The organism is Variovorax raffinosi (assembly GCF_051216615.1).
GTDB lineage: Bacteria > Pseudomonadota > Gammaproteobacteria > Burkholderiales > Burkholderiaceae_C > Variovorax.
Window position 1 is genome coordinate 960,068 of the sequence record NZ_JBPJZR010000002.1, and the last position, 55,776, is coordinate 1,015,843.

General features: G+C 67.5%; 51 protein-coding genes (2 of these 51 only partly in view). 37 read left to right on the forward strand and 14 right to left on the reverse strand.

Features of this window, described 5'->3' with window-relative positions; translation table 11 throughout:
* From ACSFB7_RS10395 to ACSFB7_RS10420, 6 genes are all read left to right on the forward strand, one after another.
* Positions 1 to 1,094, forward strand: the 3' portion of a protein-coding gene (locus ACSFB7_RS10395; protein ID WP_435469655.1) for an acetyl-CoA carboxylase biotin carboxylase subunit. It extends 859 nt beyond the left edge of the window; the window shows 1,094 of its 1,953 coding nt (coding positions 860–1,953); its start codon lies beyond the left edge, outside the window; the stop codon is at positions 1,092 to 1,094.
* Between the two features lie 49 nt (positions 1,095 to 1,143).
* A complete protein-coding gene (locus tag ACSFB7_RS10400; RefSeq protein WP_435469657.1) occupies positions 1,144 to 2,067 on the forward strand; it encodes an SDR family oxidoreductase in 924 nt (307 codons plus the stop codon).
* Positions 2,068 to 2,082: 15 nt separating this feature from the next.
* The gene (locus tag ACSFB7_RS10405; RefSeq protein ID WP_435469659.1) at positions 2,083 to 3,246 is read left to right on the forward strand and encodes an acyl-CoA dehydrogenase family protein; all 1,164 of its coding nucleotides are present in this window, start codon (positions 2,083 to 2,085) and stop codon (positions 3,244 to 3,246) included.
* An 11-nt stretch (positions 3,247 to 3,257) separates the two neighbouring features.
* The gene (locus tag ACSFB7_RS10410) at positions 3,258 to 4,421 is read left to right on the forward strand and encodes an acyl-CoA dehydrogenase family protein (RefSeq protein WP_435469661.1); all 1,164 of its coding nucleotides are present in this window, start codon (positions 3,258 to 3,260) and stop codon (positions 4,419 to 4,421) included.
* Between the two features lie 107 nt (positions 4,422 to 4,528).
* On the forward strand, positions 4,529 to 5,287 hold the full coding sequence (locus ACSFB7_RS10415) for a slipin family protein (protein ID WP_435469663.1): 759 nt from the start codon (positions 4,529 to 4,531) through the stop codon (positions 5,285 to 5,287).
* A gap of 88 nt (positions 5,288 to 5,375) precedes the next feature.
* Complete coding sequence (locus ACSFB7_RS10420) at positions 5,376 to 5,678, forward strand: Dabb family protein (protein ID WP_435469665.1); 303 nt, start codon at positions 5,376 to 5,378, stop codon at positions 5,676 to 5,678.
* Here the strand turns inward: ACSFB7_RS10420 and ACSFB7_RS10425 are convergent.
* Complete coding sequence (locus ACSFB7_RS10425) at positions 5,663 to 6,592, reverse strand: LysR family transcriptional regulator (RefSeq protein ID WP_435469667.1); 930 nt, start codon at positions 6,590 to 6,592, stop codon at positions 5,663 to 5,665. The genes ACSFB7_RS10420 and ACSFB7_RS10425 overlap by 16 nt on opposite strands.
* Positions 6,593 to 6,717: 125 nt before the next feature.
* Between ACSFB7_RS10425 and ACSFB7_RS10430 the strand changes: the two genes are divergently transcribed.
* The 3 genes from ACSFB7_RS10430 to ACSFB7_RS10440 are packed head-to-tail and all read left to right on the forward strand — an operon-like array spanning position 6,718 to position 10,842.
* Entirely contained in the window at positions 6,718 to 7,704 is a 987-nt protein-coding gene (locus ACSFB7_RS10430) for a Bug family tripartite tricarboxylate transporter substrate binding protein (protein WP_435469669.1), read from the forward strand.
* A gap of 29 nt (positions 7,705 to 7,733) precedes the next feature.
* The gene (locus tag ACSFB7_RS10435) at positions 7,734 to 9,416 is read left to right on the forward strand and encodes a carboxylesterase/lipase family protein (protein ID WP_435469671.1); all 1,683 of its coding nucleotides are present in this window, start codon (positions 7,734 to 7,736) and stop codon (positions 9,414 to 9,416) included.
* A gap of 28 nt (positions 9,417 to 9,444) precedes the next feature.
* Positions 9,445 to 10,842, forward strand: coding sequence for a dipeptidase (locus tag ACSFB7_RS10440; RefSeq protein WP_435469673.1), 1,398 nt, complete (start codon positions 9,445 to 9,447; stop codon positions 10,840 to 10,842).
* 19 nt (positions 10,843 to 10,861) lie between these two features.
* On the opposite strand, the gene ACSFB7_RS10445 is transcribed toward ACSFB7_RS10440, so the two are convergent.
* On the reverse strand, positions 10,862 to 12,130 hold the full coding sequence (locus tag ACSFB7_RS10445) for a DEAD/DEAH box helicase (protein WP_435469675.1): 1,269 nt from the start codon (positions 12,128 to 12,130) through the stop codon (positions 10,862 to 10,864).
* Positions 12,131 to 12,189: 59 nt separating this feature from the next.
* On the opposite strand from ACSFB7_RS10445, the gene ACSFB7_RS10450 reads away from it, so the two are divergent.
* The 5 genes from ACSFB7_RS10450 to ACSFB7_RS10470 all read left to right on the forward strand — a co-directional run bounded on the left by ACSFB7_RS10450 (position 12,190) and on the right by ACSFB7_RS10470 (position 15,619).
* On the forward strand, positions 12,190 to 12,564 hold the full coding sequence (locus ACSFB7_RS10450; RefSeq protein WP_435469677.1) for a translation initiation factor Sui1: 375 nt from the start codon (positions 12,190 to 12,192) through the stop codon (positions 12,562 to 12,564).
* Between the two features lie 4 nt (positions 12,565 to 12,568).
* The gene (locus tag ACSFB7_RS10455; RefSeq protein ID WP_435469679.1) at positions 12,569 to 12,805 is read left to right on the forward strand and encodes a DUF3820 family protein; all 237 of its coding nucleotides are present in this window, start codon (positions 12,569 to 12,571) and stop codon (positions 12,803 to 12,805) included.
* A 180-nt stretch (positions 12,806 to 12,985) separates the two neighbouring features.
* Positions 12,986 to 13,399: an RNA recognition motif domain-containing protein gene (locus tag ACSFB7_RS10460; RefSeq protein WP_435469681.1), complete on the forward strand. Its 414-nt coding sequence runs from the start codon at positions 12,986 to 12,988 to the stop codon at positions 13,397 to 13,399.
* Positions 13,400 to 13,606: 207 nt separating this feature from the next.
* Positions 13,607 to 14,095, forward strand: a complete 489-nt coding sequence (locus ACSFB7_RS10465) for a tripartite tricarboxylate transporter TctB family protein (protein ID WP_435469683.1) — start codon at positions 13,607 to 13,609, stop codon at positions 14,093 to 14,095.
* A 12-nt stretch (positions 14,096 to 14,107) separates the two neighbouring features.
* Positions 14,108 to 15,619, forward strand: a complete 1,512-nt coding sequence (locus ACSFB7_RS10470; protein ID WP_435469685.1) for a tripartite tricarboxylate transporter permease — start codon at positions 14,108 to 14,110, stop codon at positions 15,617 to 15,619.
* Between the two features lie 377 nt (positions 15,620 to 15,996).
* Here ACSFB7_RS10470 and ACSFB7_RS10475 read toward each other — a convergent pair whose 3' ends face one another.
* On the reverse strand, positions 15,997 to 16,755 hold the full coding sequence (locus ACSFB7_RS10475) for a TSUP family transporter (RefSeq protein ID WP_435469687.1): 759 nt from the start codon (positions 16,753 to 16,755) through the stop codon (positions 15,997 to 15,999).
* Between the two features lie 416 nt (positions 16,756 to 17,171).
* On the opposite strand from ACSFB7_RS10475, the gene ACSFB7_RS10480 reads away from it, so the two are divergent.
* Both ACSFB7_RS10480 and ACSFB7_RS10485 read left to right on the forward strand, forming a co-directional pair.
* Positions 17,172 to 18,407, forward strand: coding sequence for an ammonium transporter (locus ACSFB7_RS10480; RefSeq protein ID WP_435469689.1), 1,236 nt, complete (start codon positions 17,172 to 17,174; stop codon positions 18,405 to 18,407).
* Positions 18,408 to 18,427: 20 nt separating this feature from the next.
* Entirely contained in the window at positions 18,428 to 18,730 is a 303-nt protein-coding gene (locus tag ACSFB7_RS10485) for a hypothetical protein (RefSeq protein WP_435469691.1), read from the forward strand.
* 186 nt (positions 18,731 to 18,916) lie between these two features.
* Here ACSFB7_RS10485 and ACSFB7_RS10490 read toward each other — a convergent pair whose 3' ends face one another.
* The 5 genes from ACSFB7_RS10490 to ACSFB7_RS10510 form a co-directional block, all read right to left on the reverse strand.
* Positions 18,917 to 20,590, reverse strand: a complete 1,674-nt coding sequence (locus ACSFB7_RS10490) for a thiamine pyrophosphate-binding protein (RefSeq protein ID WP_435469693.1) — start codon at positions 20,588 to 20,590, stop codon at positions 18,917 to 18,919.
* 160 nt (positions 20,591 to 20,750) lie between these two features.
* Positions 20,751 to 21,971, reverse strand: a complete 1,221-nt coding sequence (locus tag ACSFB7_RS10495) for a pyridoxal phosphate-dependent aminotransferase (protein ID WP_435469695.1) — start codon at positions 21,969 to 21,971, stop codon at positions 20,751 to 20,753.
* A complete protein-coding gene (locus ACSFB7_RS10500) occupies positions 21,968 to 22,870 on the reverse strand; it encodes an amino acid ABC transporter substrate-binding protein (RefSeq protein ID WP_435469697.1) in 903 nt (300 codons plus the stop codon). Before ACSFB7_RS10500 ends, ACSFB7_RS10495 begins: the two co-directional genes overlap by 4 nt.
* A 97-nt stretch (positions 22,871 to 22,967) precedes the next feature.
* Positions 22,968 to 24,506: an L-piperidine-6-carboxylate dehydrogenase gene (gene amaB, locus ACSFB7_RS10505; protein WP_435469700.1), complete on the reverse strand. Its 1,539-nt coding sequence runs from the start codon at positions 24,504 to 24,506 to the stop codon at positions 22,968 to 22,970.
* 94 nt (positions 24,507 to 24,600) lie between these two features.
* Positions 24,601 to 25,020 carry an MAPEG family protein gene (locus tag ACSFB7_RS10510; protein ID WP_435469702.1) on the reverse strand — a complete coding sequence of 140 codons (420 nt, stop codon included), beginning with the start codon at positions 25,018 to 25,020 and terminating at the stop codon, positions 24,601 to 24,603.
* Positions 25,021 to 25,115: 95 nt separating this feature from the next.
* On the opposite strand from ACSFB7_RS10510, the gene ACSFB7_RS10515 reads away from it, so the two are divergent.
* On the forward strand, positions 25,116 to 25,775 hold the full coding sequence (locus ACSFB7_RS10515; RefSeq protein ID WP_435469704.1) for a hypothetical protein: 660 nt from the start codon (positions 25,116 to 25,118) through the stop codon (positions 25,773 to 25,775).
* A gap of 24 nt (positions 25,776 to 25,799) precedes the next feature.
* Here ACSFB7_RS10515 and ACSFB7_RS10520 read toward each other — a convergent pair whose 3' ends face one another.
* Complete coding sequence (locus ACSFB7_RS10520; RefSeq protein WP_435469706.1) at positions 25,800 to 26,657, reverse strand: IclR family transcriptional regulator; 858 nt, start codon at positions 26,655 to 26,657, stop codon at positions 25,800 to 25,802.
* Between the two features lie 205 nt (positions 26,658 to 26,862).
* Between ACSFB7_RS10520 and ACSFB7_RS10525 the strand changes: the two genes are divergently transcribed.
* From ACSFB7_RS10525 to ACSFB7_RS10555, 7 genes are read left to right on the forward strand one after another with little or no spacing between them, the layout of a single operon-like run.
* On the forward strand, positions 26,863 to 27,933 hold the full coding sequence (locus tag ACSFB7_RS10525) for an ABC transporter ATP-binding protein (protein ID WP_435469708.1): 1,071 nt from the start codon (positions 26,863 to 26,865) through the stop codon (positions 27,931 to 27,933).
* Positions 27,930 to 28,790: an ABC transporter permease gene (locus ACSFB7_RS10530; RefSeq protein ID WP_435469710.1), complete on the forward strand. Its 861-nt coding sequence runs from the start codon at positions 27,930 to 27,932 to the stop codon at positions 28,788 to 28,790. The genes ACSFB7_RS10525 and ACSFB7_RS10530 overlap by 4 nt, the downstream gene beginning before the upstream one ends.
* 4 nt (positions 28,791 to 28,794) lie before the next feature.
* The gene (locus tag ACSFB7_RS10535) at positions 28,795 to 29,589 is read left to right on the forward strand and encodes an ABC transporter permease (RefSeq protein ID WP_435469711.1); all 795 of its coding nucleotides are present in this window, start codon (positions 28,795 to 28,797) and stop codon (positions 29,587 to 29,589) included.
* A gap of 2 nt (positions 29,590 to 29,591) precedes the next feature.
* A complete protein-coding gene (locus tag ACSFB7_RS10540; RefSeq protein ID WP_435469975.1) occupies positions 29,592 to 29,909 on the forward strand; it encodes a (2Fe-2S)-binding protein in 318 nt (105 codons plus the stop codon).
* Positions 29,906 to 31,321, forward strand: coding sequence for an FAD/NAD(P)-dependent oxidoreductase (locus ACSFB7_RS10545; RefSeq protein WP_435469712.1), 1,416 nt, complete (start codon positions 29,906 to 29,908; stop codon positions 31,319 to 31,321). The genes ACSFB7_RS10540 and ACSFB7_RS10545 overlap by 4 nt, the downstream gene beginning before the upstream one ends.
* Positions 31,318 to 32,493, forward strand: coding sequence for an NAD(P)/FAD-dependent oxidoreductase (locus ACSFB7_RS10550; protein WP_435469714.1), 1,176 nt, complete (start codon positions 31,318 to 31,320; stop codon positions 32,491 to 32,493). Before ACSFB7_RS10545 ends, ACSFB7_RS10550 begins: the two co-directional genes overlap by 4 nt.
* A gap of 11 nt (positions 32,494 to 32,504) precedes the next feature.
* Positions 32,505 to 33,569, forward strand: coding sequence for an ABC transporter substrate-binding protein (locus tag ACSFB7_RS10555; protein ID WP_435469716.1), 1,065 nt, complete (start codon positions 32,505 to 32,507; stop codon positions 33,567 to 33,569).
* A gap of 117 nt (positions 33,570 to 33,686) precedes the next feature.
* Here ACSFB7_RS10555 and tet read toward each other — a convergent pair whose 3' ends face one another.
* Positions 33,687 to 34,910, reverse strand: a complete 1,224-nt coding sequence (tet, locus tag ACSFB7_RS10560) for a Tet(A)/Tet(B)/Tet(C) family tetracycline efflux MFS transporter (RefSeq protein ID WP_435469718.1) — start codon at positions 34,908 to 34,910, stop codon at positions 33,687 to 33,689.
* A 77-nt stretch (positions 34,911 to 34,987) separates the two neighbouring features.
* Between tet and tetR the strand changes: the two genes are divergently transcribed.
* Positions 34,988 to 35,647 (forward strand): tetracycline resistance transcriptional repressor TetR, encoded by a 660-nt coding sequence (gene tetR / locus ACSFB7_RS10565; protein WP_435469720.1) that lies wholly within the window; start codon positions 34,988 to 34,990, stop codon positions 35,645 to 35,647.
* 9 nt (positions 35,648 to 35,656) lie between these two features.
* On the opposite strand, the gene ACSFB7_RS10570 is transcribed toward tetR, so the two are convergent.
* Both ACSFB7_RS10570 and ACSFB7_RS10575 read right to left on the reverse strand, forming a co-directional pair.
* Positions 35,657 to 37,291, reverse strand: a complete 1,635-nt coding sequence (locus ACSFB7_RS10570) for a GMC family oxidoreductase (RefSeq protein ID WP_435469722.1) — start codon at positions 37,289 to 37,291, stop codon at positions 35,657 to 35,659.
* Between the two features lie 65 nt (positions 37,292 to 37,356).
* Complete coding sequence (locus tag ACSFB7_RS10575; protein WP_435469724.1) at positions 37,357 to 38,868, reverse strand: CoA-acylating methylmalonate-semialdehyde dehydrogenase; 1,512 nt, start codon at positions 38,866 to 38,868, stop codon at positions 37,357 to 37,359.
* Positions 38,869 to 38,997: 129 nt separating this feature from the next.
* On the opposite strand from ACSFB7_RS10575, the gene ACSFB7_RS10580 reads away from it, so the two are divergent.
* Positions 38,998 to 39,942, forward strand: coding sequence for a LysR family transcriptional regulator (locus tag ACSFB7_RS10580; protein ID WP_435469726.1), 945 nt, complete (start codon positions 38,998 to 39,000; stop codon positions 39,940 to 39,942).
* A gap of 7 nt (positions 39,943 to 39,949) precedes the next feature.
* On the opposite strand, the gene ACSFB7_RS10585 is transcribed toward ACSFB7_RS10580, so the two are convergent.
* The gene (locus ACSFB7_RS10585; RefSeq protein WP_394484840.1) at positions 39,950 to 40,987 is read right to left on the reverse strand and encodes a Gfo/Idh/MocA family oxidoreductase; all 1,038 of its coding nucleotides are present in this window, start codon (positions 40,985 to 40,987) and stop codon (positions 39,950 to 39,952) included.
* Between the two features lie 8 nt (positions 40,988 to 40,995).
* Positions 40,996 to 42,012, reverse strand: a complete 1,017-nt coding sequence (iolG, locus tag ACSFB7_RS10590) for an inositol 2-dehydrogenase (protein WP_435469728.1) — start codon at positions 42,010 to 42,012, stop codon at positions 40,996 to 40,998.
* Between the two features lie 269 nt (positions 42,013 to 42,281).
* Between iolG and ACSFB7_RS10595 the strand changes: the two genes are divergently transcribed.
* The 11 genes from ACSFB7_RS10595 to ACSFB7_RS10645 form a co-directional block, all read left to right on the forward strand.
* Complete coding sequence (locus ACSFB7_RS10595) at positions 42,282 to 43,247, forward strand: sugar ABC transporter substrate-binding protein (RefSeq protein ID WP_435469730.1); 966 nt, start codon at positions 42,282 to 42,284, stop codon at positions 43,245 to 43,247.
* Between the two features lie 10 nt (positions 43,248 to 43,257).
* Positions 43,258 to 44,826, forward strand: coding sequence for a sugar ABC transporter ATP-binding protein (locus tag ACSFB7_RS10600; protein ID WP_435469732.1), 1,569 nt, complete (start codon positions 43,258 to 43,260; stop codon positions 44,824 to 44,826).
* 34 nt (positions 44,827 to 44,860) lie between these two features.
* The gene (locus ACSFB7_RS10605; RefSeq protein ID WP_435469734.1) at positions 44,861 to 45,865 is read left to right on the forward strand and encodes an ABC transporter permease; all 1,005 of its coding nucleotides are present in this window, start codon (positions 44,861 to 44,863) and stop codon (positions 45,863 to 45,865) included.
* A 47-nt stretch (positions 45,866 to 45,912) separates the two neighbouring features.
* Positions 45,913 to 47,874 (forward strand): bifunctional 5-dehydro-2-deoxygluconokinase/5-dehydro-2-deoxyphosphogluconate aldolase, encoded by a 1,962-nt coding sequence (locus tag ACSFB7_RS10610; RefSeq protein WP_435469736.1) that lies wholly within the window; start codon positions 45,913 to 45,915, stop codon positions 47,872 to 47,874.
* Positions 47,875 to 47,884: 10 nt separating this feature from the next.
* On the forward strand, positions 47,885 to 49,750 hold the full coding sequence (gene iolD, locus ACSFB7_RS10615) for a 3D-(3,5/4)-trihydroxycyclohexane-1,2-dione acylhydrolase (decyclizing) (RefSeq protein WP_435469738.1): 1,866 nt from the start codon (positions 47,885 to 47,887) through the stop codon (positions 49,748 to 49,750).
* Between the two features lie 30 nt (positions 49,751 to 49,780).
* On the forward strand, positions 49,781 to 50,728 hold the full coding sequence (gene iolE, locus ACSFB7_RS10620) for a myo-inosose-2 dehydratase (RefSeq protein ID WP_435469740.1): 948 nt from the start codon (positions 49,781 to 49,783) through the stop codon (positions 50,726 to 50,728).
* The gene (gene iolB / locus ACSFB7_RS10625) at positions 50,728 to 51,543 is read left to right on the forward strand and encodes a 5-deoxy-glucuronate isomerase (protein ID WP_435469742.1); all 816 of its coding nucleotides are present in this window, start codon (positions 50,728 to 50,730) and stop codon (positions 51,541 to 51,543) included. Before iolE ends, iolB begins: the two co-directional genes overlap by 1 nt.
* 403 nt (positions 51,544 to 51,946) lie before the next feature.
* The gene (locus tag ACSFB7_RS10630; RefSeq protein ID WP_435469744.1) at positions 51,947 to 53,341 is read left to right on the forward strand and encodes a carbohydrate porin; all 1,395 of its coding nucleotides are present in this window, start codon (positions 51,947 to 51,949) and stop codon (positions 53,339 to 53,341) included.
* Between the two features lie 122 nt (positions 53,342 to 53,463).
* Positions 53,464 to 54,318, forward strand: coding sequence for a MurR/RpiR family transcriptional regulator (locus ACSFB7_RS10635; protein WP_435469746.1), 855 nt, complete (start codon positions 53,464 to 53,466; stop codon positions 54,316 to 54,318).
* Between the two features lie 242 nt (positions 54,319 to 54,560).
* Positions 54,561 to 55,727 (forward strand): MlaE family ABC transporter permease, encoded by a 1,167-nt coding sequence (locus ACSFB7_RS10640; protein ID WP_435469748.1) that lies wholly within the window; start codon positions 54,561 to 54,563, stop codon positions 55,725 to 55,727.
* Between the two features lie 4 nt (positions 55,728 to 55,731).
* A protein-coding gene (locus ACSFB7_RS10645) for an ABC transporter ATP-binding protein (RefSeq protein ID WP_435469750.1) crosses the window boundary here: on the forward strand, positions 55,732 to 55,776 show its 5' end (the start). 798 nt of this gene lie beyond the right edge of the window; the window shows 45 of its 843 coding nt (coding positions 1–45); it begins with the start codon at positions 55,732 to 55,734; the stop codon falls past the right edge of the window.

Consider the following 55,776-nt stretch of genomic DNA (forward strand, 5'->3'; position numbering starts at 1 on the left):
GGTTCATGGAAATGAACACGCGCCTGCAGGTGGAGCACCCGGTGACCGAAGCGGTGACCGGGCTCGATCTGGTCGAGCTGCAACTGCGCGTCGCGGCCGGCGAGCCCTTGCCGCTGACGCAACAGGACGTGCACATCACCGGCCACGCAATCGAAGTGCGGCTGTGCGCCGAAGACCCGCAGCAGGGCTTCATGCCGCAGAGCGGCACGCTCGCCGCCTGGCGGCCGGCAGCAGCTCTGCGCACCGAGCACGCACTGCGCGACGGTGCGGTCGTGCCGCCCTTCTACGACTCGATGATCGCCAAGCTCATCGCCCATGGCCGCACGCGCGATGAAGCCAGGCACCGGCTGATTGCGGGCCTGCAGAACACGGTGGCACTGGGCCTTGCAACCAACCAGCAGTTGCTTGAACGCGTGCTCTCGCACGACGTGTTTGCAAGCGGCGGTGCGACCACGGCGTTCATCGCCGATCACCTCGATGCGCTGCTTGCGCCCGATGCGGCGGTCGACACGCATGCCGCCTTGCTCGCTGCGTTGCTGCTTCAACTGGGTGAGCGCGGCTGGCCTTCACCGCTCGCGCACACGCTCCCCAATGCCCTGCGATTCGCGCTCGACGGCAAGGTGCATGCGGCTCGCGTGACGCCGCGTGGCACCGGCCGCTTCGATGTGGCGCTGGACGATGAAGCGCCCACGCGGGTCGAACTGCTGGCCCGGCCGGGCGATGGCACCGTGCGCTTCTCGTGCCAAGACGTGGCGGATCAAGCACTTGCAGTGCGCGAAGCCGCCGGCCCTCTGTGGATTCACTTCCATGGCCGATCCTTCGAGCTGCACGACCTCACGCATGTCACCGAAGCACGTGCAGACACCGCCGGTGGCGACGGCCTGCTGCGCGCCTCGATGAACGGCCGCGTGATCGCCCTGCTGGTGGCCGAAGGCGATGCCGTCGCGGCCGGACAACCGCTCATCACGCTGGAAGCCATGAAGATGGAACACGTGCATTGCGCACCGCGCGCCGGCCGTGTCGCCGCACTGCATGTGGCCGTGGGCGCCCAGGTGGCCGCGCGCCATGTGGTCGCCGAGATCGCCGACGCATGACGATCATCGCCTCTCTCTTCTTTCTTTCAATGCCCCGGAAGTCTTTCGCATGAACGCCCCCTCTTCCCGCTACCGCTCCGTCTTCGCGCCCGGCCTTTTCGGCGGGCAGGTCATCGTCGTCACTGGCGGCGGCTCGGGCATCGGCCGCTGCACCGCGCACGAACTGGCGGCGCTCGGCGCGCAAGTCGTGCTGGTCGGCCGCAACACCGAGAAGCTCGCGGTCGTGCAGGCCGAGATCATCGAGGCCGGCGGCAAGGCCAGCACGCAGGCCTTCGACATCCGCCAGGAAGAAGCCGTGCGCACGGCGGTCGCGGCCATCGTTGCCGCGCACGGCCGCATCGACGGCCTCGTCAACAACGCCGGCGGCCAGTACATCACGCCGCTGGCCGACATCTCGGCCAAGGGCTGGGAAGCGGTGATCCACACCAACCTCACCGGCGGTTTTCTCGTGGCGCGCGAATGCTTCGTGCAGAGCATGCGCGCGAACGGCGGCGCCATCGTCAACATCGTGGCCGACATGTGGGGCTCGATGCCGAACATGGGCCACAGCGGCGCCGCGCGCGCCGGCATGGTGAGCTTCACCGAAACCGCGGCGCTCGAATGGGCCGCCAGCGGCGTGCGCGTGAACGCGGTGGCGCCGGGCTACATCGCATCGAGCGGCATGGACCACTACCCGCCCGAGGCCGGCGACATGCTGCGCGCCATGCGCAAGACCGTGCCCGCGGGCCGCTTCGGCAACGAAGCCGAGACCTCCGCCGCCATCGCCTTCCTGCTGAGCCCGGCCGCCAGCTTCATCAGCGGCAGCGTGCTGCGCGTGGACGGCGCGCGGCCGCAGGTGCGCATGGGCTGGCCGATGGCGCTGCCCGATGCACAGGCGCAGCAGCGCGCGGCGGTGCGGCCCTTCGATGGCTTTCACCTGGCGCAGACGCCGCGCGTGTTCCAGACACCGCCGAAGAACGAATCGAACGATTGACCGGAGACAAACAACATGCAGTACACCCACGAACACCTCGAAATCCAGAAGACCCTGCGCCGCTTCATCGACGAAGAGATCAACCCGCATGTGGACGAATGGGAAGCGGCCGAGATCTTTCCCGCGCACGAGGTTTTCAAGAAGCTCGGCAACCTCGGCCTGCTGGGCCTGAACAAGCCCGAGGCCTTCGGCGGTGCCGGGCTCGACTATTCGTATGCGATGGCCATGGCCGAGGCGCTGGGCCATATCAGTTGCGGCGGCGTGCCGATGGCGATTGGCGTGCAGACCGACATGTGCACGCCGGCGCTCGCACGCTTCGGCAGCGATGAACTGCGCCGCGAGTTCCTGACACCGGCCATCGCGGGCGACATGGTCGGCTGCATCGGCGTGAGCGAGCCCGGCGCGGGCAGCGACGTGGCGGGCCTGAAGAGCCATGCGCGCAAGGACGGCAACGACTACCTCATCAGCGGCCAGAAGATGTGGATCACCAACAGCCTGCAGGCCGACTGGATGTGCATGCTGGTCAACACCAGCGACGGCCCCGTGCACCGCAACAAGTCGCTGGTGATGGTGCCGATGAACCTTCCCGGCATCGAGAAGGCCAAGAAGATCCGCAAGATCGGCATGAACTCGAGCGACACCGGGCTCATCTATTTCGACAACGTGCGCGTGCCGCAGCGCTACCGCATCGGCGAAGAGGGCCAGGGCTTCATCTACCAGATGCAGCAGTTCCAGGAAGAGCGGCTGTGGGCCGCCGCGAGTTCGCTCGAATCGATGGAGGACTGCATCGCGCAGACCATCGAATGGGCGCAGCAGCGCCAGATGTTCGGCGGCACGCTGGCCGACCAGCAGTGGGTGCAGTTCAAGCTGGCCGAACTCAAGACCGAGGTGGAAGCGCTACGCGCCCTCACCTACCGCGCCTGCGATCTGCATGTGCAGGGCGAGGACGTGCTCGAACTGGCGTCGATGGCCAAGCTCAAGACCGGGCGCCTCACGCGGCAGGTGGCCGACACCTGCCTGCAGTTCTGGGGTGGCATGGGCTTCACGCTCGAAAACCGCGTCTCGCGCCTGTACCGCGACGGCCGGCTGGGCTCGATCGGTGGCGGCGCCGATGAGGTGATGCTCTGCATCCTCGCGAAGACCATGGGCATCGCCAAGCGGCCGCCGCAGCGCGGCTGAAGCGCAGCAACATGGACGCCGAACTGCAGGCCGACCGCGCGGCGCTCGCCGACACGGTGCGGCGCTTTGCCGAAAGCGAGATCGCGCCGCATGTGCAGGCATGGGACGACGCGGGCGAGTTTCCGCGCGCGTTGTACACGCGCGCCGCCGAACTGGGGTTGCTCGGCCTGAGCTATCCCGAGGCGTTGGGCGGCACGCCTGCCTCTTACACGCTCAAGCTGCCCGCATGGATCGCGCTCGCGCGCCACGGCAAGAGCGGCGGGGTGCTGGCCAGCCTGTTCTCTCACAACATCGGCCTGCCGCCCGTGGTGCTGCATGGCAGCGATGCGGTGCGCCAGGAAGTGGTGCCGCCGGTGCTGCGCGGCGAGAAGATCGCGGCGCTCGCCATCACCGAACCCGGTGGCGGCTCGGACGTGGCGGCGCTGCGCACGACAGCAAAACGCGACGGCGATCACTACGTGGTGAACGGCGAGAAGACCTTCATCACCTCGGGCATGCGCGCCGACTGGATCACGGTGGCCGTGCGCACTGGCGAAGGGCGCGGCGCGGGCGGCATCTCGATGCTGCTGGTGCCGGGCGATTCGGCCGGCCTTGGTCGCACGCGCCTGTCGAAGATGGGCTGGCTGTGCTCCGACACGGCCACGCTGCACTTCGACAACGTGCGTGTGCCCGCGCGTTATCTGCTTGGCGACGAAGGCGCGGGTTTCCGCATGATCATGGGCAACTTCAACGGCGAGCGCATCGGGCTGGCGGCCGGCGCGCTGGGCTTTTCGCAAGCCTGCCTCGACGAGGCGCTGGCCTGGGCGCGCGAACGCAAGACCTTCGGCTCTGCGCTCATCGAGCATCAGGCGGTGCGCCACAAGCTGGTGGACATGCAGATGCGCATTGCATCCACCGAGGCGTGGCTCGAAGCCGTGTCGGCCGAGGGCGATGCGCACGAGGCGGCCGGTCGCTTCAACGCGCCCGAGTGGGTGGCGCAGATCTGCATGCTCAAGAACCACGCGACGCAGACGATGCAGTTCTGCGCCGACCAGGCGGTGCAGATCCTGGGCGGCATGGGCTTCATGCGCGGCACGGTGAGCGAGCGCATCTACCGCGAGGTCAAGGTGATGATGATCGGCGGCGGTGCCGAGGAAATCATGAAGGAACTGGCTGCGCGGCAGATGGGCTGGTAGGCGCGCGCCTACACCAGTCAGGTCCATCTTCGCGCCCATCTGGAACGCCTGCGCCCTGCGCGTGTCCAACGATCCAGCGGCTCCTGTCGGGGCCGCGGGAGATCACCATGTTCTCTTTGACTTACGGCATCGGCTCCGTCATCTTCATCCTGCTGGTGGTGCTGGTCTTTTCGGCGATATGGATTTTCCGGGAGTACGAGCGCGGCATCGTGTTCACCCTCGGGCGGTTCTCGAAGGTCTCGGGGCCCGGCCTGGTGGTCGTGATCCCGGGCATCCAGCAGGTGGTGCGGGTCGACCTGCGCACCGTGGTGCTCGAAGTGCCGACGCAGGACGTGATCTCGCGCGACAACGTGTCGGTGAAGGTCAGCGCGGTCGTGTACTTCCGCATCGTCAACGCAGAGAAAGCCATCATCGAGGTCAAGGACTTCTTCAACGCCACCAGCCAACTGGCGCAGACCACGCTGCGCTCGGTGCTCGGCAAGCACCAGCTCGACGACATGCTGGCCGAGCGCGAGAAGCTCAACCTGGATGTGCGCGAGTCGCTGGACGTGCAGACGGCGTCATGGGGCATCAAGGTGTCGAACGTCGAGATCAAGCAGATCGACCTCACCGAATCGATGGTCCGCGCCATCGCGCGGCAGGCCGAGGCGGAACGCGAACGCCGCGCCAAGGTGATCCATGCCGAGGGCGAACTGCAGGCGTCCGAGAAGCTGTTCCAGGCGGCCCGCGTGCTGGCGCAGGAACCGCAGGCAATCCAGTTGCGCTATCTCGAAACGCTGACGGTGATCGGTGCGGACAAGAACACGACCATCGTGTTCCCGTTGCCGATGGACCTGATCTCGAGCTTCCTCGGCAAGCCCGCGTAGCGCACGCACGCAAACGGAAAACTGTTCTTCATGCACAGGGGGCACGGCGCATGGCCTTTCGCAAGGCGCGTGCTTACCATCGTCCCCCATGTTCAAGCACGTCGTGATGTGGGACCTGCGCGGCGAATCGCAGGAAGAAAAAGCGCAGGCCGCGCTGCTGCTCAAGCGCAAGTTCGAGTCGCTGCGCGGCCAGGTTCCGGGCCTGCTTCACATCGAGGTCGGCGTGGATTCGAGCCGCGTGGCCTATGCCTGCGACGTGGTGCTGTACAGCGAGTTCGACAACCAGGCGTCGCTGGACGGCTATGCCACGCACCCGGCGCATCTGCGCATTCGCGAGGAGCTGGGCGATCTGCGGATCGCGCGGCATCAGGTGGACTACGCAGTGGACTGAACGGCGCCGGCCTGCGCAAGCTCGATGCAGAACTCGCGCACCAGGCGTAGCGCAGGCGCCTCGGTGCGGCCTTCGAGCGTGACGAAGGCGAACTGCGCACTGAGCCCCGCCGCAGGCTCCACCTTCAACTCGGCCAGCTCGCCGCTGTCCTGCAGCGCGCGGGTGGCCGCAAGCACACCGAGGAAGATCGCGTCGGTGTTGCGCACGGCATCGATCAACGCGCCGATGTCTTCCGACGACACATGCAGCCAGCGCTGCGGGCTCGCATCGCTGCCGTAGCGCTCGACCAGGATGCGCGCCACGTCGTCGCTGACCATCGTCGATACCACCGGGTGGCGCACGAGGTCGTCGAAGCGCACGGGCTTGCCGCGGCCCTTCGCAAGCAGCGGATGGCCGCGCCGGCAAACGAAGCCGGAGCGCAGTGTCGGCAGTACGTCGATGCGCAGGTCTTCGCGCGGTGACACCGCCCGGTAGGTGAGCACCAGCGCATCGAGCGAACGCGCGCGCAGTGCCGCCAGTTGCAGGTCCGGCCCGCCGCCGTGCAATTGCAGGCCCACGCGCGGGTGGCTACGCAGCATGTGGATCAGCAGCGGCGATGAGAACAACGCGCCCGGCGCAGCGCCGAGCCCCAGCCGCACCGAGCCGGCCTGCCCGTCGGCCAGCAGTGCGGCCGCGCGCTTGAGTTCGTGCGTCTCCATCGAGATGCGCTTGGCGCGCGCCAGCACCATCGCGCCGAACGGCGTGAGCTCGTTGCGCTTGCCGACGCGGTCGACGAGCTGCATGCCGAGTTCCTGCTCGAGCATCTGGATGCTGCGGCTGAGCGCCGGCTGCGTCAGGTGCACTTTCTCGGACGCGCGGCTGAAAGAGCCGGTTTCGGCGAGCGCAAGCAGGTGATCGAGTTGCTGGAGATTCATGGCGGGCCGTCCTTTGTCATACGCATGAGGCGCACTCATGGTAATGACAAAAACAATGCATTGGACAGATAGAAGCCCGATTCCTAGCATCCATCGCGTACTACTTTGGACCAAGGAATTTCCCCATGAAGCGGTTCGATCAATGGCTTTGCGCGCTGGCTTTTCTAGGTTGCGCCACCGTGGCGATGGCGCAGGCGCCCTACCCCTCGAAGGTCGTCACGATGATGGTTCCCTACCCGGCGGGCGCGGCCAGCGACTTCACCGCGCGGGCCCTGAACGAGCTGATCGGCAAGGAGCTCGGCGGGCAGGTGATCGTCGAGAACATCGGTGGCGCGACCGGCGCCATCGCCGCGGGCAAGGTGCTGGCAGCGCCGGCAGACGGCCATTACCTGTTCCAGGGCTCGCCCAACGAGCTGATCCTGTCGGGGCTGGTCAACAAGAGCACGCGCTACAAGCCGGAGGACTTCCAGTGGATCGCGCCGGTGGCCACCTCGCCGCTGGTACTGGTGGTCAACAGCCAGCTGCCGGTGCACTCGCTCGATGAGTTCGTGGCGCTGGCGCGCTCGCGCAAGGACGCGCCGTTGAGCTACGGCACGCCGGGCGCCGGCACGCTGTACCACCTGCTCGGCGAACTCTTCACCAAGCGCACCGGGGCGCCCGCCACGCACGTGCCCTACAAGGGCGGCGCGCCCATCCTGCAGGACCTGATCGGAGGACAGATCGACTTCGCCTTCATGCCGTACCAGGCCTTCTATGCCGACTACGTGAAGCAGGGGCGCCTGCGCGTGATCGGTTCGCTGTCGCCCGGCAAGCGGCTGCCGCCGCCGTTCGACACGCTGCAGACCAGCGCGCAGAGCAAGGACATGAAGGACTTCGACTTCGGCATCTGGACCTCGTACATGGTGCGCCAGGGCACGCCGCGGCCCGTGGCCGAGCGGCTCAACGCCGCCATCGCAGCCGCACTGAAGAACCCGCATGCGCGCGCGCAACTGGAGTCGCAGGCCAAGACCGTCTTCGAGCCGATGAGCCTGGAGGCCGGAGAGAAGTTCTACGCAGCCGAGATCGCGCGCTACCGCGCCCTCGTCAAGACCATCGGCTACGAGTCGCCCTGAGCCCCCATTCCATTCCAGGAGATGCATCGATGAAAACGAGACAAATCAATGCGCCGGCGCTGATGCTGGCGATCGCGCTGTCGCTCTCCGCATGCGGCGGCGGAGGTGGCGGCTCGGGGTTCGGCGGCGGCATCGCACCGCCGCCGGCCGCGAACCCGGCACCAGCGGCGCCTGCACCTGCGCAGGACGACCTCACGACGGCGGTGACCACCGAGGGCAAGGTCGCGGGCACGGCCAGCGCGGACAGGGTGTCGTTCCTTGGCATTCCCTACGCGCAGCCGCCGGTGGGCGCCTTGCGCTGGGCGCCGCCGCAACCGCCGGCCGCGCACGCGGCGACGCTGCAGGCCACGGCCTTCGGCAACGCGTGCCCGCAGGCACCCGGTGCGGTGTCGGCACCGATCGCAGAAGACTGCCTTTACCTGAACGTGTGGAAGCCGACTGGCACGAAGCCCGGCGACAAGCTGCCGGTGGTTTTCTACATCCACGGCGGCGCGTTCACGCTGGGTTCGGGCGAGATGGGCCCGAGCCCGCTGGCCAGCCGCGGCGTGGTCGTCGTCGGCATCAACTATCGGCTCGGCGCGCTCGGCTATCTCGCGAACAAGGCGCTGCGCGCGGCCAACAAGGACGGCAGTCTCGGCAACTTCGCGGTGATGGACCAACTGGCCGCGCTCGGCTGGGTGCAGAAGAACATCGCGGCCTTCGGTGGCGATGCGGGCAACGTCACGCTGTGGGGAACGTCGGCGGGCGCGACGCAGAGTTTCTCGCTGCTGCAGTCGCCGAAGGCCAAGGGTCTGTTCCAGCGCGCGGTGATGCAAAGCGGCGGCGCGGCCGAGTACTCGAACCCGAGCATGGACACCTCGCTGGCAGTTGGCGACACCGCCGTGCAGAACCTCGGATGCAGTGCCGCTGCCGATGCCGTCGCCTGCCTGCGCGCGCTGCCGGTGTCGGCGCTGCTCGCACAGGGCGGGCTCAAGTGGCGGCCCACGGTCGACGCGCAGGTGATCACGCAGGTGCCCGCGCGCGCCTTCGCGACCGGCAATTTCAACCAGGTGCCCGTGATGATCGGCGGCGTCTACGACGAGGGCACGCTGTTCGTCGACACCAAGCTGAGCGCAACCTACTACCCACTGTACCTGCGCGGGCTCGCCCCGGCCGGCTACGACACCACGGCCATCGAGGCGGCCTACCCGATCGGCAACTACGCCGTGCCGGCGCAAGGCATCGCGCGCGCCATGGGCGACGCGATGTACGCCTGCGGCAACAGCGCGCGACGCGATGCGCTTGCGGCCTGGGTGCCGGTGTACGGCTGGGAAATGACCGATCCGCAGTTGTCGTTTCCGACGAGCCCGACGGCCTTCTACTACGGCACGGCGCACGGCATGGACAGCTACTACCTGACCGGCACGGTCGACGCGCTGCCCACCTATCCGTACTTCGACCCGGGCCGCGCCACGCCCGACGCGGCCACCACGGCGCAGCGCAAGGCGCTGTCGGCGCAGATGGTCGCCTACCTCCTCAACTTCGCGAAGAACGGCGACCCGAACGGCGACGGCCGCAGCATCACGACGCGCTGGCCGCGCTCCACGGGCCCAGCGGACCACGCACTGATCGAGTTCACCTACCCCGCCGTCAAGACATCGAGCAACGTGTTCGAGCACACGCACAAGTGCGACACGCTGTGGGGGCCCGACGTGTTCCCGCCGATGTACTGACGAACAAACCTGTCCCACTCACCCATCCATGAACGAACAACACGTCATCGACCACCTCGACGCCCGCCAGCCGGAGATCGTGGATTGGCTCAAGGCCTTCCTGCGCATCCCGAGCGTGAGCGCCGACCCTTCCTTCGCACCGGGCATGCACGAGGCGAGGCGCTTCCTCATCGAGCGGCTGCAGCAGATCGGACTGGCCGGCGTGCGCCTGCTCGACGGCGGCGGCGAGCCCGCCGTGTACGGCGAATGGAACGGCGCGCCCGGCCAACCCACGCTGATGATCTACGGCCACTACGACGTGCAACCGGCCGATCCCCTCGCGCAGTGGCGCACGCCGCCGTTCGAGCCGACGGAGGTGGACGGACGGCTCTACGGACGCGGCACTTCCGACGTGAAGGGTTCGACCACGATCGCGCTGGAGGTGATCGCCTCGTTCCTCGCGGTGCAGGGCCAATGCCCGGTGAACATCAAGGTGTTCCTCGAAGGCGAGGAGGAAACGGGCAGCCCGTCGCTGCGAACCATCGTCGAGCGCCACCGCGCGTTGCTGCAGGCTGACGCGGTGCTGTCCGCCGACGGCGGACGCGCGAGCGCGGAAGTGCCGACGATCAACACCGGCGCGCGCGGCAACTCGCAGCTCGAAGTGCGGTTGCGCACCGCGCACAAGGACCTGCACTCGGGCCGCTACGGCGGCAGCGTGCGCAACGCGCTGCACGAGATGGCGCGACTGGTCTCGTCGATGCACCATGCGGACGGCAGCGTGGCGGTCGAAGGCTTCCATGACGGCTCGGCACTGCCCACCGCCACGCAGCGCGCCGACACCGCGGCGTTTCCGTACGACGAGGCCGCATTCTTCTCGGACGTCGGCGGCAGCGCCCACGGCGAGCCCGGTTACACCGCGCGCGAACGCGTCACGCTGCGGCCCGCGCTCGACGTCAACGGCCTGTGGGGTGGCTACACCGGAGACGGCGGCAAGACCATCGTGCCCTGCGAAGCGCAAGCCAAGCTCACCACGCGCGTGGTCGCGGGGCAAGACCCGCGCGCCGTGATCCACGCCGTGCTGCGCCACCTGCAACGGCACTGCCCGCCAGGCTGCACGCTCGACGTGGTGGCAATGAACGACGGCTCACCTGCCTCCACCCTCGCGCCGGACCATCCGCTGGTGCGCGCGGCCGAAGCGGTGCTCGAGCGCGAGAGCGGCCGGCGCCCCATCCATGTGCGACTCGGCGCGAGCGTGCCGGTGACTTCGATCTTCAAGGAGATGCTGGGCATCGACACACTGATGTTCGGCTTCAACCTGCCTGATGAAGACGTGCATGCGCCGAACGAGTTCTTCAGGCTGGCGTCGATCCGACAAGGGACGCGGGCATGGACGCTGCTGCTCTCGGAGCTGGCGAAGCATCCGCCAGCGTCCTTTCACGTCGGCTGAAGCCCGACGAAGGGTTTCTTCAGAAACCTTCGCCGTCGTCGCTCGGCTGCGCGGCCTTCGCAGCCGCCGCGCGCAACTTGTCCTTCTTGCTCGGCCGCTTGCCCTTGATGCCGCCGGTGCCGGTGGCATCGACCACCGGCACGGCCACTTCGGTCGGCTCGAAGCCTTCGATGCGCTCGCGCGGCAGGCTCAGGCCCTGGCGCTTTTCGATCAGGCGGAAATGCGCTTCGGTGGATGCGCTCACGAAGCTGATGGCCAGGCCGCTTTCGCCCGCGCGGCCGGTGCGGCCGATGCGGTGGATGTAGTCGGTCGGCGAGCGCGGCAGGTCGTAGTTGATGACCACCGGAAGCTGCGCGATGTCGATGCCGCGCGCCGCAAGGTCGGTGGCAATCACCACGTCCCAGCGGCTCTGCTTGAACTGCGCAAGGATGTCGGTGCGCGTGCCCTGCGCGATGTCGCCGTGGAAAGGCACCGCGTACACGCCGTTCTTGTAGAGCTTCTCGGCCACGATCTGCGCCGAATGCTGGGTGGCGACGAAGACCAGCACGCGCTCCCACTCGTTCTCTTTCAGCAGATGGCGCAGCAGTTGCGTGCGGCGGTCGGGGTCGACCTCGATCACGCGCTGCACGATGTTCGGCTCGGTGCCCGGCTCGCCCTGCACGTCGATGACGGCGGGCTCGCGCAGCATGCCGTCGGCCAGCGCCTGGATGGCGGGCGGGAAGGTGGCGGAAAACAGCAGGTTCTGGCGCTGCGCGGGCAGCATCGCGAGGATGCGGTTGAGCTCGTCGGCAAAGCCCAGGTCGAACAGGCGGTCGGCCTCGTCGAGCACGAGCATCGACACGGTGTTGAGCTTGAGCGCGTTGTGGTCCACGAGGTCGAGCAGCCGGCCGGGCGTGGCGATCACGATGTCGGCGCCGCCGCGCAGGCCCATCATCTGCGGATTGATCGACACGCCGCCGAAGGCAATGGCGATCTTCAGGCGTTCGGGCAGGTGTTGCGCCAGGCTGCGCATGGTCTCGCCGACCTGGGCCGCGAGTTCGCGCGTGGGCACGAGCACCAGCGCGCGCACGCGGCGCGGCGACTGCGAGGCTTCGGCGACCAGTCGCTGCAGCAGCGGCAGGGAAAATGCGGCGGTCTTGCCGGAGCCGGTCTGTGCCGAGCCCCGCACGTCGCGACCTTGCAAAATCGCGGGAATGGCCGCGGCCTGGATGGCGGTCGGCGCGGCATAGCCGCTTTCGGCGGCGGCGTGCACGAGCGCGGGGGCCAGGCCCAGTGAGTCGAATGGCATGTGAGCAGACAGAGAGAAAACCCGAGATAGATAGAGAAGAGACGTATCGAATGTCGACGATGAAACAGCGCAATCAGCAGACCGGCAGTGCCCTGGTGTATTCCACCGAGGCCGGTGGACGCATGTGCCCCGACTGCGGCGAGCCCGTGGCCCAGTGCCGCTGCAAGGAACTCAAGGCGCGCGCGCCGGCCACTGACGGCATTGTGCGTGTATCGCACGAGACCAAGGGACGCAAAGGCAAGGGCGTGACGGTGGTCAAGGGCCTGGCGCTCGATGCGGTGGCGCTCGCGGCGGTGGGCAAACAGCTCAAGGCCGCCTGTGGCTCGGGCGGCACGGTGAAGGACGGCACCATCGAAATCCAGGGCGACCATCGCGAACTGGTGATCGCGGCGCTGGTCAAGCAGGGCCACACGGTCAAGCGGGCGGGAGGATAGATCGATGCAGCCCGAAGACCTCCAGCGCCTCGTGACCCTGCAAATGCCCTTCGGCAAGCACAAGGGCACGCTGATCGCCGATCTGCCCGGAAATTACCTGACGTGGTTTGCACGCGAGGGTTTTCCCTCGGGAGAAATCGGCCGGCTGCTCCAGTTGATGCATGAAATAGACCACAACGGGCTCTCGGACCTGCTGAAACCGTTGCGAAACCGCCCGTCGGGTCGAGATGTTTCTCAATAACACATGATTTCCCCACTTTTTTTGTAAATGGGGCTGGATAATCCGACCTACGTGTCTGTGAGCTTTGTCTCCCGTGCACGTAATTCGGTGATCGGTCAGTTTCGCGCCACAGCGCACTTGTTTGTTGTGATTCTGGGACTCCATCGCTTTGTTTTGTTGGTTTGAATTAGGAGTCCCTCCATGGGCAAGAAACTCTACGTAGGCAACCTGGCCTACTCTGTGCGTGACAACGACCTGGAACAGGCTTTCGGCGAGTTCGGCTCGATCGTCAGCGCCAAGGTCATGATGGAACGTGACACCGGCCGTTCGAAGGGCTTCGGCTTTGTCGAAATGGGCAGCGATGCAGAAGCACTCGCAGCCGTTGAAGCCATGAACGGCCATTCGCTCCAGGGCCGTGCCCTGACGGTGAACGAAGCCCGTCCGATGGAAGCTCGTCCTCCCCGCACCGGCGGTGGTGGCGGCTACGGCGGCGGCGCTGGTGGTGGCGGCGGCGGCTACGGTGGTGGCGGCGGCGGCGGTTACGGCGGCGGTGGCCGTAGCGGCGGTGGCGGCGGCTACGGTGGTGGCGGCGGCGGTGGCCGCGGCGGCTACTAAGCCCTCACACGCACTCATGAGGGCTTCGGCTCTCTGAATGAATAAAAAGCTCCTTCGGGAGCTTTTTTCGTTTCTGCTCCACCCCGTTTCGGGGACACCTGGGAGAACCCTGTCCCTGCGGTACGCATTTGTCCGTACCGGGGCGGTCAGCCAACGGTCAGCCGCCGGCGACGACCCTCATCCCTCCAAAACAAGAGGGTCGAGACAATGAAAATAAAGAGTCAGGCTGACTTCTTTTCAGGAGTCATGTTCACCACCGTGGGGGGCGCTTTCGCGATTGGCGCGACCACCTACACGGTCGGCAACGGGGCCCGCATGGGGCCCGGCTACTTCCCGCTGATGCTGGGCATCCTGCTGGCCGTGCTCGGGGTCATCATCATGTTCCAGGCGCTGGTGGTGGAAACCGCCGATGGCGACAAGATCGGCAAATGGGCCTGGAAGCCGCTGGCCTTCGTGCTCGGCGCCAACCTCGCCTTCGGTGTGCTGCTGGGCGGGCTGCCCAGCATCGGGCTGCCGGCGATGGGCATGATCATCGCGATCTACGCGCTCACGATCATCTCGAGCATGGCGGGCGAGCAGTTCAAGCTGCGCGACGTGCTGGTTCTCTCGACCATCCTGGCGGCAGGCAGCTATGTGGCGTTCATCTGGGCGCTGAAGTTGCAGATCCAGGTCTGGCCCACTTTCATTTCGGGCTGAGGAGAGCACACCATGGACCTGATCCACAACCTTTCCATCGGTTTCGGCGTTGCCTTCACCTTCACCAACCTGCTGTATTGCCTCTTGGGCTGCATCCTGGGCACGCTGATCGGCGTGCTGCCGGGCATCGGCCCGGTCGCGACGATTGCGATGCTGCTGCCTGCCACGTACGCGCTGCCGCCCGTGTCGGCGCTGATCATGCTGGCCGGCATCTATTACGGCGCGCAGTACGGCGGCTCGACCACGGCCATCCTGGTGAACCTGCCCGGGGAGTCGTCCTCGGTGGTCACCTGCATCGACGGCTACCAGATGGCAAGGCAGGGCCGCGCGGGCCCCGCGCTGGCGGCGGCGGGCCTGGGCTCGTTCTTCGCCGGTTGCGTGGGCACGCTGATCCTGGCGGCATTCGCGCCGCCGCTGACCGAGTTGGCCTTCAAGTTCGGCCCGGCCGAGTACTTCTCGCTGATGACGCTGGGCCTGATCGGCGCGGTAGTGCTGGCTTCGGGCTCGCTGCTCAAGGCGGTGGCGATGATCGTGCTGGGCTTGCTGCTCGGCATCGTGGGCACCGACGTCAACTCGGGCGTGGCCCGCTTCAGCTTCGACATTCCTGAACTCACCGACGGCATCGGCTTCGTGGTGATCGCGATGGGCGTGTTCGGTTATGGCGAAATCATCGGCAACCTCTCGCAGCCCGACGACGAGCGCGAGGTGTTCACGCACAAGGTCAAGGGCCTGTGGCCCACCAAGGACGACTTCAAACGCATGATGCCGGCCGTGCTGCGCGGCACGGCGTTGGGTTCGGCGTTGGGCATCCTGCCGGGTGGCGGCGCGTTGCTGGCTTCGTTCGCGTCTTATGCGCTCGAAAAGAAGATCCGCATGAAGCCCGGCGAAGTGCCCTTTGGCAAGGGCAACATCCGCGGCGTGGCGTCGCCCGAATCGGCCAACAACGCCGGTGCGCAGACTTCCTTCATCCCGCTGCTGACGCTGGGCATTCCGCCCAACGCGGTGATGGCGCTGATGGTGGGTGCCATGACGATCCACAACATCCAGCCGGGCCCGCAGGTGATGACCAGCAACCCCGAGCTGTTCTGGGGCCTGATCGCCTCGATGTGGATCGGCAACGCGATGCTGATCATCCTGAACCTGCCGCTGATCGGCATGTGGATCAAGCTGCTGACGGTGCCCTACAAGTTCCTGTTCCCCGCCATCGTTCTGTTCTGCGCGATCGGCGTGTACTCGACCAACAACAACACCTTCGACGTGTGGATGGTGGCGGCCTTCGGCTTCATCGGCTACCTGTTCATCAAGCTGCGCACGGAACCTGCGCCGCTGCTGCTGGGCTTCATCCTGGGGCCGATGATGGAAGAGAACCTGCGGCGTGCGCTGCTGCTGTCGCGCGGTGCGTGGAGCGTGTTCGTCACGCGGCCGTTGTCGGCGGGGCTGCTCGTCGCGGCTGCACTGTTGCTCGGGATCGTGCTTTTGCCGGCCATCAAGGCCAAGCGCGAGGAAGCCTTCGTCGAGGAGTGACCGGTTTCGGTTTTCGTCTTCGCAAAGAGCCCCCTTCTGGGGGCTTTTTTATTGCGGCTGTTTTTTGGGCGCTGCTGTTCGGGGTGCGTGCGAATGACACCGGGTACTCCCCTCCGCGAATGTCCCCCGCTTCGCTCCTCCTTTATTTCGCTGCGGGGAGCACCTGGTGCCATTCACACATGGGCACGCTGCTGGTGAATCGCTGATCAACGACCGCTCTGTCCAACGCTCGCGTCGATACGGGGCTCTTTTTCGCGAAATAAAGGAGGAGCGAAGCGGGGGACATTCGCGAAAAAGAGCACCGTGTCGGCGTGAGTGCCGCCCTGAACAGCAGCAAGCGCCGCACAGCGCAAAGCGTCAAACCAAAGACCAGGGCTTCATTTCAAAAACGCGTCGTAGGCCGTCTTCAGGATCAGCGCACTCACGACCACGATGAACACCACCCGCACAAAGCCTGCGCCGTGCTTCAGCGCCACGCGCGTGCCCAGCAGGCTGCCCGCCACGTTGGCCACCGCCATCACCAGCCCGTAGTGCCACCAGACGTGCCCCTTGGCGGCCAGCAATATCAGCGCGGCGGCGTTGGTCAGGGTGTTGATGATCTTGGCGGAGGCCGAGGCGTTGAGAAAGTCGTAGCCCATCCAGCGGACGAACAGAAACACCAGGAAACTACCCGCGCCCGGCCCGAAGAAGCCGTCATACAGCCCGATCGACAGGCCGATGGTGCAGGCCGCCAGCGTTTCGGCCCGACCGCTGAAGCGCGGCGCGTGCAGCCGGCCCATGTCCTTGCGCGCCAGCGTGTAGAGCAGCACGCCGAGCAGGATGACCGGCAACGCCCGGCGCAGGAAATCGCCCGGAAACATCGTGACGCCCCAGGCACCCAGCATCGAACCCACGAAACCGAGCAGCGCGGCCGGCCACAACGCGCCCCAGCGCATCTGCACCCGCTGGCTGAATTGGGCTGCGGCGGCGGCCGTGCCCCAAATGGACGCGCTCTTGTTGGTGCCCAGCAGCGTGGCCGGCGGTGCGCCGGGGAACACGGCGAACAGCGCCGGCACCAGGATCAACCCGCCTCCGCCCACGATCGAATCGACAAAACCCGCGAGCAGCGAAGCGCCCGTCACCACCAGCATTTCCATGGCTGGATTGTCTCACCGGGATTGCTACCGAAACGATAGCGGTGTATGCACGTGCTGCCTGCTAACCGGGGTTGTTTGCCTTCAGGAAAAGTGCGCCCCGCCCCATTCGAGCGGGCATAAAAAAAGGCGCCGACCAGCGGCGCCTTTTCAAGTTCAGACATGGCATCTCGTACGGAGCCTTGGAAAGCATTTTTCTTGTTCGGGGGATTGTCTCCTCGGACCCTCGGCAGCACGAGCAGGGCCCGTTCGCGAGTGGGCAGACTTTAGGCGGTGCACCGCGCCAGTGCATTGGGAATTACCCGCTTTGCCTTACCTCGGAAGACCTGTTTGCAAACCAAAGTGTTTCTGGTAGTTAACGATGTGGCACGACTTGTGCACGTAAAGCCACAGTCCACAACTCGAAGAAGAGCACTGCCATGGCCCTGGCCCCGCAAGCCTCCATCAACGCGGCCGACACCGCCTGGATGATGACCTCGACCGCGCTGGTGCTGCTGATGACGCTGCCCGGCATCGCCCTCTTCTATGCGGGCATGGTGCGCCGCAAGAACGTGCTGGCGACCATGGCCGCCGTCGTGGCGATTGCCGCGGCGGTCTCGCTGACCTGGTTCACGCTGGGCTATTCGCTGGCGTTCACCGAGGGCTGGCCCTGGCTGGGCGGCACCGGGCGTTTCTGGTTCTCGGGCTTCGAGTACCTGAAGGAGGCGGGCCAGGTGGCGGTGAGCCATGTGGCGCCCAACGTGCCCGAATCGGTTTATGCGATGTTCCAGTTGACCTTCGCGATCATCACCACGGCGCTGGTGTTGGGCGCTTTTGTCGAGCGCATGCGTTTTTCGGCGGTGCTGTGGTTCGCGCTGCTGTGGAGCGTGCTGGTCTATGCGCCGATCGCACATTGGGTGTGGGAGCCAGGTGGCTGGCTCGCGCAGATGGGCGCGCTCGACTTCGCTGGCGGCTCGGTGGTGCACGTCAACGCGGGCATCGCGGGGCTGGTCTGCGCCTACGCCCTCGGGCCGCGCAAGGGCTACGGGCGCGAGGCTTTCGAGCCGTACAGCCTGGCGTTCACGATGGTGGGCGCGGGCCTGTTGTGGGTGGGCTGGTTCGGCTTCAATGCGGGCTCGGCGGTGGCGGCTGACGGACGCGCGGGCCTGGCGATGCTGGTCACGCACATTGCGGCCGCCGCCGGGGCGATGAGCTGGATGGTTGGCGAATGGATCGTGCGGCGCAGCCCGTCGCTGCTGGGGCTGTGCTCGGGGCTGGTGGCGGGGCTGGTCGCGATCACGCCGGCGGCCGGTTTCGTGACGCCGCTGGCCGCGCTGGCCATCGGCGGCATCGCGGGGCTGGCCTGTTATTGGGGCGCGACCGGGCTGAAGCATCTGCTGGGCGCGGACGATTCGCTCGACGTGTTCGGCGTGCACGGCATCGGCGGGGTCGTGGGGGCGCTGCTCACGGGCGTGTTTGCGGACGCGCGCATCTCGGGCGTACACGGCGATGTGCTGACGCAGGCCATCGCCGTCGGCAGCGTGGCGATCTACAGTGCGACGGGCACGGCGGTGGTGCTGTTCCTCGTGCACATCCTGGTGGGATTGCGCGTCGATCCGGAAAGCGAGCAACTGGGCCTCGATCTTGCACAGCATCGTGAACACCTTGGGAGCTGACTCACCGACGGAGGAGAACCATGCCATCCATGTCAGAAAGCGAACGCATCGCCCTCGCCGCCCGCCTGCACGTGGCATTGCGGCGAAAGCACGGGCGCGTGACCGACACCGAGTGGATGGCAACCAATGCCGAGTACGCCGCCGAGATCGTGCGCATGACGCGTGCGCATGCGGCGGACACGCAGGACGTTGAGCTCGAACAGCTTGCGACACGCCTTGAGCAGGCCATGGAGCCGTTGGCGCGGGCTGCACGGCTGGCGGCGCGGCAACCCGATGGGAATCCGCCTACGCCGCCGCCTCGTTATGTGGGTGGGTTGCGCTGAGGCTGTGGGAGCGCTGCTGTTCAGGGCGAGTGCGAATGACACCAGGTGCTCCCCTCCGCGAATGTCCCCCGCTTCGCTCCTCCTTTATTTCGCTGCGGGGAGCACCTGGTGCCATTCGCACTGGGGCACGCGGCTGGTGATCCTGCGATCAACAACCGCTCTGTCCAACGCCCAATCCGAAAAAATTCAGGCCGCTGCCAGCGCTGCCTTGCGGATCGACTGCAGCGTGCTCCCCGGCGTGATCGCTTCCGGGTCCAGCAGGCAATGCAGGATCGCGGGCTTGCCGCTGGCACGGGCGCGCGCCAGTGCGGGGCCGAACTCTTCCGTAGTCGTCACGCGCTCGCCGTGGCCCCCGAACACTTCGGCATAGCCACGGAAGTCCGGGTTCTTCAACTGCGTCGCGCTGATGCGGCCGGGGTAATGCTTTTCCTGGTGCATGCGGATCGTGCCGTACATGGCGTTGTCCAACAGCACCACGATGATCGGCAAACCGTACTGCACGGCGGTCGCGAACTCCTGGCCGTGCATCATGAAATCGCCGTCGCCCGCGAAGACGACCACCTCGCGCTGCGGCCACAGCCGCTTGGCACCGACGCCGGCCGGCAGGCCGTAGCCCATCGAGCCGCTGGTGGGTGCGAGCTGGCTGGCGAACGCGCGGAACGGCCAGAAGCGGTGCACCCAGGTGGCGAAGTTGCCTGCGCCATTGCAGAAGATGGTGTCGGCCGGCAACACCTCGCGCAGATGCTGCATGACTTCGCCCATCTGCAGCGGGCCGGGAATGCGGATAGGGGCCGGGTCGCTCCAGCGCAGAAAGTCTTCGCGCGCGGCCTTCGTCTCGGCTTGCCAGACTGGTGCTGACGCGGGGCGCAATGCGCTCACCGCTTCGGCGAATGCCTGCGGCGTGGCGTGAATGCCCAGCGCAGGGCGGTAGAGCTTGCCGAGTTCGTCGGCGTCGGCGTGCACATGCACCAGCGGTTGCTTCGGCTGCGGAATGGCCAGCAGCTCGTAGCCTTGCGATGGCACTTCCGACAGGCGACCGCCGACCAGCAGCACGAGGTCTGAATTGCGGATGCGTTCGAGCATGCGCGGGTTCGCGCCAAGGCCCAGGTCGCCGGCATAGCAAGGGTGCTCGGCCGACATCAGCATCTGGCGACGGAACGAGCAGTACACGGGCAGCGAGAAGGCTTCGGCGAAACCCGCGAACTGCAGTGCTGCCTCTTCCGACCAACGGCTGCCGCCAAGAATGACGACCGGCCGTTGCGCCTGCGACAAGCGCTGCTGCAGGTCGGCCAATTGCGCCGCGCCGGGATGGGTTTCGGTCACTGCATAGGGCAGCGCATCGGCCACCGTCGCGGCTTCGGTCAGCATGTCTTCGGGCAGCGCGATCACCACCGGGCCGGGGCGGCCCGAGGTGGCGACGTGGAAGGCGCGAGAGACCAGCTCGGGCACGCGCGCCGGGTCGTCGATCTGCACGACCCACTTGGCCATGGTGCCGAAGACCGCGCCGTAGTCCAGCTCCTGGAAGGCCTCGCGGCCCAGCGCTTCGCGTGCGACCTGGCCCACGAACAGCAGCAGCGGCGTCGAGTCCTGGTGCGCGATGTGCACGCCGGCCGCCGCATTGGTGGCGCCCGGTCCGCGCGTGACGAAGCAGACGCCCGGCTTGCCCGTGAGCTTGCCCTGCGCCTCGGCCATCATGGTGGCGCCGCCTTCCTGGCGGCACACGGTCACGTCGATGGAAGCGTCGTGCAGCGCATCGAGCACGGCCAGAAAACTTTCGCCGGGCACGCAGAAGAGCTGTTGCACGCCATGGGTGATGAGCTGGTCGACCAGGATCTGGCCGCCGGTGCGGGAGGAAGTCATGCGATGTCCAAGAGGATGATGAAGGTATCGGGTCTTGCTCCTTCCCCCTCTGGGGGAAGGTTGGGATGGGGGCAAGCGGCGCTGGTTGTGCCGACAGCACTTGATACGCCGCCTGCCCCCACCCCTGCCCTCCCCCAAAGGGGGAGGGAGAAATTCAAAGTCATTCGAGGGCTTCGCATGCAGCGGCGATGCGGGCACAGGCTTCTTCAAGTTGCGCCATCGACGTCGCATACGAAATGCGGAAATACGGCGCCAGCCCGAACACGCTGCCCGGCACCACCGCCACTTCAAAATCCTGCAGCAGGTAGCGGCAGAAGTCGCTGTCGCTCTGCAGCAGCGCGCCGCCGCGGGTGCGCTTGCCGAGCACGCCGGCGCAACTCGCGAAGGTATAGAACGCACCCTCGGGCACGCGGCAATGCAGGCCGGGCATGCGGTTCAGCGCAGCCACCACGAAGTCGCGCCGCGCCTGGAAGTCGGCGCATCGTTCGGCCACGATCCCTTGCGGCCCGGTCAGCGCCTCGATGGCAGCCGCCTGGCTGATCGACGACGGGCACGAGGTCGACTGGCTCTGCACCACCGCCATCGCGCCGATCAGCGCACGCGGCCCCGCGCCGTAGCCCAGGCGCCAGCCGGTCATGGCGTAGGCCTTCGACACGCCATTCACCGTCAGCGTGCGCTCGCGCAACCGGGGTTCGATCGCCACGGGCGTTGCAAAGGCCAGCCCGTCGTAGAGGATGTGTTCGTAGATGTCATCCGCCAGCACCCACACCTGCGGATGGCGCAGCAGCACGTCGCACAGCGGCTGCAATTGCGCCGCGCTGTAGGCCGCGCCGCTCGGGTTCGACGGCGAGTTCAGAAAGAGCCAGCGCGTGCGCGGCGTGATCGCCGCTTCGAGCTGCGCTGCGGTCAGGCGGAATCCGTTCGCCTCGGTGCACGCCACCGGCACCGGCACGCCGCCGCAGATCTGCACGATGTCCGCGTACGAGGTCCAGTACGGCGCGGGCAGGATCACTTCGTCGCCGGGGTTCAGGCTCGCCATCAGCGCGTTGAAGATCACCTGCTTGGCGCCCGCGCTCACGCTGATCTCGTCGAGCGCGAATTCGAGCGCGTTGTCGCGCCTGAACTTGAGCTGCACCGCCGCCTTCATCGCCGGGCTGCCGTCGAGCACCGTGTAGCGCGTGTCGCCCTTTTCGATGGCGCGCACGGCCGCTTCGCGGATGTTGTGCGGCGTGTCGAAGTCGGGCTCGCCCGCGCCCAGCACGATCACCGGCCGGCCCGCGCGCTTGAGCGTGTTCGCCTGGTCGGTGATGCGTAGGATCTCCGAGACGTGGATGGCGCGCACGCGCTGCGCTGGCGAGAACACGGCGGTGTCGGGGGTCACTTGGCGTAGGTCTCCAGTGGCTTGTCGTTGGGTTCGAGCATCAGTTGCTTGAGCGCCGGGCTCATCGGCAGGTTCAGGCTGGTGTTCTTCGGCGGAATGGCCGCGACGAACCACTTGGTGTAGATCTTTTCCAGCTCGCCGCTCTTCATGAGCTTGCGCAGCGAATCGTCCACCGCGCTCTTGAAAGCCGGGTCGTCCTTGCGGAACAGCAGCGCGATGGGCTCGGAGCCCAGCGCCTCGCCCACGATGCGGTAGGAGGCCGGGCTCTTCGAGTTCGCAATGATGCCGGCGAGCAGGTTGTCGTCGAGCACGAAGGCATCGGCGCGGCCCGACTCCATGAGCAGGAAGCTTTCGAGATGGTCCTTGCCGAGCATCGTGTTGTACGAGACGTTCTGTGCGCGCTCGCGCTTGCGCAGCAGTTGCACGGCGGTGGTGCCGGTCGATGCCGACACGTTGCGGCCCGCGAGCTGGTCGAGCGTGGTGATGCCCGAGTCGACCTTGGTCGCCATGCGCACTTCGCTCACATACGTGGTGAGCGCAAAGGCCACCTGCTGCTGGCGTGCGGTGTTGTTGGTGGTGGGGCCGCAGCCGATGTCGAGCGTGCCGTTCTGCACCAGCGGGATGGTGTTCTGCGCGGTCACGGCCATGTATTCGAGCTTGGCGTTGGGCGCGATGTCTTTCAGCACGCGCTCGCACAGCTCGACGTGGTAGCCCACGTACTTCTCGCCCGCGCCGAGCATGTAGGCCATCGGCGGCGAGGCTTCGCGCACGCCGAGCACGACCTTGCCGTTGGCCTTGATCTTGTCGAGCGTGCCGGTGGTGGCGGTCTGCGCGCTGGCGCCGCCGAAAGCGAGCGCGAGCAGCGCTGCGGTGGCGAGGGTCTTCAATTGCATCTTCATCTTCTCTGTCTCCTGGTAGTTTTTCTTTGAAAGGCACGGCCGCTTCCTTGCCGCTGCAGTCGAGTGCTGCGCGGCAGGAACAACGGGCCGGGATCGGTCAGTCGCCGATGTCGAAAGTCACGCCTTGCGCAAGAGGCAGTGCCGTCGAGTAATTGATGGTGTTGGTGGCGCGGCGCATGTACGCCTTCCAGCTGTCGGAGCCGGCTTCGCGGCCGCCGCCGGTTTCCTTCTCGCCACCGAAGGCGCCGCCAATTTCAGCGCCGCTCGGTCCGATGTTGACGTTGGCAATGCCGCAGTCCGAGCCCGCGCTCGACATGAAGCACTCGGCCTCGCGCACGTTGAGCGTGAAGATCGACGACGACAGGCCCGCGCCCACCGCGTTGTGCCATTCGATGGCTTCATCAAGTTCGGTGTAGCGCACCACGTACAGGATCGGCGCGAAGGTCTCGCGCAGCACCGGCCCGGCGTGCGCCTTCAGTTCCACGAGTGCCGGGCGCACGTAGTAGGCGTCTTGCGTGCCGATGCCGTCGACGCGCTGGCCGCCGTGCACCGTCGCACCGGCTTCGCGGCTTTCGCCGAGCGCCTTCTGCATGCCGTCGAAGGCGGCGCGATCGATCAGCGGACCGACCAGCGTGCCGGCCTCGCGCGGATCGCCCACCTGCACATTGCCATAAACCTTCGCGAGCTTGGGCACCAGCGCGTCGTACACGCTGTCGTGCACGAACAGGCGGCGCAGCGTGGTGCAGCGCTGGCCGGCCGTGCCCATGGCCGAGAAGGCGATGCCGCGCAGCGTGAGGTCGAGGTCGGCCGAGGGCGTGACGATGGCGGCGTTGTTGCCACCCAGTTCAAGAATCGCGCGAGCGAAACGCGCCGCCAGCTTGGGCCCGACCTGCCGCCCCATCGCGGTGGAGCCGGTGGCCGAGAGAATCGGCACGCGGTGGTCGTCGACCAGCACTTCGCCGATGTCGCGCTGGCCCAGCAGCAGGCCGAGCAGGCCTTCGGGTGCATCGCCGAAACGTTCGATGGCGCGCTGCGCGATGGCGTGCGTGGCCAGCGCGGTCAGCGGTGTTTTCTCGGACGGCTTCCACACCACCGAGTCGCCGCACACCAGCGCAAGCGCCGCGTTCCACGACCACACGGCCACGGGAAAGTTGAAGGCCGAGATCACGCCACACACGCCCAGCGGATGCCAGGTTTCCATCATCCGGTGCTCGGCGCGCTCGGTGGCCAGCGTGAGGCCGTAGAGCTGGCGCGACAGGCCGACCGCGAAGTCGCAGATGTCGATCATTTCCTGCACCTCGCCCGCGCCTTCGGACGGGATCTTGCCGGCCTCCAGCGTGACGAGGCGGCCCAGGTCGCGCTTGGCGGCGCGCAGCTCTTCGCCCAGAAGGCGCACCAGCTCGCCACGGCGTGGCGCCGGCACATTGCGCCAGGCCTTGAAGGCTTCGTGCGCGCTGCCGATGGCACCGGTGGCCTCGACCGGCGTGGTCTGCGGCACCTGCGCGATCACCTCGCCGGTGACCGGGGAGCGCACCGTCAGCTCGCCGCCGGTGTAGGCGGTGTGCGGCACGCCCAGGCGCTGCAGCAGTTGTTCGACTTCGGTGGCGACGGGAAGGGGGGTGTGGGCTTCGGACATCCGGCCAATATCAGCGAATCCCGCACCCTTGCATAGTGAAAATATGGAAGGACCTGATGCGTTTCAGGAATGAACTTGCAGGATCTTCGTGCGGCTAGCGCACCAACCGGGTCGCGGCTGCCACCCACAGCATCACCAGCACCCCGTTGCTCACGGCGAACAACACCAGCCGGTGGATCACGTGGTTGTAGGTCAGGTGCACCCCGCTGTGCAGCACACGCAGGACCACATAGGTCCACGCCAGCCAGATCGCCCCGGGCGACGGCAGCACCGCCACGTAGATCAGCAGGCACACCACATAGAACAGCACCGGCACCTCCAGCAGGTTCATGTAGTTGCGGTTCGGAATGCGCACGGCATCGGGCACGGCCGGCGATTCGCCCAGACGGAAATCCGAGCCCCGGACTTCGCGGCGCCGCACCGCGCGGATGCGATGGAAGGGAATCAGCAGCAGGACGAGGCCAGTCCATGCGGCCAGGGCGAACACGGGGTAGAGGATCGAAGGGTTGTTCATGGGCAGGGCTCCTCGCGCGCATTGTCGTGTCGGGCGTGAGAGCCTGACTGGTCTGTTCGGCGACTGAAGGCAAAGTCGAAATTGCAAGGGCGGGCATGGATTCGCTGCTGCCCAATCAGGCAATATCAGGAATGCACTCGGAATTCGAACAAGAAATCGTGGTCCTGACGGACGCCGAGGCGGTGCGCCGCCGCACGGCCATGTACTTCGATGTCCATGATCGAAACATCGCTGCGACGCTCGCCATGCAGGCCCTCTGCCACGCAATCGACGATGCGATCGATGGTCGATGCACACAGATCCTCCTGAGGATCGACGGCGCGAAAATCGACGTCCGCTATGACAGCGGCATGCCTCTCGAACCCGATGAGCAGCATCCAAATTGGACGGTGGCACGGATATTCCTCACGATCCATGCCGCCTGCCATTCACGCAAGCGTCACCTGGAGGTAGGTTCGGAGTTCTGCCGGATCGGGATCGCCGTGCTGAACGCTGTCTGCAGCGAGTTCACAGCAGAGATCAGGGACAGCGGAAAGCAATCGCGGCTGCGCTTCGAGCGAGGCGAGTTGCAGGAAGAAGCACCGGTTTCGGCCACCCAGGAAGTGGACGAAACCCGACTGCATTTCGTGCTCGATCCGTCAATACTTCCGGACAACCGGCCCGGCGAGGATGCAATGCGCCGTGCCCTGCACGATCTGCGGTCCCGGTTTCCGGGCCTGAAGATCGAGATGGAATACGCGTCCGCGAGCGATTGAGGCGAATCGCTCGGCGACCCCCGCTCAACCCGGCCCGGGCGCCTCGGGCAACGTGATGCGCTGCCCCGCCGGTGAACTCGCCAAGCTCTGCGCCGGCCGCCGGAGCGTCGCATCGAAGGGGTTGATCTTCGGCCCGATGGTCGCCGCCTCGCGCTTCAACAGCTCGACCACCGTGGGCATGCGATCGGGATTGAGCCGGTCGGCGATGGTGCCCACGCTCAGCGCCGCCACAGCGCGCCCTTCACGGTCGAGGACCGGCACCGCCACGCCGGCCATGCCTTCGAGCAGCCCGGTGTTGCGCCCCGCATAGCCCTGCTGCCGCACGCGTTCGATCTCGGTGCGCAAATAGACCTCGTCGTACACGCCGTACTCACGCACGCGCGACAGGTTGAAGCGGATCACTTCCTCGCGCTCGGCTTCAGGCAGGAAGGCCAGGATCGCCAGCGCGCCCTGCCCCACGCCCAGCGCGATGCGCCCGCCGATGTCGCCGGTGAACGAGCGGATCGGGAACGGCCCTTCGCTGCGGTCAAGGCACACCGCGTCGAAGCCGCTGCGCGCCAATAAGAAGATGCTGTCGCCCAGGCTCGCGCACAGCCGCAGCAGCACCGGCCGGCAGATCGAACGCAGGTCGCCGGGGTTGCCCGCGCTGGCCGCGAGCGCGAAGAAGTCGATGCTGAGCCGGTAGAGCTTGCTGCGTTCGTCCTGCTCGACCATGCCTTCGGCCATGAGCGATTGCAGCAAACGGTGCGTGGTGGCCTGCGTGAGGCCCACGGAACGTGCGATCTGGGTCACGCGGCCGCCCTCGGCCTGCACCGCGCCGAGCGCGCGGATCACCGAGAAGACGCGGGGCACGCCGCCGCTGGCCGCCGTTGGGGTTTCCATACCGTCCTCCTGTGGAATTTCTTGGACTGCGTTCGGCCATCATATTTCATTGAACGGAATAAATTAGATAAATATTCTGATTAATGGAATACCCGAGGCGATCTGGCGCAATCGTTGCAATAGAGTGAATCGAAAGCAGCAAGTCGTCCATGGCATGCACCAAGGTGTCGCACGCCATCCCTTCGCACCGCAGAAAGGCTCTTCCATGTCATTCCTCCGGCTCACCGACGTGACCAAGTTCTATGGCGCCGCCCGCGCGGTGTCGGCCATGAACCTCACGGTGGAAAAGGGCGAGTTCGTCTCGCTGCTCGGCCCCTCGGGCTGCGGCAAGACCACCACGCTGCAGATGATTGCGGGCTTCGAGGCGGTGAGCAGCGGGCGCATCGAACTGGCGGGCAAGGACATCACGCATGCCAAGGCCAACACGCGCGGGCTGGGCATCGTGTTCCAGAGCTATGCGCTCTTTCCGCACATGACGGTGGCCGACAACGTGAGCTTCGGCCTCGAAATGCGCAAGATGCCCAAGGCAGAGCGCGCCGACCGCGTGAAGCAGGCGCTGGCGCTGGTGCACCTGGAGGCGCACGCCACGCGCTACCCGCGCGAACTCTCGGGCGGCCAGCGGCAGCGCGTGGCGCTGGCCCGCGCGCTGGTCATCGAGCCGCCGGTGCTGCTGCTCGACGAACCCCTGTCCAACCTCGACGCCAAGCTGCGCGAAGAAATGCAGTTCGAGTTGCGCCAGATCCAGCGCAAGGTCGGCACCACCACGGTGATGGTCACGCACGACCAGAGCGAGGCCATGTCCATCAGCGACCGCGTCGTGGTGATGGAAGGTGGCTGCGCCACGCAGATCGATCATCCGCAGCGGGTGTACGAGCATCCGAGCACGCGCTTCATCTCGACCTTCGTGGGCAAGGCCAACCTGCTGAACTGCCGCGTGTCGAACAGCGGCGCCACGCGCACCTGTGTCGAGGTCGGCACGCTCTCGCTCGACGTGGACGACACGGGCTTCCGCGTCGACGCATCGGCGCTGCTGAGCGTGCGGCCCGAAAAACTGCAGCTCGTGCCGCCGGGCCGGGGCCGCATCGACGGCGAGGTGCAGGAGCGCTTTTTCCTCGGCAGCCAGTGGCTCTACCGCATCGCCACGCCGGTGGGCGACCTCACGGTGCTGAGCCCCAACGACGGCCGCGACGCGCTCGACGAAGGCGCCCGCACCGGCATCGACTGGCCCGCCCACTGCATGCGGCTGCTGCCCGCCGACGAGGCCGTGGCGGCATGAGCAGCATGCAGAACAAGGCCACGCCTTGGTGGCTGTCGGGGCCGGCGCTGCTGCTGTTCACTGCGCTGCTGCTGGTGCCGCTGGCGCTCACGGCCGTGCTGTCGTTCAACGTGTACGACCCGGCCACCGGGCCGAAGGCCGGCGAGTTCACGCTCGCTCACTACGCGCTGGTGTTCTCGGACTCTTATTACCTCGGCATCTTCTGGCGCACCTTCTGGGTCTCGGGACTGGTCACGCTGATCTGCGTCGTGATCGGTGCGCCCGAAGCCTATGTGCTCAGCCGCATGCGCAACCCGTGGCGCTCGATCCTGCTGCTGGTGGTGCTCGCACCGCTGCTGGTGTCGGTGGTGGTGCGCGCCTTCGGCTGGAGCATGCTGCTTGGCCCCGAGGGCGCGGTGAACGGCTTGCTGGGCCTGCTCGGCATCGGGCCGGTGAAGATCCTGTACACCAACACGGCCGTGGTCATCGCGCTCGTGCATGTGATGCTGCCCTTCATGGTGATCCCGGTGTGGACCTCGCTGCAGAAGCTGGACCCGGGTGTCGAGAACGCGGCGCTTTCGCTCAACGCCACGCCCCTCACCACGCTGCGGCGCATCGTGCTGCCGCAGGTGATGCCGGGCATTCTGTCGGGCAGCCTGATCGTGTTCGGCCTGGCGGCGAGTTCGTTCGCGATTCCGGGTTTGCTGGGTGGGCGCCGCCTGAAGATGGTCGCGACCATCGTCTACGACGAATACCTGAGCGAGCTGAACTGGCCGCTGGGCGCCGCTGTTGCACTCATCTTGCTGGTGGCCAACCTCGTGGTCATGCTCAGCTACAACCGCCTCGTAGAAGGCCGCTACAAGAAAGCGCTGGGCTGAAGCGATGAACAAGAACGGCCCCATCGCGCTCACCTTCAACGCGCTCGTCATCGTCTTCATGCTGGCACCGCTGGTGGTGGTGTGCATCGTGGCGTTCACGCCCGAGAACACGCTGACCATTCCGACCACGCACTTCTCGCTGCGCTGGTTCAAGGCGGTGTTCGCGCACTCCGACTTCATGCAGTCGTTCTGGAACAGCCTGTGGCTGGCGCTCAGCTCGGCCACCATCGCGACGCTGCTCGCGGTGCCGGCCGGCATGGCGATCACGCGCTATGAATTTCCGGGGCGCGACTTTCTCAACGGCCTGTTCCTGTCTCCGCTGATCGTGCCGCACCTGGTGCTGGGCGTGGCGCTGCTGCGGCTGTTCGCGCTGGTCGGCGGCACGGGCAGTTTCGGCTGGCTGGTGATGGCACATGCGTTGATCGTCACGCCCTACACGCTGCGGCTGGTGGTGGCCGCGCTGGTGGGCTTCGACCGCAGCGCCGAGCAGGCCGCGCTGTCGCTGGGCGCGAGCCAGGCCACGGTGTTCCGGCGCATCACGCTGCCGATGATCCTGCCGGGCGTGACGGGCGGCTGGATGCTGGCCTTCATCAACAGTTTTGACGAAGTGACGATGTCGATCTTCGTCACCGCGCCGAGCACAGTGACGCTGCCGGTGCGCATGTACATGTATGCCACCGAGTCGATCGATCCGCTGATGGCGGCGGTGTCGGCGCTGATGGTGGCGGTGACCGCTGTCGCGATGATCATTCTCGATCGCCTCTATGGACTGGACCGCGTGCTGGTGGGCCGCAGATGAGCATGAACACATCATCGACAACAGGCGCACGCGGGCTGCTGCATCGCGTGGCTGAGCAGAACGGCCGCGAGGCCGTGGCCTTCACGCTCGACGGTGCACCCGTGCGTGCGCTGTCCGGGGACACGGTGCTGACCGCCGTGCTCACGCAATCCGATCAACTGCGGCGCAACGAATTCAGCGGGCTGCCACGTGCCGGCTTCTGCATGATGGGCGCCTGCCAGGACTGCTGGATCTCGACCGACGAAGGCGAGCGGCTGCGCGCCTGCTCGACCTTCATCGCACCGGGCATGGCACTGGTCACGGGAAAGAACGGCGCATGACGACGACCGCTACAACGGCCAGCGAATTGCGGCCCGTGATCGTCGGCGCCGGACCGGCCGGCGTGCGCGCCGCGCAGACGCTGGTGGTGCATGGCCTGCGGCCCGTGGTGATCGACGAGGCCCCGCGCGCCGGCGGACAGATCTACCGGCGTCCGCCAAAGGGCCTAACACAGCGCAGCGCGCAAACGCTCTACGGCTTCGAGTCGAAGCGTGCCGATGCGGTGCACGAAGCCTTCGACGCGCTGCAGGGCCGCATCGACCATCGCCCCGACAGCCTCGTGTGGAACGCACAAGCGCAACAGCTCGACGTGCTGCACAACCCGACGCGCAGCACCCGCAGCGTGCCCTACAGCCATCTCATCGTGGCGACGGGCGCGACCGACCGCGTGCTGCCGGTGCCGGGCTGGACGCTGCCCGGCGTCTACACGCTCGGCGGTGCGCAGGTGGCGCTCAAGTTCCAGGGCTGCGCCATCGGGCAGCGCGTGGTGTTCATGGGCACGGGGCCGTTGCTGTACCTGGTGGCGTACCAGTACGCGAAGGCCGGCGTGACGGTGGCGGCGGTGCTCGACACCGCGCGCCTTGCGGACCAGATCGCCGCAACGCCCGCGATGCTGACGCAACCCACCGTGTTCGCCAAAGGCGTGTACTACGTGGGCTGGCTGCGCGCGCATGGCGTGGCCTTGCACAGCGGCGTGCGCCCGCTGCGCGTGCTCGGCGATGAACAGCAAAGCCGCGTCACCGGCGTGGCATGGCACGACGGCCGCGAAGAACGCACGCTGGCCTGCGATGCCATCGGCTTCGGCTACGCGCTGCGCTCCGAAACCCAACTGGCCGACCTGCTCGGCTGCCGCTTCGACTACGCGCCGATGCACCGCGCCCATCTGCCGGTGCGCGATGCGGCGGGTCGCGCCAGCGTCGAGGGCGTGTACCTCGCGGGCGATGGCGCCGGCATCATGGGCGCGGACGCGGCCGAATGGGCGGGTGAGCGCGCGGCGCTGGCGCTGCTGGCCGACAGCGGCGTGGCCATCGACACCGCGCGCGCCACGGCACTCGAACACAGGCTCGACCGATTGACCACGTTCCGCCGTGGCCTGGAGCGCGCCTTCCCGCTGCCGCAGGACTGGGCCGCGCACGCGCCCGACGATCTGGTGGTGTGCCGCTGCGAGAACGTCACGGCCGGCACGCTGCGCCAGACCGTTGCCGTCAACGGCGCGGACGAGATGAACCGGCTCAAGGCCTTGTCGCGCGTGGGCATGGGCCGCTGCCAGGGCCGCATGTGCGGCGTGGCGGCGGCGGAGATCCTGGCGCATGCCACCGGCCAATCGGTGCAGCAGGTGGGCCGCTTGCGCGGACAGGCGCCGATCAAGCCGATCCCAATCCGGCTCGTGCCCTGCACGGAGGGCGACGCATGACGACGATCCGCACCTTGCGCACCGATGTCGCCATCATCGGTGGCGGCATCGTCGGCGCCTCCGCCGCGCTGGCGCTGCGGCAGATGGGCCTTGGCGTGGCACTGCTGGAGCGCGACCTTTGCGGCTCGCGCTCCAGCGGCGTGAACTACGGCGGCGTGCGGCGGCAGGGCCGCCCGCTGAGCCAGTTGCCGCTAGCGCAGCGCGCGCACCGCATCTGGGGCCGGCTGCCCGAACTGCTCGGCACCGACGGCGAATACATCCGCTCGGGCCATTTCAAGATCGCGCGCAGCGAATCGGACATGGCCTCGCTCGAACGCTACCGCGCGCTCAGCAGCGACTTCGACCTGGGCCTCGAACTGATTTCCGCCGCGCGCCTGCGCGAGCAATGCCCCTGGCTCGGCACGCGCGCCGTGGGCGGCTCGCTGTGCGTGGAAGACGGGCAGGCCAATCCGCGCCTGGTGTCGCCGGCCTTCGCGCTCGCGGCTCAACGGGCGGGCGCGCAGGTCTTCGAGCGCCACAAGGTCGACGAGGTCGCGCACGACGGCGCGCTGTTCATGGTGCGTTCCGGCAATGCGCTCGAAGTGCATGCGCCCGTGCTGCTCAACTGCGCGGGCGCCTGGGCCGGCGCCATCGCCGAACAGTTCGGCGAGACGCTGCCGCTGCGTTCGGGCCACCCGGTGATGGCGGTGACGGAGCCGGTGCCGCATTTCATGGACTGGAGCCTCGGCGTCGAGGGCGGCGGCATCTACTGCCGGCAGGTGGCGCGCGGCAACCTCGTGCTGGGCGGCGGCGCGGGCATTGCGCTCGATGCCGAACGCGCGCGCGTCGACCGCGACGCCATCGCCACGCTCGCGGTACAGGCCATCGAACTGCTGCCCACGCTGCGCCATGCGCATTTCATCCGCACCTGGAGCGGCACCGAGGGCTACCTGCCCGACCGCGAACCGGTGCTCGGCCCGAGCCGCACCACGCCGGGATTGTTCCATGGCTTCGGCTTCGCGGGTGCGGGCTTCCAGATCGGCCCGGCCGCCGGCGAGGTGCTTGCCGAACTCGCACGCGATGGGCGCAGCAGCACGCCCATCGATGCCTTTGCCATCGAGCGCTTCGCCCCCGTTCCCGAGCCTGAACCCCGACCCGCATCCACGACCGCTTCCGACGCCCTTCCCCACTGAAAGGAAAAACCATGTCCCGCCTCACCCGCACCTTCTTCGCACGCCGCCCCCTGATCGCAGCAGCCGCCGCGCTCGCATGCAGCGGGGCCGCGTTCGCGCAGACAGTCCCGACGCTCTACATCGGCATGAACGGCGGCACCATGGAGAAGGCGTACACGCAGTACGTGTTCCCGGCCTTCGAGAAGGCCTACGGCGCCAAGGTGGTGGTGGTGCCCGGCACCTCGTCCGACATCCTCGCGAAGGCGCAGGCCAACAAGGACAAGCCGCAGATGCACGTGATGTTCCTGGACGACGGCATCATGGTGCGCGCCATCGGCATGGGCCTGTGCCAGAAGCAGAAGCCCAACCAGTCACTGAGCGAAATCTTCCCCGCCGCGCGCTTCAAGGACGACATGGCCAGCGGCGTGAGCCTGGGCATGACGGGCCTGGCCTACAACGCGAAGATGTTCAAGGAAAAGGGCTGGGCCGCGCCCACCTCGTGGATGGACCTGGCCGATCCGAAGTTCAAGGGCAAGGTGGTGTTCCAGTCGATGTCGTCCTCGTCCTTCGGGCTGCACGGCTTCCTGATGTTCAACCGCATCCAGGGCGGCAACGACAAGAACGTGGAGCCCGGCTTCAAGGCCTGGCCCACCACCATCGGCCCGAACGTGCTGGAGTACATCCCGAGTTCGGCCAAGCTGTCGGAGATGGTCCAGACCGGTGAAGCGGCGATCTTTCCGCTGACGCCCACCATCGTGGACTCGCTCAAGACCAAGGGCATTCCGGTCGAGTACGCGCCGCCCAAGGAAGGCGCGGTGGTGCTGGTCACGGCCCAGTGCGTGATCGCCAACAACAGCGAGCCCGAGCTATCGCAAAAGCTCGCCGAGTTCCTGCTCAGCCCGGTGGCTCAGGCCAACGTGCTGCAGTACGGCGCGCAGATTCCGACCAACCCCAAGGCGCCAGTGACGGGTGACAGCGCAACGCAGGTGGCGAACATCAACAAGTGGATGAAGACGGCCATCACCATCGACTGGGAGAGCATCAACGCGAACCGGCCGGCGTGGAATTCGCGTTGGAACAAAACGATCGAACGTTGAGCTTGCCTTTGCTCCTTCCCCCGCTGGGGGAAGGTTGGGATGGGAGCATCGGCTTCCACCGCGAGCGCCGCTTGCCCCCACCCCAGCCCTCCCCCAGAGGGGGAGGGAGCAAGACCGTCATCGCCTCGCATCCGTCTTGCGCAGCAACACCGGCAGGCACAGCAGATAGAGCACGGCACCGACCAGCCACACGATGCCCGGGAAGCGCACGCGCAACGCGAAGTAGAGCGCGCTGATCAGCAGCGGCCCGGCCACCGAGGCCAGGCTGGAGATGCTCGCGAGCACGCCTTGCAGCCGCCCTTGGTCGGCCTCGCCCACGCGCCGCGAAAGCATCGCCTGCAGCGCGGGCTGGCCGACGCCGCCCATGCACAGCAATGGCAGCAACGCGAGCGCCATCCAGCCCTGCGAGGCGAAGGCGATCAACGCATAGGCCGTGCAGTCGGAGAGCGTGCCGACCGCGATCGCCACGCGCTCGCCCCAGCGCTCGACCAGCGGGCCCGCCAGGAAGCCCTGCACCACTGCGTGGATCAGGCCGAAGCCCGCGAGCGAAAGGCCGACCGTGGTGCCGTTCCAGGCGTAGCGGTCTTCGCCGTGGATCACCCAGGTCGTGCCGGCGACTTCGCCCACCAGCACGAGCACCAGGAACACGCCCAGGACCGGCAGCAGCGCGGGAAAGCCCGCGGCCCAGCGCAGCGGCGCAAGCGGATGCAGCACGCTGCGGTCGAAGGCCTGCGTCGCGAGCGCCGGCGGGCGCGACTCGCGCAACACCAGCAGGCCCACAAGGAAGGTCAGGCCGTTGAGCACCGCGGCCACGATGAAGGGCAGCCGCACGCCGTGGTCGCCGAGCACGCCGCCAATCGCCGGCCCGGCGATGAAGCCCAGGCCGAAGCAGGCGCCCATGCGGCCGAACCAGCGCGCGCGCTGGTCCTCGGGCGTGAGGTCGGCAATGGCGGCAGAGGCCACCGCCATGTTCGCGCCGGTCATGCCCGCGATCGCGCGGCCCACGAACAGCATCCACAGCGAGGGCGCGAAGGCCATGAAGAGCGCATCGATCGCCGCGCCCGCCACCGACACCAGCAGCACCGGCCGGCGGCCGAAGCGGTCGCTGAGCGCGCCGAGCACGGGCGCGCAGAGGAACTGCATCAGCGCGTAGAGCGACAGGAAGGCACCGAAGCGCCAGCCGAGATCACCCGTGTGGCCGACCTCGCGCAGCAGGCCCGGCACGATCGGCATGACCAGGCTGATGCCGACGGCGTCGAGCGTGACGATCGCAAGGATCACCGCATGCGCGTGGCGGCTGCCCGCGAACGAGGGGTTGGAAGAAATGTTGGAATTTATCATTGATAAGGAATTATCAGCGATAAATTCCAGGTTGTGAAGCACCCCCTATTTGCTCGGACACGGGCACGGACATCTGCATGAAACTGGATCGCGAAGTCATCCTCGAAGCGGCGCTGGCGCTGCTTGACGAGGTCGGCATGGACAAGCTCAGCACCCGGCTGCTGGCCGAACGGCTGGGCGTACAGCAACCCGCGCTGTACTGGCATTTCAAGAACAAGCGCGCGCTGCTCGATGCGATGAACTGCGAGCTCCTGCGTCGCGCCCACGACCGCCGGCTGCCGCTGCCCGAGGAAACGTGGGAGACCTTCCTGCGCGAGAACGCGCGCAGCTTCCGCCGCGCGCTGCTGGCGCGGCGCGACGGCGCGCGCCTGCATGCCGGCTCGGAGCCCGACCCGGATGATCTGGAGATGGTGGAGGCTCAACTCGCGGCCGTGGTCAGCCGGGGCGTGCCCGCAACGCAGGCCATGACGCTGCTGATCGCGCTGGGCCGCTACACCGTGGGCTGCGTGCTCGAAGAGCAGGCAGCACCGCCCGATGCAGAAGTGCGGCAGCAGACGCTCGATGCCGCCGCGGCGTCGCGCCCCTTGCTGGCCGAGGCCTTCGCCAACTACCGCAAGGCCGGCCCCGATGCGATGTTCGATGTCGGCGTGGACCTCATGCTCGAAGGCGCGAGGGCGCGCCTGGCGGGCGACAGCAAGCCCAAGCCCAAATCGAGCAAGCCAACGCCGCGCCGCTGACGCCGGGGCTCAGCGCCCGCCGTTGTCTTCGAGAATCCAGCCCGCCGCCTTCTCGGCCATCATCAATGTCGGGCTGTTGGTGTTGCCGCTGGTGATGGTGGGCATCGCGCCCGCATCCACCACGCGCAGGCCCTGCACACCGCGCACGCGCAGCCTGGCGTCGAGCACCGCCATCGGGTCGCTGTCGGCGCCCATCTTGGTGGTGCCGACCGGATGGAAGATGGTGGTGGCGATGTCGCCCGCGAGCCGCGCCAGGTCTTCGTCGGTCTGGTACTGCACGCCGGGCTTCCACTCCTGCGGCTTGTATTTGGCCAGCGCGGGCTGCGACGCGATGCGGCGTGTCACGCGCAGCGAGTCGGCCGCCACCTTGCGGTCTTCGTCGGTGCTCAGGTAGTTGGGCGCGATGGCCGGCGCATCTTCAAAGCGCTTGCTCTTGATGCGCACAGAGCCCCGGCTCGTCGGGTTGAGGTTGCACACACTCGCGGTGAAAGCCGGAAAGCTGTGCAGCGGATCGCCGAAGGCATCGAGCGACAGCGGCTGCACGTGGTACTGCAGGTTCGGCCATTCACGCTCGGGCGAGCTGCGCGTGAAGGCGCCGAGCTGCGACGGCGCCATGCTCATCGGGCCGCTGCGTTTCAACAGGTATTCAAGCCCGATCTTCGCCTTGCCGACCATCGACGACGCCAGCACGTTGAGCGTGGGCGCGCCCTCGATCTTGTAGACCGCGCGAATCTGCAGATGGTCCTGCAGGTTGGCGCCGACGCCGGGCGCGTCGAGCACCACGTCGATGCCATGTTGACGCAGCAGCTCGGCCGGGCCGATGCCCGAGAGCTGAAGAATCTGCGGCGAGCCGATCGCGCCCGCGCTCAGGATCACTTCGCGCTCGGCATGCGCGGTGGCCATCTCGCTGCCGTTCCATACCTCGACGCCGCTGCAGCGGCGCGTGCCGTCCGGCAGCGTCTCGAACAGCAGGCGCGACACCTGCGCGCCGGTCCACAGCTCGAAGTTGGGCCTGCCATAGCAGGTCGGCCGCAGGAAGGCCTTGGCCGTGTTCCAGCGCCAGCCGTTCTTCTGGTTGACCTGGAAGTAGCCCACGCCTTCGTTGCTGCCGCGGTTGAAGTCGGTGGTGTGCGGCACGTCGGCCTGCGCGGCGGCTTCGGCGAAAGCGTCGAGGATGTCCCAACGCAAGCGCTGTTTTTCCACGCGCCACTCGCCGCCCGCGCCGTGCATCTCGTCGGCACCGAGGTAGAAGTCCTCGTGCTTCTTGAAGGCCGGCAGCACGTTCTGCCAGCGCCACGACTCGTCGCCCGTGAGCTGCGCCCACTGCTCGTAGTCGCGCGACTGGCCGCGCATGTAGATCATGCCGTTGATGCTCGACGAGCCACCCAGCGTCTTGCCGCGCGGATAGCGCAGCACGCGGCCGTTCAGGCCCGCATCGGGCTCGGTGCTGTAGAGCCAGTCGGTGCGCGGGTTGCCGATGCAATACAGGTAGCCCACCGGAATGTGGATCCAGTGGTAGTCATCCTTGCGTCCGGCCTCGATGAGCAGCACGCGCTTGCGCTTGTCGGCGCTGAGCCGGTTGGCCATGAGCGAGCCGGCGGTGCCGGCGCCGATGATGATGTAGTCGAAGGTGGTCTCGCTCATGGCGTTTTGCGTGTCTCTCTTTTTTGTTCGACGAAATTGCGGCGCCCCTCGCGCCGCTCCGCATGCTACTTGGCTGTCGGCATCACGAACTCGGCGCCCTTGCCGATGCTCTCGGGCCAGCGCTGCATGACCGACTTCTGCTTGGTGTAGAAGCGCACGCCCTCTTCGCCGTAGGCGTGCATGTCACCGAACAGGCTCTTCTTCCAGCCGCCGAAGCCATGCCAGGCCATCGGCACCGGGATCGGCACGTTGATGCCGACCATGCCGACCTGGATGCGGCGGCTGAATTCGCGCGCCACATTGCCGTCGCGGGTGAAGCAGCTCACGCCGTTGCCGAACTCGTGCGCGTTGACGAGGTCGACCGCGTCCTTGAAGTTGGCCACGCGCACGCAGCCGAGCACCGGGCCGAAGATCTCTTCCTTGTAGATGCGCATCTCGGGCGTGACGTGGTCGAACAGCGTGCCGCCCATCCAGAAGCCGTCGCCGCAACCATCGCCGGCCACCTTGCCGTCGAACTGGCGGCCGTCGACCAGCAGCTTCGCGCCTTCCTTCTCGCCCTGCGCGATGTAGCCGGTGATGCGTTCGTGCGCGGCGCGCGTGACGATCGGGCCCATCTCGGCCGCGAGGTTGGTGCCGTTGAGCACCTTGAGCGTCTTGGTGCGCTCGATGAGCTTGGGCACGATCTTGTCGGCCACGTCGCCCACCAGCACCGCGACGCTGATCGCCATGCAGCGCTCGCCGGCCGAGCCGTAGCCGGCGCCGATGAGTGCATCGACGGTCTGGTCGATGTCGGCGTCGGGCATGACGACCATGTGGTTCTTCGCGCCGCCCAGGGCCTGCACGCGCTTGCCGTGGCGGGCGCCGGTTTCGTAGATGTAGTTGGCGATGGGCGTGGAGCCGACGAAGCTGATGGCCTTGACGTCGGGGTGCTCCAGCAGCGCATCGACGGCGACCTTGTCGCCCTGCACCACGTTGAAAACGCCGTCGGGCAGGCCGGCTTCCTTCAGCAGCTCGGCCATGCGCAGCGACGCGCTCGGGTCGGTCGGGCTGGGCTTGAGCACGAAGGTGTTGCCCGCGGCGATGGCCACCGGGAACATCCACATCGGCACCATCACCGGGAAGTTGAAGGGCGTGATGCCGGCGACCACGCCGAGCGGCTGGCGCAGCGTCCAGTTGTCGATGCCGGTGCTCACCTGGTCGGTGAAGTCGCCCTTGAGCAGTTGCGGAATGCCGCAGGCGAACTCGACGATGTCGATGCCGCGCGAGACCTCGCCCTGCGCGTCGGTGAAGACCTTGCCGTGCTCGGCGGTGATGAGGTGGGCCAGCTCGTCCTTGTGCTCGTTGAGCAGCTGCAAAAACTTGAACATCACGCGGGCGCGGCGGATCGGCGGCGTGTCGGCCCAGGCCGGAAAGGCGGCCTGCGCGGCGGCCACGGCGGCCGAGACCTGCGCGGCATCGGCCAGGCCCACCTTGCCGGTGACGGCACCGGTGGCGGGGTTGGTCACGTCCTGCGTGCGGCCGGAGGTGTTGGCGGCCGGCTTGCCGGCGATGTGGTGGTCGAGATGAACGGTGGACATGGATCGGGGCTTTCGCGTGACGGAAGAAGGAGGAGAAGGAGGAGGCGTTGCGGCAGTTTAGGCAGCGACCGCCGACGCGCATAGCCACGAGACTTGAACTTATTGTTCAGCATAGCGAACAATGGATGCATGAAACCTCAAAATATCGAGTCGCTGTGGACGCACCTGCACTGGCTCACGGTGCTGGCGCAGCAGGGTAGTTTCACGGCCGCCGCGCTGCGCCTGGGCGTGAGCAAGGCGGCCATGAGCCAGCGCATCGCCGAGCTGGAGCGCGCGGCTGGCGCGCCATTGGTGCAGCGCACAACGCGCAGCGTGCGGCTGACCGAAGCCGGGCAGCGGCTGGTGGAAGACATGCGCACGCCCTTCGAGCAGATCGCCCACAGCTTTGCCGGCGTGCGCGACCTGGCGGGCGTGCCGCGCGGGCTGGTGCGCGTCACCGCGCCGGTGGCCTTTGCGCGCCAGCAGCTGGTGCCGCGGCTGGCCGACTTCCTGCGCGCGCAGCCCGAGGTGCGGATCGAACTCGACCTGTCGGACCGGCTCAGTTCGCTGGCGATGGAAGGCTTCGACCTCGCGATCCGGCACACGGCCTCGCCGCCCGACACGCACGTGGCCTGGACGCTGTGCGACACGCGCTCGGTGCTGGTGGCCAGCCGCGCCTACCTGCGCCGGCGCGGCACGCCGCGCGAACCGACCGCGCTGGCCGAACATGACTGCCTGCACTACCCGCGCGCGCAGGACACGCCGACCTGGCATTTCGAGGCCCGCACGGTGTCACAGAAATCGAAGGCGCCGCGCCTCACGGTGCCGGTGTCGGGGCCGTTGGTCGCCAACAACAGCGAGGCGTTGCGCGACGCTGCCCTGACCGGCTTGGGCATTGCGCTGGTGCCCGACTTCAGCGCCCAGTCGGCGCTGCAGTCGGGCAAGCTGGTGGAAGTGCTGCCGCAATGGCGCTCGGTGGGCGCCTTCGGCGAGCGGCTCTATGCGATTCGCCCGTATGCCACGCACGTGCCGCAAGCGGTGAGCGCATTCGTCGCGTGGCTGCGGGAGGTGCTGGCAGGGGGCTTCGAGGCTTAGCGCCTGTTCAGACCTTCTCGGCCTGCCCGCTGCGCAATGAGCGCGTGATGGCCAGCCCGATGCGCGTGGCCTCCGTCGCATCGGACAGCGTGAGCCCCAGCGCGGCTTCGCCGCGGCAGGCCGCGACGAAGGCGTTCATCTCGTGCAGGAACGCATCGCCGAAGCGCTCGAAGAAATCGCCGGTGGACGCGAAGCGCACGCCCGCGCTGTCGCTCGTCACGATCCGGTCGCGCGCCGCGTCGTGGCCGACCAGCAACTTGCCGGCGGTGCCGATGACTTCGGTCTGCGTCTCGTGGCCGTGCGCGAAGGTGCGCGAGGCATAGAACACCGCGCGGCCACCGCCCTCGAAATCGACCAGCGCCAGCCCGTTGTCGACGTCGCCGTGCGGTGCAAGGCCCGGGTGCATGGCGATGGTGCCGGTGGCGAAGACGCGCTCTGCGCGCGGGTTGCCGAGCATCCAACGCGCCAGGTCGATGTCGTGCACGCTGCAGTCCATGAAGATGCCGCCGGACTGCGGCGCGTACTGCACGAAGAAGCCCGAGGGGTCGTTCATGTCGCAGGTCTGCGAGCGCACGAGAAAAGGCCGCCCGATGTCGCCGCGCCCCACGCCTTCGTGGGCGCGGCGGTAGCTCGGGTCGAAGCGGCGCACGAAGCCCACCATCGCCACGCGGTCCGGATGCCGTGCCGCGACGGCCTCCACGCGCTCGCAGTCGGCCAAGTCGAGCGCCAGCGGCTTTTCGACGAAGACATGCTTGCCGGCTTCGAGCGCCGCGATGGTCTGGGCCGCGTGCATGGCGGTCGGCGTGACGAGCACCACGGCGTCGATGTCGGGCGCGTGGATGAAGCGGTCGAAATCGGTGGTGAGTTGCTCGACGCCGAGTTCGCTGCGCGCGGCATCGAGTTCGGCCTGCACCGGGCTGCAGGCCCAGACGAGGCGCGCATCGCGGATGCGGTGGGCGATGTTCTCGGCATGGCGCCAGCCCAGTCGGCCAAGGCCGGCGATGCCGATGCGCAGCGGGGGTTTGCGGGTGGTGGTGTTGGTCATGGCGATGCTCATTCGGAAAAGGTGACGGGCTTTCCGGTCTCGAACGAGAGTGCCGCCGCGTCGGCCAGCTTCTGTGCCGCCACGCCGTCGTGAACCGAACAGCGGAAGCTGCCGCCCAATTGCAGTTGCTCGAAGAAGTGCGCCATCTCCAATTGGTAGGCCGCGCGGTAGCGCTCAAGGAAGAAGGGCTCCGGGTTGTCGGTGCGCACGCCATTCGCGTCCATCTGCGTGACTTCGTGCGGCCGGTGGTTGCCGGCGGCCAGCAGGCCCTTGGCACCCAGCACCTCGAAGCGCTGGTCGTAGCCGTAGGCGGCGCGGCGCGAGGCGTTGATCTGGCACAGCCGGCCGGCCCGGGTGCGGATGCTGACCACCGCGCTGTCGATGTCGCCGATGGCGCCGATGGCCGGATCGACCAGGCAGGCGCCGGTGGCGCTGAGCCACACGGCTTCGTCGGGGCCGGCGCTGCCGTCGCCCTGGCCGAGGATCCAGCGGAACACGTCGAAATCGTGGATCAGCATGTCGCGAAAGATGCCGCCCGATTGGCGCAGGTATTCGGCGGGCGGTGCGCCCGGGTCGCGGCTCGTGATGACCAGCATCTCGGGCGTGCCGATGTCGCCGCGCTCGATGCGCGACTTGACCTCGTTGAAGGTCGGATCGAAGCGGCGCTGAAAGCCGATCATGCAGGCCACGCCCGCCGCGCGCACCGCCGCGGCACACGCCTCGGCGCGCGGCACGGACAGGTCCACCGGCTTCTCGCAGAAGATGTGCTTGCCCGCCTGCGCGGCGCGCAGGATCAGGTCGCTGTGCGTGGTGGTGGGCGAGGTGACGACCACCACGTCGATGGCCGGATCGGCCAGCGCCGCCTCGATGGAGCTGGCCTCGGCCCCCAGGCGATGGGCCAGCGACGACGCGCTCTCGCCCACCGGATCGCTGATGTAGCGCAAGCGCACGCCCGGCAGTGCCGCGAGGTTGGTTGCGTGAATGCGGCCGATGCGGCCGGCGCCAAAGACGGCTACCTGTTTCATGAGTCGGTGAAGTTCGCTGGAAAGCGGGTTGGGGAAGAAAAAACAGCCGAGCGCCTCCCGCGCAAGGCCATGGCGATTCTGCGAAACCCCCTTCCGATTTGGAACAGGGTTTTCACTTATCTATTTAATTAGAAATTTCTTTGCAATTTTGATTCTTCATTTCTAGAATTTGCGTGACCGTCACACAGACGGGCCGGCCGGCGACAAACCACGCAAAAAAGCACGGCTTGCCCCAGGCAAAACCGCTCAACGCCACAGGAGACATAGAAATGAAGAACGCAACACGGCCTCTTCGCAGGGTGCTGTTCGCAGCGGCCATCGCCGCCGCCCTGGCCCTGCCGGCTTCGCCGGCGCTGGCCGACAACGAGCCCGTCGCGGTGCTCTTCCACAACATGGCCGAACCCTTCTTCGTGTTCATGAACCGCGAGCTGCTGGACGAGGCCCGCAAGCTCAAGGTCAAGGTGAACGTGGTCGACGGCCAGGCGAGTTCGCCCAAGCAGAGCGCCGACGTGTCCAACGCGCTGACGCAAGGCGTGAGCGGCATCGTCATCGCGCCGACCGACGCCAAGGCGATGGTGCCGGCCATCAACGAGATCCTTTCCGAGAACATCCCCGTCGTCACCGTCGACCGGCGCGTGGACGGCGCGAAGAAGCCCATTCCGCATGTCGGCGCCGACAACGTGGCGGGCGGCCGGAAGATGGCGCAGTGGGTGGTGCAGAACTTTCCCGAGGGCGCGCGCATCGTCTTCCTGACCGGCCAGCCCGGCAGCAGCTCGGCCATCGATCGCGCGAAGGGCATCCACGAAGCGCTCACTGCCGCTGGCCCCAAGTACAAGATCGTGGCGGAGCAGACCGCCAATTGGGCACGCGACCAGGGGCTGACGGTCACGCAGAACATCCTCACGTCGCTGACCGGCAACCCGCCGCAGGTGATCATTTCCGCCAACGACGACATGGCGCTCGGCGCCGTCGAGGCGATCCAGTCGGCCGGCCTCGGCAAGCAGGGCATCAAGGTGCTGGGCTACGACGCTTCGCCCGACGCGCTGAAGAAGGTGCGCGATGGCGAGATGGCCGCCACGGTGGAGCAGAGCCCCGGCCGGCAGATCCGCACCGCGCTGCAGGTGCTGGTGGCCAACATCCGCAACAAGACGGAGATCAAGACCGTCGCCATCGAGCCGATCCTGATCACGCGCGCCAACATCGCCGAGGCCGCGCGCTCCGGCGAGCTCAAGTAAGGCACCGGCCATGTCGTCCACCACTGCACTGCTGTCGGTTCGCGGCGTTCGCAAATCCTTCCCGGGCGTGAAGGCGCTCGACGGTGTCCATCTCGACATCGCGCCGGGCGAGGTGCACGCGCTGCTCGGCGAGAACGGCGCGGGCAAGTCGACGCTGCTCAAGATCCTCGCGGGCGCACAGCCGGCCGACGAAGGCACGCTCCATTTCGAGGGCCGCGCGCTGCTGCCCACCGACACGCCGATCCAGCGGCAGCGCATGGGCATCGTCACGATCTACCAGGAGTTCAACCTGCTGCCCGCGCTGTCGGTGGCGGAGAACATGTACATCGGCCGCGAGCCGCTCAGGCACGGGCTGATCGACTGGTCTCGCATGTACGCCCGCGCCCAGGAGGTGCTGACCGACCTGAAGGTCGACCTCGATCCGCGCGCCGAGGTGCGCACGCTCAGCGTGGCCAAGCAGCAGATGGTCGAGATCGCGAAGGCGATGACGGTGCAGGCCCGGCTCATCATCATGGACGAGCCGACCGCCGCGCTGAGCGGGCGCGAGGTGGGCCAGTTGCTGGACATCATCCGCGACCTGCGCTCGCGCGGCATCGGCATCATCTACGTGTCGCACAAGCTCAACGAGGTCAAGACCATCTGCGACCGCTACACGGTGTTCCGCGATGGCCGCTACGTGACGACGGGCACAGTGGCCGATGCCAGCGTCAACGACCTGGTGCGCCAGATGGTGGGCCGCGACGTGGCCGGCGTGAAGCGCCAGGCCACGAACACGCTGGGCGAGGTGGTGCTGCGGGTCGAGGGCGTGACGCGCCTGAAGGCGGTCTCGGGCACCAGCGCCACGTCGCTCTTGAACATGTCGGTGCACGTGCGGGCCGGCGAGATCGTCGGCTTTGCCGGCCTCGTGGGCGCAGGCCGCACCGAGATGGCCCGCGTGATCTTCGGCGCCGACCCCTGCGACAGCGGCACCGTGCGCCTGCGCGATGCGCTGGTGACGCTGCGCTCGCCGCGCGACGGCATCGACGCCGGCATCGTGCTGGTGCCGGAAGACCGCAAGCAGCAGGGCTGCTTCCTGTCGCACTCCATCCGCCAGAACATGACGCTGCCCAGCCTCGGGCGCCTGAGCAAGATGCGCTGGTTCGTCGACGAAGCGGCCGAGACGCGGCTGATCGAGGAGTACCGCCGCAAGCTGTCGATCAAGATGTCCAGCGACAAGGTGACCATCGGCACGCTGTCGGGCGGCAACCAGCAGAAGGTGCTGCTGGCGCGCTCGATGGCGCTGAACCCGAAGGTGCTGATCGTCGACGAGCCCACGCGGGGCATCGACGTGGGGGCCAAGGCCGAGGTGCACCAGGTGCTGTTCGACATGGCGGCCCAGGGGGTCGCGGTGATCGTCATTTCTTCGGAGCTGCCCGAGGTGATGGCCGTGAGCGACCGCATCGTGACCTTCATGAACGGCGTGATCACTGGCTCCACGCCCGGCGGCGAAGCCACCGAAGAGCAGCTGATGCGCCTGATGGCGCTCGGCGAGGACGCGTCACCGCAAGAGGCGGCACTGCCGCGCGCGCTCGCCGCCTGATGAAACCATCGATTCGCCCCGCAAGGAGACACCCATGACCCCCACCACCGCCACGGTCGAGGCGCGCAAGCCGCGCAGCTTCGATCTCGTGGGCTTCCTCGAAAAATACGGCGTGCTGCTGTTCCTGGTGCTGCTGATCCTGCTGTTCGCATCGCAGAACCCGCGCTTCCTGTCCACGCGGAACGTCTTCAACATCCTCACCGAAGTGTCGATCTACGGGATCATGGCGGTCGGCATGACCGGCGTGATCCTCACGGGCGGCGTCGACCTGGCGGTCGGCTCGCTTCTGGCCTTCGCCGGCATGTGCGCCGCGGCCGTGGTGATGGCCCTCGGCGGCGCCTTCCCGCTGAGCTGGCTGGTCGCCCTGCTGGTGGCCTGCGGTGTCGGCATGGCGGCGGGCTACCTGCACGGCAAGACCATCACCAAGCTGAACGTGCCGCCGTTCATCGTCACGCTGGGCGGCATGACGATCTGGCGCGGCGCCACGCTGATCCTGAACGACGGCGGCCCGATCAGCGGCTTCGACGAAAGCTTTCGCTGGTGGGGGCGCGGCGACGTGCTCGGCATTCCGGTGCCGGTGCTGGTGTTCGCGGTGGTGGCCGGCGCCGGCTACGTGACGCTGCGCTACACCCGCTACGGCCGCTCGATCTACGCCGTGGGCGGCAACCCCGAAGCGGCGCGCCTGTCAGGCCTGAACGTCAAGGGCATCCTGGTGAGCGTGTACCTGCTCGTCGGCCTGCTGGCGGGCCTGAGCGGCTTCCTGCTCGCGGCGCGCCTGGGCTCCGCCGAGGCGGTGGCCGGCATTTCCTACGAGCTGCGCGTGATCGCCGCGGTGGTGATCGGCGGCACCAGCCTCTTCGGCGGCCTGGGCGGCGTGGGCGGAACCATCATCGGCTCGCTGCTGCTGGGCGTGCTGCTCAACGGCCTCGTGATGCTGAACGTATCGGCCTACTACCAGCAGGTGGTGATCGGCGTGATCATCGTCATCGCGGTGGCCTTCGACACCTACGCCAAGTCGCGCCGCGGCGGCAAGCATTGACTGACTGACAAGACAACGACAGAAGACCAAGAGCCACAGAGAGAAACATGCAAGCATTGAATTTCCCCGAAGGACGCCGCTACGACCTGGCCTGCCTGGGCCGGCTCGCCGTCGACCTGTACGCCCAGCAGATCGGCAGCCGGCTCGAAGACGCCGCGAGCTTTTCCAAGTACCTGGGCGGCAGCTCCGCCAACATCGCCTTCGGCGCCGCGCGGCTGGGCCTGCGGGCCGCGATGGTCTCGCGCGTGGGCGACGAGCAGATGGGCCGCTTCCTCATCGAGACGCTGCAGCGCGAGGGCTGCGACGTGTCGCAGGTGCAGGTCGATCCGCAGCGCCTCACGGCGCTGGTGCTGCTCGGCCTGAAAGACCGCGACACCTTCCCCCTGCTGTTCTATCGCGAGAACTGCGCCGACATGGCACTGGAAGCCGACGGCATCGACGAGGCCTTCATCGCGCAATGCCGCGCGCTGCTGATCACCGGCACGCACCTGAGCGCCCCCGGCGTGCGCGCGGCCTCGGTCGCCGCGCTCGACCACGCGCAAAAGCATGGCGTGCTGCGCGTGCTAGACATCGACTACCGCCCCGTGCTCTGGGGCCTGACCAAGCGCGGCGAAGGCGCCAACCGCTTCGTGCCCGATGCGCAGGTCACGCAGCGGCTGCAGACGCTGCTGCCGCGCTTCGACCTGCTGATCGGCACGGAAGAAGAATTCCTCATTGCCGGCGGCGTGCCGGGCGACCTGATGGCGTCGCTGCGCGCGGTGCGCGCCGTGACACCCGCCGCCATGGTGGTGAAGCTGGGCGCGGCGGGTTGCTGCTTCATTCCCGGCGCGGTGCCCGAGCGCATCGAAGACGCGCAGACGGTGCAGGGCGAGCGGGTCGAAGTGCTGAACGTGCTGGGCGCCGGCGATGCCTTCGCCGCCGGCCTCATGACCGGCCTGCTGCGCGGCCAGTCTTTCGAAGAGGCCGCGCAACTGGCCAATGCATGCGGCGCCATCGTCGTCTCGCGCCATGCCTGCTCGGCCGCGATGCCGACGCCGGCCGAACTGGCGCACTGGTTCAGCGGCCAGCGCAACCCCAAGGTCGATGCGGACGCGCAACTGGCGCACCTGCACCGCACCACCGCGGCACGCACGCCGTGGTCGTCGCTGGCGGTGCTGGCCTTCGACCATCGCGCGCAGTTCGCCGACCTCGCGCGCCAGGCCGGCAGCGACGAATCGCGGGTGCCGGTGCTCAAGCAGTTGCTGGTGTCCGCCGCGGCCCGTGTGGCGCAAAGCCATTCGCTGCAGGGCCGCGTGGGCGTGCTGATCGATGGCAGCTACGGCACTGACGCGCTCGCGGCCGCCACCGGTTGCGGCTGGTGGGTCGGGCGGCCGGTGGAGCTGCCGCTGTCGCGCCCGCTGCGCTTCGATGGCACCTCGTCGGTGGCCTCGCAGCTCGTGCAGTGGCCGGTGGAGCAGACCGTCAAGTGCCTCGTGTACTACCACCCCGACGATGCGGTCGAGCTGCGGCTGGAGCAGGAGGCCCGCATCCGCGAACTGTGGGAGGCCACGCGCGCCAGCGGCCACGAGCTGCTGCTGGAGCTGATCCCGCCGGCCAGCATGCTGCCGAAGACGGACACCGATGCAGCCCGCGACGCCGTGGTGCTGCGCTCCATCGAGCGGCTCTACAACCTCGGCTTCAAGCCCGAATGGTGGAAGCTCTCGCCGATGGCGCCGCAGGCCTGGGACCGGCTGGCAGAGCTGATCGCCGCGCGCGACCCGCAATGCCGGGGCGCGGTGATCCTGGGGCTGAACCAGCCGCTGGCGCACCTGGCGCGCAGCTTCTCGGACGCCACCAATCCGGTGGTCAAGGGCTTCATGATCGGGCGCACGCTCTGGGCCGAACCCGGCCTGCGCTGGCTGCAGCAGGCCATCGACGACGAAACGCTGGTGCAGGAAGTGGCGCGCAACTTCGCCGCGCTGGTGGAAGCCTGGGACCTCGCCCACCAGCCGCTGCGCGCGGCCGCCTGAAGGAGCCCCCATGAAGCAAGACACCCAACGGCTCACCATGGCGCAGGCGCTGGTGCAGCACCTTGCGGCACTGCGCGTCGAGATGGACGACGGCACGGTGCAGCCGTACCTGGGCGGCGTGTTCGCGATCTTCGGGCACGGCAATGTGGCCGGCCTTGGCGAAGCGCTGGCGACACGGCGCGAGACGCTGCCGGTGTACCGCGCCCACAACGAGCAGGGCATGGCGAACGCGGCGACGGCATTTGCCAAGGCGCATTTCCGCCAGCGCGCGATGGCGGTCACGACCTCGATCGGGCCGGGCGCCACCAACCTCGTCACCTCGGCGGCGATGGCGCACGTCAACCGGCTGCCGCTGCTGCTGTTGCCCGGCGACGTGTTTGCCTCGCGCGCGCCCGACCCAGTGCTCCAGCAGCTTGAAGATTTCCAGCACGGCGACCTGAGCGTCAACGATTGCCTGCGGCCGGTGACGCGCTACTTCGACCGCATCATGCGGCCCGAGCAGATCCTCACCGCCCTGCCCCGCGCGATCCAGACCATGACCGACCCTGCCCAATGCGGCCCGGTCTGCCTGGCACTGCCGCAGGATGTGCAGACCGAAGCCTTCGACTGCCCCGCGCACTTCCTGCAGCCGGAGGTCATCCGCTGGCGCAGGCCGCAGCCCGAGCCCCGAGAACTGGCGCATGCGGCGGCTCTGCTGCGCTCGTCGCGCAGGCCGTTGATCGTCGCGGGCGGCGGCGTGCTCTACAGCCAGGCGTGGGACGCATTGCGCAGCTTTGCGGAAACCCATGGCGTGCCGGTGGCCGAGAGCCAGGCCGGCAAGGGCAGCCTGGCCTGGGACCATCCGCTCAACCTGGGCGCGGTGGGCGTCACCGGCTCGCCGGCCGCGAACACCCTCGCGCAAGAAGCCGACCTGATCCTCGCGGTGGGCACGCGTTTGCAAGACTTCACTACCGGCTCGCACAGCCTGTTCGGCCACGTGCCGCTGCTGAGCCTGAACGTCCAGGCCTTCGATGCCGCCAAACGGGGCGGTGCCACGCTGGTGAGCGATGCGCGCACCGGCCTGCAACAGCTCGGCGAGGCGCTGGAAGGCTGGCAGGCCGAGCCGGCGTGGACCGCGCGCAGCCGCACGCTGGCAGCCGGCTGGGTCGCGCGCGTCACCGAACTCACGACCGCGCAGCCGCCGCAGGGCCAGTTGCCTTACGACGCCGAGGTGATCGGCGCCGTGCGCGATTCCGCAAGCGACTCGCCGACCCGCGACATCGTGGTGTGCGCGGCCGGCACGCTGCCCGCCGAACTGCACAAGCTCTGGCGCAGCGGCGCGCCGGGCGGCTATCACATGGAATACGGCTACTCCACCATGGGCTACGAGATCGCCGGCGGCCTGGGCGTCAAGCTCGCGCGACCCGACAAGGAAGTGATCGTCATGGTGGGCGATGGCTCCTACATGATGCTCAACGCCGAGATCGCCACCTCGGTGCTGCTGGGCCGCAAGCTGATCGTGGTGGTGCTGGACAACCGGGGCTACGGCTGCATCCACCGGCTGCAGCGCGCCAGCGGCGGCGAGTGCTTCAACAACATGCTGGACGACTGCATTCCCGAAGGCGGGAGCGCATCGGACATCGACTTCGCCGCGCACGCGCGCAGCATGGGCGCACAGGCGGTGCACGTGGACGGCATCGCCGCACTGCGCAAGGCCATGCAGGCCGCGCGCGCCGCCAGCCGCACGCAGGTGATCGTCATCGACACCACGGCGGAACGCACCACGGCCGAAGGCGGCTGCTGGTGGGAGGTGGCGATTCCCGAGGTGTCGGCACGCGCCGAAGTGCACGACGCCCGCGCCCGCTACGAAGCAGCCAAACAACATCAACGACTCTGAAATAAATCGCCCCTGGGAGAGAACCACACCATGAACACCTGGAACGTCCGCATCGGCATCAACCCCCTGTCCTGGATGAACGACGACCTGCCCGCGCTGGGCGGCGACACGCCGCTCGAAACCGCGCTGCAGGAAGGCGCGGAAATCGGCTATGCCGGCTTCGAGCTGGGCAACAAGTTCCCGAAGGAGCCCGCGGCGCTGAAGGCCAAGCTGGCGCAGTACGGGCTGGCCTGCGTCTCGGGCTGGTACTCGGGCCACCTGGCCGAGGACACGGTCGACCACGAGATCGACCGCTGCGCCACCCACATGGAAAAGCTGCGCTTCAACGGCTGCCGCGTGGTGGTCTACGGCGAGGTCGCGGGCTCGATCCAGGGCCGCATGGACACGCCGCTGGCCAAGCGCCCGCGGTTCGCCGACGACGCGCAATGGAAAGCGTACGCACAACGGTTGAACGCCTTCGGCGAACACCTGAAGGCGCAATACGGCATCACGCTGGCGTACCACCATCACATGGGCGCCTACGTCGAGTCACCGCAAGACGTCGACCGGCTGATGGCCCTGACCGCGCCCGACTGCGTGTCCCTTCTGTTCGACACCGGGCATGCCTACTTCGGCGGGGCCGGCAACCCGGTCGAGCTGCTGCAGAAGCACGCGAGCCGCGTGGCGCACGTGCACTGCAAGGACGTGCGCGCCGACGTGATCCGGCAGGCGCGCAACAACGGCTGGTCGTTCCTCGACGGCGTGCTGAACGGCACCTTCACGGTTCCGGGCGACGGCGCGCTCGACTACGACATGCTGCTCGGCACGCTGCATGCCAGCGGCTACGAAGGCTGGCTGGTGGTCGAAGCCGAGCAGGACCCAGCGGTCGCGCCGAGCTACGCCTACGCGAAGAAGGGCTACGAGACGCTGCGCCGCATCGTGGACCGGATCGATGCCGCCAATGCCCAGCCCCTTGCAATGCAACAGGGAGCCCGTTGATGCCGCTCAGTCCGCTTCTTGTGAAGGCGTCCGCGCAAGGACGCACGGTGGTCGAGGTGACACCCGAGTGCGCCGGCTGGACGCACGTCGGCTTCAAGGTGCTGCGCCTGGCCGAAGGCGAGAGCGAATCGGTCGACACCGGCGCGCGCGAACTGTGCCTCGTGGTGCTGACCGGCACGGTTGACGTGGAGGTGGACGGCCAGCGCTTCGACAAGCTCGGCACCCGCGACAGCGTGTTCGAGCCCGTGTCGCCCGCGGCGGTGTACGTGCCCGGCGGCAAGACCGTCACCGTGCGCGCGCGGCGCAATGCCGAAGTCGCGTTGTGCACGGCGCCGGCCGGCACCGAGCCCCGTACGGTGTCGGTGATCGACCCGGCGGCGATGACGCGCTCGGTGCGCGGCAAGGGCAGCAACACGCGCCACGTCTGCGACATCCTGCCGCACACCGACCCGCGCGCGGCGCATCTGCTGGTGGTGGAAGTGCTGACGCCGGCCGGCCATTCGTCGAGCTATCCGCCGCACAAGCACGAGCGCGATGCGCTGCCCGAAGAAACACTGCTGGAAGAAACCTACTACCACCGGCTGAACCCGCCGCAAGGCTTTGCCTTCCAGCGCGTCTACACCGATGACCGCAGCCTCGACGAGGCGATGGCAGTGGAGAACCACGACACGGTGATGGTCCCGCGCGGCTACCACCCGGTGGTGGCGCCGCACGGCTACGACCTCTACTACCTGAACGTGATGGCCGGACCCACCCGCTACTGGGTGTTCAGGAACGACCCGGCCCACGAGTGGATGCTGCAGCCCGCAGCCTAGGGCCTGTTCACACTATGCAAGGGGTCGCGTTGTTTCGCAAAGGGGCTGGCTGCAAGGCGCCCGGGCGCAGCAAGGCTGAAGCCTTGCAAGCGCGGGCAACGCCGCAGACGGCCCCTTTGCGAAACAACCCGAAGGGAAGCTCGCCACAGCCCGCCCCTCGGCGTTGCGTTCCTTGTGCGTGCGAACGCACGCACGGCGTCACGCGCCTTGATGGGCGGGCTGTGGCGAGCTTCGCGACCCCTTGCATAGTGTGAACAGACCCTAGCCACTCCCGCCAACCGCCCCCCGCTTTCCGAACCGTCCAGCGACCCGCGTCGCTGGCGCAGGGCACGCCTGCGCCCTCGAGAAGCCAGGCCCCTTCTTTTTTCCACCGCCAACCGAAACCCACAAGAGGAGACATGACGTGAAATTCAGAAAGCCGAACCGACTTGCAGACACCGCAGCCACCGCAGCCGCAGCCCTCGTGCTGTTCGCCGGCATCCACACACTGGCCCAAGCCCAGTCGATGGACACGCCCACGGACGCGCCACCCGAAGCCGAGGTCAAGACCGATCCCACCAAGGACTTCATCAAGAAGGTCAACGACGCCACCGGCCTGGAGTTCTGGGGCTACGGCCGTGGCGGCTTCTTCGGCGCGCCCAAGGGGGTGCCCAAGGGCGGCTATTCGCTGGGCGGCGACCTGCAGAAGTACCGCCTGGGCAACGAGGGCGACAACTACCTGGAATTCGGCATCGGCAAGCGCTTCGACCTGGGCGACGGCATCAAGTGGGGCGTGTTCTACATGCCCACGATCTACAACGGCAAGAGCGGCACGGCGCAGGCGTACTTCTCGCTCAGCGGCATCTTCGGCAACAGCGCCACGCTGTGGGCCGGCCAGCGCTACCACCGCATCCAGGACGTGCACATCGTGGACAAGTGGGTGGTGGAGGACGGCGACAACTACGGCGCCGGCATCGACGACATCCCGCTGGGCCGCCTGGGCCGGCTCAATGTGGCGGTGCACACGGCCGATTCGGTGGACAACCGGAGCGGCAACCCGAACAACGCCAAGCGCATCAACGTGCAGTGGCGCGACATTCCGACGAACCCCGACGGCAAGCTCACGATCACGGGCGGACTGATCTCGGGCAACTTCGCCAAGGGCAAGGACGGCGGCGCGCTGGGCCTGATGCACATCCAGAAGAACTTTCTGCTGCCGGGGCTGAACAACATCTTCATCGCGCAGGCGTCGAGCGGGCACGCGTCGCTCAGCGGCAAGTTCTACAACCTGGACAACAGCACCACGACCACGGGGCTGCTGCTGCCGCCGGGCTTCGGTGCGTCCGCGTCCGACACCTTCCTGTTCGCGCCGCTGGTGGAGCGCACGGTGGTGACGCCGCAGGCGGGTGCCAGGCAGCGCCGCATCCTGGATTCGATGGACTTCCAGTTCGGGCGCTTCGGCGGGCAGACGCTGATCGGCTACCAGACCACGCGCCCGGACAACGGGCCGGAGACGAAGGATTTCACCCTCGGCGGGCGCCTGTCGTATGGCATTGCCAAGTACACCAAGCTGCTGACAGAGTTGAGCACCACGCGCCGCAGCACCAGCGACCAACCGCGCCAGACGCTGAACAAGGGGACCGTGGCGGTGGCCTTCTCGCCGAACACCAACTTCTGGACGCGGCCTGAATTCCGCATCTACGCCACGCGCGCCAGTTGGAACAAGGCGGCGGCCGATGCCAACGCCAGCACCTTCGGCGCCAACGGCCGCCGCAGCGCAACGATCTACGGCATCCAGATGGAAGCCTGGTGGGAATAGGAGAGACAGGCGGCGCGAAGCAACGGCCTGAGAAAGCGGCGCCGGTCGCGCCGCCGCGCGGGAAGGCACAGGCCCTAAGATCGTCCGGACCTGGCCGTCGCCTTTCCCCGTGCCCCACGCCCATGAACGCCACCACCTCATCGCAGCCTTCCCTCTCCGCAGAACAGCGACTGCTCAACGATATTTCGGTGCAGTACCCGAGCCTCAGCCGCCAGTTGAAGCTGATCGGCAAGTACGTGGAAACGCACCGCGAGCACCTCGCGATCGAAGGCATCCAGGAAGTGGCGGCCGCCTGCGGCGTGCAGCCGTCGGCGGTGGTGCGCTTTGCCAAGCACTTCGGGTTTTCCGGCTTCACGGAAATGCAGAAGCTGTTCCGTGAAGCGATCTCGCTGCAGATCGCGCCGGGGCGCAATTACCAGGCGCGCATCCGCGATGCGATCAAGGTCAACGAGCCGCTGGGCAGCACCGACATCGCGCGCCAGTTCCTGGGCGGCAGCATCGCCGGCATGCAGGAGTTGCTGGGCACGCTGGACCGCAGCGACTTCGATCAGGCGGTCGAATTGCTGGCCGCGGCGGATTCGATCTGGCTGGTCGGCATGCGCCGGTCGTTCTCGATCGCGTCCTACCTGGACTACGCACTGCAGCACACCGACAAGCGGGTGGCGCTGATCGGCGCGCTCGGCGGCATGCAGGAGGGGCAGTTGCGCTCCCTGCGCAAGGACGACGTGCTGCTGGCGATCTCGTTCGCGCCCTATGCGCCGGAAACCCTGGCCATCGCCGAGGCCGCCAGCCAGCGCGGCGCGCGGATCATCGCCCTGACCGACAGCCGCCTGAGCCCCCTTGCCGAGCAGGCCGAGGCCGTGCTGTGCGTGCAGGAGAACATCTCGTTCGGATTCCGCTCGCTGACCGGCGCCATCGGCCTGGCGCAGAGCCTGTTCATCGCGCTGGCCTACCGGCTCGAACTCGACGGCCAATAGATACAGGTACAGGTACGCAAGGCGCGTGGCGCGCCGGTCCAGGGCGCGATCCTGAAGGGATGCTGAAAAGCCCCGAACGGCACCTCATCGGCATTTCTGGCCCAGTCAGCGCGGTTCCTCGCAAAAAACGGCGTTGAGCCCTACGCAAACGAGGGGTCTGGAGCACGTGCGGCATGGATGCACCCGGTTACGATGCGCCCTTCCCCGCCTCCTTTTTGCTTACTTTCCTGTTCATGCGCCCCATGTCGAATGCACCGTCGCCTGCCGACGTTTCAGCCGCCGGCCGTGTGATGCCGCTGGTGCGGCAGCAGGAGCAGGACGGCCGCGCGTGGACCGTGGCCAGCGGCCGCTGGACCGCACTGGGCATGTCGTCCAAGCCGGCGTGGCTGGCGCTGTCGAAAAGCCTGGAAGCCGCGCCGCCCGCCGCCGACCGCGCCTGGGACCTGCGCCCCATCGAGCAGCTCGACCACATCGGCGCGCAGTTGCTGTGGGACCACTGGCGCCACGAATGGCCGGCCACGCTGGAGATGTCGCCGCAGCACAAGGCGGTGCTCGACCAGGTGGCGCAGTTCACCGCGGCCACGCCGAACGAGCCGCCCAAGACACTGAGCGACCGCATCCGCGAGTTCTCGCACAACGGTCCGCGCGCCATGTATGTGATGCGCGACTTCACCGGCCTGATCGGCCAGTTGGCGATCGACGTGGGCGCGCTGATCCGCGCGCCGCATCGCGGGCCGTGGCGCGATTTTTCCGGGCACCTCTACCAGTTCGGCGCCACGGCGCTGCACATCACGGCGCTGGTGGGCCTGTTGATCGGTGTGGTGCTGGCCTACCTGATCTCGCAGCAGTTGCGCCAGTACGGCGCCGAGACCTTCGTGGTCAACATCCTCGGGCTGTCGCTGGTGCGCGAACTCGGGCCGGTGCTGGCGGCCGTGCTGATCGCGGGCCGCTCGGGCTCGGCCATCACGGCGCAGATCGGCGTGATGCGCGTGACCGAAGAACTCGACGCGATGCGCGTCATGGGCATTCCGCACGGCTTTCGGCTGGTGATGCCGCGCGTGCTGGCGCTGGCCATCGCGATGCCGCTGATCAGCCTCTGGACCTCGATGGCGGCGCTCGCGGGCGGCATGCTGGCGGCCGATGCGGCGCTCGACATTTCGCCGGCCTACTTCCTGTCGGCGCTGCCGCGCGCGGTGCCGATCTCGAACCTCTGGCTGGCCATGGCCAAGTCGGCGGTGTTCGGCATCCTGATCGCGCTGATCGGCTGCTACTTCGGCATGAAGGTCAAGCCCAACACCGAGAGCCTGGGGCGCGGCACCACCTCGTCGGTCGTGACCTCGATCACCGCGGTGATCCTGGTCGATGCGCTGTTTGCGGTGCTGTTCAAGGGCATCGGGTTCCGGGGATGAGCGCATGAGCATGCCCATTCGCGCCGACACCCCCACCGCCGTGGTCGAC

Excerpts from the sequence above, each read along its gene's own strand:
- ACSFB7_RS10470 (WP_435469685.1), top strand. The coding sequence starts at position 14,108 with ATGGACCTGATCCACAACCTTTCCATCGGTTTCGGCGTTGCCTTCACC.
- ACSFB7_RS10490 (WP_435469693.1), bottom strand. The coding sequence starts at position 20,590 with ATGACTTCCTCCCGCACCGGCGGCCAGATCCTGGTCGACCAGCTCATC.
- ACSFB7_RS10475 (WP_435469687.1), bottom strand. The coding sequence starts at position 16,755 with ATGGAAATGCTGGTGGTGACGGGCGCTTCGCTGCTCGCGGGTTTTGTC.
- ACSFB7_RS10405 (WP_435469659.1), top strand. The coding sequence starts at position 2,083 with ATGCAGTACACCCACGAACACCTCGAAATCCAGAAGACCCTGCGCCGC.
- ACSFB7_RS10435 (WP_435469671.1), top strand. The coding sequence starts at position 7,734 with ATGAAAACGAGACAAATCAATGCGCCGGCGCTGATGCTGGCGATCGCG.
- ACSFB7_RS10530 (WP_435469710.1), top strand. The coding sequence starts at position 27,930 with ATGAGCAGCATGCAGAACAAGGCCACGCCTTGGTGGCTGTCGGGGCCG.
- tetR (WP_435469720.1), top strand. The coding sequence starts at position 34,988 with ATGAAACTGGATCGCGAAGTCATCCTCGAAGCGGCGCTGGCGCTGCTT.
- ACSFB7_RS10515 (WP_435469704.1), top strand. The coding sequence starts at position 25,116 with ATGGATTCGCTGCTGCCCAATCAGGCAATATCAGGAATGCACTCGGAA.
- ACSFB7_RS10525 (WP_435469708.1), top strand. The coding sequence starts at position 26,863 with ATGTCATTCCTCCGGCTCACCGACGTGACCAAGTTCTATGGCGCCGCC.
- ACSFB7_RS10465 (WP_435469683.1), top strand. The coding sequence starts at position 13,607 with ATGAAAATAAAGAGTCAGGCTGACTTCTTTTCAGGAGTCATGTTCACC.
- ACSFB7_RS10420 (WP_435469665.1), top strand. The coding sequence starts at position 5,376 with ATGTTCAAGCACGTCGTGATGTGGGACCTGCGCGGCGAATCGCAGGAA.
- ACSFB7_RS10460 (WP_435469681.1), top strand. The coding sequence starts at position 12,986 with ATGGGCAAGAAACTCTACGTAGGCAACCTGGCCTACTCTGTGCGTGAC.
- ACSFB7_RS10415 (WP_435469663.1), top strand. The coding sequence starts at position 4,529 with ATGTTCTCTTTGACTTACGGCATCGGCTCCGTCATCTTCATCCTGCTG.
- ACSFB7_RS10550 (WP_435469714.1), top strand. The coding sequence starts at position 31,318 with ATGACGACGATCCGCACCTTGCGCACCGATGTCGCCATCATCGGTGGC.
- ACSFB7_RS10540 (WP_435469975.1), top strand. The coding sequence starts at position 29,592 with ATGAACACATCATCGACAACAGGCGCACGCGGGCTGCTGCATCGCGTG.
- ACSFB7_RS10585 (WP_394484840.1), bottom strand. The coding sequence starts at position 40,987 with ATGACCAACACCACCACCCGCAAACCCCCGCTGCGCATCGGCATCGCC.
- ACSFB7_RS10605 (WP_435469734.1), top strand. The coding sequence starts at position 44,861 with ATGACCCCCACCACCGCCACGGTCGAGGCGCGCAAGCCGCGCAGCTTC.
- iolE (WP_435469740.1), top strand. The coding sequence starts at position 49,781 with ATGAACACCTGGAACGTCCGCATCGGCATCAACCCCCTGTCCTGGATG.
- ACSFB7_RS10600 (WP_435469732.1), top strand. The coding sequence starts at position 43,258 with ATGTCGTCCACCACTGCACTGCTGTCGGTTCGCGGCGTTCGCAAATCC.
- ACSFB7_RS10450 (WP_435469677.1), top strand. The coding sequence starts at position 12,190 with ATGAAACAGCGCAATCAGCAGACCGGCAGTGCCCTGGTGTATTCCACC.
- ACSFB7_RS10595 (WP_435469730.1), top strand. The coding sequence starts at position 42,282 with ATGAAGAACGCAACACGGCCTCTTCGCAGGGTGCTGTTCGCAGCGGCC.
- ACSFB7_RS10410 (WP_435469661.1), top strand. The coding sequence starts at position 3,258 with ATGGACGCCGAACTGCAGGCCGACCGCGCGGCGCTCGCCGACACGGTG.
- tet (WP_435469718.1), bottom strand. The coding sequence starts at position 34,910 with ATGATAAATTCCAACATTTCTTCCAACCCCTCGTTCGCGGGCAGCCGC.
- ACSFB7_RS10440 (WP_435469673.1), top strand. The coding sequence starts at position 9,445 with ATGAACGAACAACACGTCATCGACCACCTCGACGCCCGCCAGCCGGAG.
- ACSFB7_RS10445 (WP_435469675.1), bottom strand. The coding sequence starts at position 12,130 with ATGCCATTCGACTCACTGGGCCTGGCCCCCGCGCTCGTGCACGCCGCC.
- ACSFB7_RS10580 (WP_435469726.1), top strand. The coding sequence starts at position 38,998 with ATGAAACCTCAAAATATCGAGTCGCTGTGGACGCACCTGCACTGGCTC.
- ACSFB7_RS10535 (WP_435469711.1), top strand. The coding sequence starts at position 28,795 with ATGAACAAGAACGGCCCCATCGCGCTCACCTTCAACGCGCTCGTCATC.
- iolB (WP_435469742.1), top strand. The coding sequence starts at position 50,728 with ATGCCGCTCAGTCCGCTTCTTGTGAAGGCGTCCGCGCAAGGACGCACG.
- ACSFB7_RS10400 (WP_435469657.1), top strand. The coding sequence starts at position 1,144 with ATGAACGCCCCCTCTTCCCGCTACCGCTCCGTCTTCGCGCCCGGCCTT.
- ACSFB7_RS10575 (WP_435469724.1), bottom strand. The coding sequence starts at position 38,868 with ATGTCCACCGTTCATCTCGACCACCACATCGCCGGCAAGCCGGCCGCC.
- ACSFB7_RS10520 (WP_435469706.1), bottom strand. The coding sequence starts at position 26,657 with ATGGAAACCCCAACGGCGGCCAGCGGCGGCGTGCCCCGCGTCTTCTCG.
- ACSFB7_RS10610 (WP_435469736.1), top strand. The coding sequence starts at position 45,913 with ATGCAAGCATTGAATTTCCCCGAAGGACGCCGCTACGACCTGGCCTGC.
- ACSFB7_RS10425 (WP_435469667.1), bottom strand. The coding sequence starts at position 6,592 with ATGAATCTCCAGCAACTCGATCACCTGCTTGCGCTCGCCGAAACCGGC.
- ACSFB7_RS10555 (WP_435469716.1), top strand. The coding sequence starts at position 32,505 with ATGTCCCGCCTCACCCGCACCTTCTTCGCACGCCGCCCCCTGATCGCA.
- iolD (WP_435469738.1), top strand. The coding sequence starts at position 47,885 with ATGAAGCAAGACACCCAACGGCTCACCATGGCGCAGGCGCTGGTGCAG.
- iolG (WP_435469728.1), bottom strand. The coding sequence starts at position 42,012 with ATGAAACAGGTAGCCGTCTTTGGCGCCGGCCGCATCGGCCGCATTCAC.
- ACSFB7_RS10545 (WP_435469712.1), top strand. The coding sequence starts at position 29,906 with ATGACGACGACCGCTACAACGGCCAGCGAATTGCGGCCCGTGATCGTC.
- ACSFB7_RS10570 (WP_435469722.1), bottom strand. The coding sequence starts at position 37,291 with ATGAGCGAGACCACCTTCGACTACATCATCATCGGCGCCGGCACCGCC.
- ACSFB7_RS10640 (WP_435469748.1), top strand. The coding sequence starts at position 54,561 with ATGTCGAATGCACCGTCGCCTGCCGACGTTTCAGCCGCCGGCCGTGTG.
- ACSFB7_RS10500 (WP_435469697.1), bottom strand. The coding sequence starts at position 22,870 with ATGAAGATGCAATTGAAGACCCTCGCCACCGCAGCGCTGCTCGCGCTC.
- ACSFB7_RS10455 (WP_435469679.1), top strand. The coding sequence starts at position 12,569 with ATGCAGCCCGAAGACCTCCAGCGCCTCGTGACCCTGCAAATGCCCTTC.
- ACSFB7_RS10430 (WP_435469669.1), top strand. The coding sequence starts at position 6,718 with ATGAAGCGGTTCGATCAATGGCTTTGCGCGCTGGCTTTTCTAGGTTGC.
- amaB (WP_435469700.1), bottom strand. The coding sequence starts at position 24,506 with ATGTCCGAAGCCCACACCCCCCTTCCCGTCGCCACCGAAGTCGAACAA.
- ACSFB7_RS10635 (WP_435469746.1), top strand. The coding sequence starts at position 53,464 with ATGAACGCCACCACCTCATCGCAGCCTTCCCTCTCCGCAGAACAGCGA.
- ACSFB7_RS10480 (WP_435469689.1), top strand. The coding sequence starts at position 17,172 with ATGGCCCTGGCCCCGCAAGCCTCCATCAACGCGGCCGACACCGCCTGG.
- ACSFB7_RS10510 (WP_435469702.1), bottom strand. The coding sequence starts at position 25,020 with ATGAACAACCCTTCGATCCTCTACCCCGTGTTCGCCCTGGCCGCATGG.
- ACSFB7_RS10485 (WP_435469691.1), top strand. The coding sequence starts at position 18,428 with ATGCCATCCATGTCAGAAAGCGAACGCATCGCCCTCGCCGCCCGCCTG.